Origin of the sequence: Sphingobacterium sp. HSC-15S19, from assembly GCF_050433745.1 — a bacterium.
GTDB lineage: Bacteria > Bacteroidota > Bacteroidia > Sphingobacteriales > Sphingobacteriaceae > Sphingobacterium > Sphingobacterium siyangense.
In genome coordinates, this window is record NZ_JBNPWQ010000013.1 from 57,672 (window position 1) to 115,342 (window position 57,671).

Annotated in this window: 48 protein-coding genes (2 of these 48 cut by a window edge); 23 read left to right on the forward strand and 25 right to left on the reverse strand. The window is 38.7% G+C overall.

Translation table 11 applies throughout. The annotated features are described in order from the left end of the window. The 7 genes from nuoK to L1283_RS12440 all read left to right on the forward strand — a co-directional run. Window positions 1–270, forward strand: partial view of an NADH-quinone oxidoreductase subunit NuoK gene (gene nuoK / locus L1283_RS12410; RefSeq protein WP_075994232.1) — the 3' portion only. Its footprint begins 39 nt before the window's first position; only the last 270 of its 309 coding nucleotides appear in the window; its start codon lies beyond the left edge, outside the window; the stop codon is at window positions 268–270. A gap of 3 nt (window positions 271–273) precedes the next feature. Further along, on the forward strand, window positions 274–2,328 hold the full coding sequence (locus tag L1283_RS12415) for an NADH-quinone oxidoreductase subunit L (protein WP_429626132.1): 2,055 nt from the start codon (window positions 274–276) through the stop codon (window positions 2,326–2,328). Between the two features lie 3 nt (window positions 2,329–2,331). Next, window positions 2,332–3,933, forward strand: coding sequence for a complex I subunit 4 family protein (locus tag L1283_RS12420; RefSeq protein WP_286732951.1), 1,602 nt, complete (start codon window positions 2,332–2,334; stop codon window positions 3,931–3,933). A 5-nt stretch (window positions 3,934–3,938) separates the two neighbouring features. Then, a complete protein-coding gene (locus tag L1283_RS12425; RefSeq protein ID WP_429626134.1) occupies window positions 3,939–5,417 on the forward strand; it encodes an NADH-quinone oxidoreductase subunit N in 1,479 nt (492 codons plus the stop codon). 208 nt (window positions 5,418–5,625) lie between these two features. Continuing rightward, the gene (locus L1283_RS12430) at window positions 5,626–6,231 is read left to right on the forward strand and encodes a DUF4254 domain-containing protein (RefSeq protein WP_286732955.1); all 606 of its coding nucleotides are present in this window, start codon (window positions 5,626–5,628) and stop codon (window positions 6,229–6,231) included. A gap of 3 nt (window positions 6,232–6,234) precedes the next feature. Next, on the forward strand, window positions 6,235–7,260 hold the full coding sequence (locus L1283_RS12435) for a glycosyltransferase family 9 protein (RefSeq protein WP_429626136.1): 1,026 nt from the start codon (window positions 6,235–6,237) through the stop codon (window positions 7,258–7,260). Continuing rightward, window positions 7,257–8,366 (forward strand): glycosyltransferase family 4 protein, encoded by a 1,110-nt coding sequence (locus L1283_RS12440; protein WP_429626138.1) that lies wholly within the window; start codon window positions 7,257–7,259, stop codon window positions 8,364–8,366. The genes L1283_RS12435 and L1283_RS12440 overlap by 4 nt, the downstream gene beginning before the upstream one ends. On the opposite strand, the gene L1283_RS12445 is transcribed toward L1283_RS12440, so the two are convergent. Both L1283_RS12445 and L1283_RS12450 read right to left on the reverse strand, forming a co-directional pair. After that, a complete protein-coding gene (locus tag L1283_RS12445; protein ID WP_244294540.1) occupies window positions 8,361–9,203 on the reverse strand; it encodes a glycosyltransferase family 90 protein in 843 nt (280 codons plus the stop codon). The genes L1283_RS12440 and L1283_RS12445 overlap by 6 nt on opposite strands. Before the next feature lie 148 nt (window positions 9,204–9,351). Next, window positions 9,352–10,017 (reverse strand): glycosyltransferase family 32 protein, encoded by a 666-nt coding sequence (locus tag L1283_RS12450; RefSeq protein WP_429626139.1) that lies wholly within the window; start codon window positions 10,015–10,017, stop codon window positions 9,352–9,354. Window positions 10,018–10,373: 356 nt separating this feature from the next. Between L1283_RS12450 and L1283_RS12455 the strand changes: the two genes are divergently transcribed. Genes L1283_RS12455 through L1283_RS12465 form a run of 3 tightly spaced genes read left to right on the forward strand, consistent with a single transcriptional unit; the run spans window position 10,374 to window position 12,974 of the window. Beyond that, window positions 10,374–11,129 carry a glycosyltransferase family 2 protein gene (locus L1283_RS12455; RefSeq protein ID WP_208734321.1) on the forward strand — a complete coding sequence of 252 codons (756 nt, stop codon included), beginning with the start codon at window positions 10,374–10,376 and terminating at the stop codon, window positions 11,127–11,129. Further along, window positions 11,126–12,115 carry a glycosyltransferase family protein gene (locus L1283_RS12460; RefSeq protein ID WP_429626140.1) on the forward strand — a complete coding sequence of 330 codons (990 nt, stop codon included), beginning with the start codon at window positions 11,126–11,128 and terminating at the stop codon, window positions 12,113–12,115. Before L1283_RS12455 ends, L1283_RS12460 begins: the two co-directional genes overlap by 4 nt. 55 nt (window positions 12,116–12,170) lie before the next feature. Then, a complete protein-coding gene (locus L1283_RS12465) occupies window positions 12,171–12,974 on the forward strand; it encodes a glycosyltransferase family A protein (RefSeq protein ID WP_145329369.1) in 804 nt (267 codons plus the stop codon). Here the strand turns inward: L1283_RS12465 and L1283_RS12470 are convergent, their stop codons facing one another. The 3 genes from L1283_RS12470 to L1283_RS12480 form a co-directional block, all read right to left on the reverse strand. Then, on the reverse strand, window positions 12,975–13,973 hold the full coding sequence (locus L1283_RS12470; RefSeq protein ID WP_145329366.1) for a hypothetical protein: 999 nt from the start codon (window positions 13,971–13,973) through the stop codon (window positions 12,975–12,977). A 216-nt stretch (window positions 13,974–14,189) separates the two neighbouring features. Beyond that, the gene (locus L1283_RS12475; RefSeq protein WP_145329363.1) at window positions 14,190–15,020 is read right to left on the reverse strand and encodes a glycosyltransferase family 2 protein; all 831 of its coding nucleotides are present in this window, start codon (window positions 15,018–15,020) and stop codon (window positions 14,190–14,192) included. 362 nt (window positions 15,021–15,382) lie between these two features. Next, window positions 15,383–16,456, reverse strand: a complete 1,074-nt coding sequence (locus L1283_RS12480; RefSeq protein WP_429626141.1) for a glycosyltransferase family 2 protein — start codon at window positions 16,454–16,456, stop codon at window positions 15,383–15,385. 758 nt (window positions 16,457–17,214) lie between these two features. On the opposite strand from L1283_RS12480, the gene L1283_RS12485 reads away from it, so the two are divergent. Further along, window positions 17,215–18,705 carry a thiol-activated cytolysin family protein gene (locus tag L1283_RS12485; RefSeq protein WP_429626143.1) on the forward strand — a complete coding sequence of 497 codons (1,491 nt, stop codon included), beginning with the start codon at window positions 17,215–17,217 and terminating at the stop codon, window positions 18,703–18,705. Window positions 18,706–19,027: 322 nt separating this feature from the next. On the opposite strand, the gene L1283_RS12490 is transcribed toward L1283_RS12485, so the two are convergent. Genes L1283_RS12490 through L1283_RS12505 form a run of 4 tightly spaced genes read right to left on the reverse strand, consistent with a single transcriptional unit; the run spans window position 19,028 to window position 22,281 of the window. Beyond that, on the reverse strand, window positions 19,028–20,116 hold the full coding sequence (locus L1283_RS12490; protein ID WP_429626145.1) for a DegT/DnrJ/EryC1/StrS family aminotransferase: 1,089 nt from the start codon (window positions 20,114–20,116) through the stop codon (window positions 19,028–19,030). Continuing rightward, window positions 20,082–20,483: a sugar 3,4-ketoisomerase gene (locus tag L1283_RS12495; RefSeq protein ID WP_429626147.1), complete on the reverse strand. Its 402-nt coding sequence runs from the start codon at window positions 20,481–20,483 to the stop codon at window positions 20,082–20,084. Before L1283_RS12495 ends, L1283_RS12490 begins: the two co-directional genes overlap by 35 nt. Next, window positions 20,462–21,442 carry a glycosyl transferase gene (locus L1283_RS12500; RefSeq protein WP_244294538.1) on the reverse strand — a complete coding sequence of 327 codons (981 nt, stop codon included), beginning with the start codon at window positions 21,440–21,442 and terminating at the stop codon, window positions 20,462–20,464. Before L1283_RS12500 ends, L1283_RS12495 begins: the two co-directional genes overlap by 22 nt. Window positions 21,443–21,477: 35 nt before the next feature. Next, complete coding sequence (locus tag L1283_RS12505; RefSeq protein ID WP_145329357.1) at window positions 21,478–22,281, reverse strand: methyltransferase, TIGR04325 family; 804 nt, start codon at window positions 22,279–22,281, stop codon at window positions 21,478–21,480. A gap of 133 nt (window positions 22,282–22,414) precedes the next feature. On the opposite strand from L1283_RS12505, the gene L1283_RS12510 reads away from it, so the two are divergent. Beyond that, the gene (locus L1283_RS12510; protein WP_075994251.1) at window positions 22,415–22,906 is read left to right on the forward strand and encodes a SixA phosphatase family protein; all 492 of its coding nucleotides are present in this window, start codon (window positions 22,415–22,417) and stop codon (window positions 22,904–22,906) included. A gap of 189 nt (window positions 22,907–23,095) precedes the next feature. Here the strand turns inward: L1283_RS12510 and L1283_RS12515 are convergent, their stop codons facing one another. The 4 genes from L1283_RS12515 to L1283_RS12530 form a co-directional block, all read right to left on the reverse strand. Continuing rightward, complete coding sequence (locus L1283_RS12515; protein ID WP_429626148.1) at window positions 23,096–23,932, reverse strand: hypothetical protein; 837 nt, start codon at window positions 23,930–23,932, stop codon at window positions 23,096–23,098. Window positions 23,933–24,017: 85 nt separating this feature from the next. Further along, a complete protein-coding gene (locus tag L1283_RS12520; RefSeq protein ID WP_429626150.1) occupies window positions 24,018–26,585 on the reverse strand; it encodes a TonB-dependent receptor in 2,568 nt (855 codons plus the stop codon). Window positions 26,586–26,603: 18 nt separating this feature from the next. Further along, the gene (locus tag L1283_RS12525) at window positions 26,604–27,614 is read right to left on the reverse strand and encodes a FecR family protein (protein WP_145329352.1); all 1,011 of its coding nucleotides are present in this window, start codon (window positions 27,612–27,614) and stop codon (window positions 26,604–26,606) included. A gap of 2 nt (window positions 27,615–27,616) precedes the next feature. Further along, complete coding sequence (locus L1283_RS12530) at window positions 27,617–28,231, reverse strand: RNA polymerase sigma-70 factor (RefSeq protein ID WP_429626152.1); 615 nt, start codon at window positions 28,229–28,231, stop codon at window positions 27,617–27,619. Between the two features lie 200 nt (window positions 28,232–28,431). Here L1283_RS12530 and L1283_RS12535 point away from each other — a divergent pair, with 200 nt between their 5' ends. From L1283_RS12535 to L1283_RS12545, 3 genes are all read left to right on the forward strand, one after another. Next, window positions 28,432–30,432, forward strand: coding sequence for a thioredoxin domain-containing protein (locus L1283_RS12535; RefSeq protein ID WP_429626153.1), 2,001 nt, complete (start codon window positions 28,432–28,434; stop codon window positions 30,430–30,432). Between the two features lie 37 nt (window positions 30,433–30,469). Next, complete coding sequence (locus L1283_RS12540; protein ID WP_075994257.1) at window positions 30,470–30,967, forward strand: FKBP-type peptidyl-prolyl cis-trans isomerase; 498 nt, start codon at window positions 30,470–30,472, stop codon at window positions 30,965–30,967. 102 nt (window positions 30,968–31,069) lie between these two features. Continuing rightward, a complete protein-coding gene (locus tag L1283_RS12545) occupies window positions 31,070–31,759 on the forward strand; it encodes an SMUG2 DNA glycosylase family protein (RefSeq protein WP_115049391.1) in 690 nt (229 codons plus the stop codon). Here the strand turns inward: L1283_RS12545 and L1283_RS12550 are convergent. From L1283_RS12550 to mnmD, 6 genes are all read right to left on the reverse strand, one after another. Next, window positions 31,754–32,899, reverse strand: coding sequence for a metallophosphoesterase (locus L1283_RS12550; RefSeq protein WP_286709653.1), 1,146 nt, complete (start codon window positions 32,897–32,899; stop codon window positions 31,754–31,756). The two genes, L1283_RS12545 and L1283_RS12550, sit on opposite strands and share 6 nt — an antisense overlap. Window positions 32,900–32,905: 6 nt before the next feature. Next, window positions 32,906–34,357: a RagB/SusD family nutrient uptake outer membrane protein gene (locus L1283_RS12555; RefSeq protein ID WP_115046586.1), complete on the reverse strand. Its 1,452-nt coding sequence runs from the start codon at window positions 34,355–34,357 to the stop codon at window positions 32,906–32,908. Between the two features lie 9 nt (window positions 34,358–34,366). Continuing rightward, a complete protein-coding gene (locus L1283_RS12560; protein ID WP_286709652.1) occupies window positions 34,367–37,711 on the reverse strand; it encodes a TonB-dependent receptor in 3,345 nt (1,114 codons plus the stop codon). 128 nt (window positions 37,712–37,839) lie between these two features. Continuing rightward, window positions 37,840–39,036, reverse strand: coding sequence for a FecR family protein (locus L1283_RS12565; RefSeq protein ID WP_286833876.1), 1,197 nt, complete (start codon window positions 39,034–39,036; stop codon window positions 37,840–37,842). Window positions 39,037–39,207: 171 nt separating this feature from the next. After that, window positions 39,208–39,789 carry an RNA polymerase sigma factor gene (locus L1283_RS12570; RefSeq protein WP_429626155.1) on the reverse strand — a complete coding sequence of 194 codons (582 nt, stop codon included), beginning with the start codon at window positions 39,787–39,789 and terminating at the stop codon, window positions 39,208–39,210. Window positions 39,790–39,911: 122 nt separating this feature from the next. Then, complete coding sequence (gene mnmD / locus L1283_RS12575) at window positions 39,912–40,577, reverse strand: tRNA (5-methylaminomethyl-2-thiouridine)(34)-methyltransferase MnmD (RefSeq protein ID WP_429626156.1); 666 nt, start codon at window positions 40,575–40,577, stop codon at window positions 39,912–39,914. Between the two features lie 573 nt (window positions 40,578–41,150). Between mnmD and L1283_RS12580 the strand changes: the two genes are divergently transcribed. After that, window positions 41,151–42,401, forward strand: a complete 1,251-nt coding sequence (locus L1283_RS12580) for a dicarboxylate/amino acid:cation symporter (protein ID WP_070560724.1) — start codon at window positions 41,151–41,153, stop codon at window positions 42,399–42,401. Window positions 42,402–42,489: 88 nt separating this feature from the next. Here L1283_RS12580 and L1283_RS12585 read toward each other — a convergent pair whose 3' ends face one another. Next, window positions 42,490–43,449: a lipid A deacylase LpxR family protein gene (locus tag L1283_RS12585; RefSeq protein ID WP_088163018.1), complete on the reverse strand. Its 960-nt coding sequence runs from the start codon at window positions 43,447–43,449 to the stop codon at window positions 42,490–42,492. A 385-nt stretch (window positions 43,450–43,834) separates the two neighbouring features. Here L1283_RS12585 and L1283_RS12590 point away from each other — a divergent pair, with 385 nt between their 5' ends. From L1283_RS12590 to L1283_RS12605, 4 genes are all read left to right on the forward strand, one after another. Beyond that, on the forward strand, window positions 43,835–44,242 hold the full coding sequence (locus L1283_RS12590; protein ID WP_046672794.1) for a cytochrome c maturation protein CcmE: 408 nt from the start codon (window positions 43,835–43,837) through the stop codon (window positions 44,240–44,242). Between the two features lie 19 nt (window positions 44,243–44,261). Next, the gene (locus L1283_RS12595; RefSeq protein ID WP_088163019.1) at window positions 44,262–46,721 is read left to right on the forward strand and encodes a heme lyase CcmF/NrfE family subunit; all 2,460 of its coding nucleotides are present in this window, start codon (window positions 44,262–44,264) and stop codon (window positions 46,719–46,721) included. Then, on the forward strand, window positions 46,721–47,482 hold the full coding sequence (locus L1283_RS12600) for a Rossmann-like and DUF2520 domain-containing protein (RefSeq protein WP_145329330.1): 762 nt from the start codon (window positions 46,721–46,723) through the stop codon (window positions 47,480–47,482). Before L1283_RS12595 ends, L1283_RS12600 begins: the two co-directional genes overlap by 1 nt. A gap of 186 nt (window positions 47,483–47,668) precedes the next feature. Beyond that, window positions 47,669–49,225 carry an FMN-binding glutamate synthase family protein gene (locus L1283_RS12605; RefSeq protein WP_120333658.1) on the forward strand — a complete coding sequence of 519 codons (1,557 nt, stop codon included), beginning with the start codon at window positions 47,669–47,671 and terminating at the stop codon, window positions 49,223–49,225. Window positions 49,226–49,327: 102 nt separating this feature from the next. Here L1283_RS12605 and L1283_RS12610 read toward each other — a convergent pair whose 3' ends face one another. From L1283_RS12610 to L1283_RS12620, 3 genes are all read right to left on the reverse strand, one after another. After that, window positions 49,328–49,771, reverse strand: a complete 444-nt coding sequence (locus L1283_RS12610; protein ID WP_070560735.1) for a MarR family winged helix-turn-helix transcriptional regulator — start codon at window positions 49,769–49,771, stop codon at window positions 49,328–49,330. Between the two features lie 352 nt (window positions 49,772–50,123). Continuing rightward, window positions 50,124–50,900: an amidohydrolase gene (locus L1283_RS12615; RefSeq protein WP_046672799.1), complete on the reverse strand. Its 777-nt coding sequence runs from the start codon at window positions 50,898–50,900 to the stop codon at window positions 50,124–50,126. A gap of 84 nt (window positions 50,901–50,984) precedes the next feature. Then, entirely contained in the window at window positions 50,985–51,953 is a 969-nt protein-coding gene (locus L1283_RS12620; protein WP_088163021.1) for a polyprenyl synthetase family protein, read from the reverse strand. 111 nt (window positions 51,954–52,064) lie between these two features. Between L1283_RS12620 and L1283_RS12625 the strand changes: the two genes are divergently transcribed. Further along, entirely contained in the window at window positions 52,065–53,234 is a 1,170-nt protein-coding gene (locus tag L1283_RS12625; RefSeq protein ID WP_429626160.1) for a glycosyltransferase family 4 protein, read from the forward strand. Beyond that, window positions 53,231–53,560, forward strand: a complete 330-nt coding sequence (locus tag L1283_RS12630; protein ID WP_046672802.1) for a metal-sulfur cluster assembly factor — start codon at window positions 53,231–53,233, stop codon at window positions 53,558–53,560. The genes L1283_RS12625 and L1283_RS12630 overlap by 4 nt, the downstream gene beginning before the upstream one ends. Window positions 53,561–53,659: 99 nt before the next feature. Here L1283_RS12630 and L1283_RS12635 read toward each other — a convergent pair whose 3' ends face one another. Both L1283_RS12635 and L1283_RS12640 read right to left on the reverse strand, forming a co-directional pair. After that, a complete protein-coding gene (locus tag L1283_RS12635; RefSeq protein WP_088163023.1) occupies window positions 53,660–54,901 on the reverse strand; it encodes a cation:proton antiporter in 1,242 nt (413 codons plus the stop codon). Between the two features lie 3 nt (window positions 54,902–54,904). Then, on the reverse strand, window positions 54,905–55,384 hold the full coding sequence (locus tag L1283_RS12640; protein WP_046672804.1) for a cation:proton antiporter regulatory subunit: 480 nt from the start codon (window positions 55,382–55,384) through the stop codon (window positions 54,905–54,907). A gap of 525 nt (window positions 55,385–55,909) precedes the next feature. On the opposite strand from L1283_RS12640, the gene L1283_RS12645 reads away from it, so the two are divergent. Then, window positions 55,910–57,671, forward strand: partial view of a SusC/RagA family TonB-linked outer membrane protein gene (locus tag L1283_RS12645; protein ID WP_429626162.1) — the 5' portion only. Its footprint extends 1,268 nt past the window's final position; 1,762 of the gene's 3,030 nt are visible here — the first part of the coding sequence; it begins with the start codon at window positions 55,910–55,912; its stop codon lies beyond the right edge, outside the window.

The window sequence follows — 57,671 nt, forward strand, 5'->3', positions numbered from 1 at the left end:
ATCTTTTGCATTGGTCTTTATACCGTTCTTTCCAAGAAAAATGCAATTATGATTTTGGTCGGTATTGAGTTGATGATCAATGCCGCTATCCTGAACTTTGTTGCTTTTGGAAAATATGATAAATTGAGTTATGGTGGGCAAATTTTTGCATTATTTGCCATCGTTCTTGCTGCGGCCGCAGTCGCTGTTGGATTGGCTATCGTATTAAATGTTTATAGACATTACAAAACCATTAATCCGGATGAGATAAACCAATTAAAAGACAAGTAAGCATTGGATCAATTTGTTCACATATCGCCCCTTCTGACCGCGCTGCTTACTTTGGTAGCACCATTAGCGGCATTCATATATCAAGCACTAGTAGGTAAACGCGACCAGTCCGGCCTTGTTTCTCTCACGGCCATCATCCTCAGCTTTATCGCTGGCGGCTTAACCTGGTTCTCCATATGGAATAATCCGGCGGTATCAATTCAGGTAAATTGGTTCACCATCGGTGAAACGTCATTTAAAGTTGGTATCCTGCTGAACAATTTGAGCACTTTGATGCTTTTTTTGGTACCGACTGTTGCCTTACCCGTACATATATACTCCAGAGCCTATATGCATGGCGATACAGGTATTCACCGCTATTGGATGTATCTCAGCTTATTCTGTTTTGCGATGTTGGGATTGGTCATTATGGATAGCCTCCTGTTGATGTATGTTTTTTGGGAATTGGTCGGTTTTGCATCGTATCTCCTCATCGGCTTCTGGTTCACACGTGAGACAGCTGTACAAGCCAATAAAAAGGCATTTTTGGTCAATCGCATCGGCGACCTCGGTTTTCTAATTGGTCTTGCGATCCTATTTACACAGTTCAAAACCCTCAATTTAATCGATCTATTTGGGGACAATGGCTTAATTTATCAATCCACAATCGCCCAAGGATTATGGATATCTCCAGTCAATAGCTTACCTCAGATTTGGCTTACCATTGCTGGATTAGCCTTCTTCTTGGCAGCTATGGCTAAATCCGCACAATTTCCATTACATGTATGGCTTCCTGATGCCATGGAAGGCCCTACATCCGTATCCTCGCTGATTCACGCCGCGACAATGGTTGCTGCTGGTGTATTCCTGCTGGCTACTGTATTTCCATTATTTAATGAATCTGCCTTATTATTTATTGCCATCATTGGTACAATAACCGCTGCTTTGGCCGCATACTTCGCGCTTGGCCAATACGACATCAAACGTATTCTTGCCTTTTCGACCATATCGCAGTTAGGTTTTATGATGGTTGGCATTGGCATTGGAACATGGGATGCTGCACTATTTCACCTAACGACCCATGCCTTCTTTAAGTGTCTGTTGTTTCTTTCTGCCGGAGCTGTCATTCATGAAATGGCCCATCTTAAAGAACATAGCCACCTGGACTTTGACCCACAGGATTTACGGAATATGGGCGGGCTACGTCAATATATGCCAAAGACCTTCGTGCTGATGAGCATAGCTTCGCTAGCACTTGCAGGATTCCCTTTGACTTCAGGTTATCTATCCAAAGATAGTATCGTTATCTCTTCCTTTGAATGGGCTATTTCAAAAGGTAACTTATACCTTATCATCCCCATAAGTTTGATTCTGGTGAGTATTTTAACGGCTTTCTACATCGGTCGTTTGCTGTTCAAAGCCTTTTTTGGGGAGTTCAGACTGTTGAAACAACTTCAGGGCAAACTACATGATCAACCGCTACATGAAGCACCAAAGACCATGTTGATCCCCATGTTTGTTTTGGGACTGTTCTGCTTATTTCCACTGTTTTCTTTCAATCCGTTTTCGTATCACGATTCCTGGTTGATGGACGGCCTATTATTGGATGAATATACTTTTGCACCAAGCCATAGTGCGCACCTTATTATCCCAGCAATACTGCTTCTTGGTTCTGCTATTGGCTGGATCATTGGCTGGAAATGGTATGTACAGAATAAATACCCGTTGAACCCCGATAGCCAGGCATTAAAAGCCGCTTTCAACCAGGGGTATATCAATGAGTTTTACCAAGCAGTCTTTGTTAATGGCACATTAAAATTAGCACAGTTCTGCTATTGGTTTGACCGTCATATCGTTGACGCTTTCGTTTCTTTGATTCAGTTTATCGTCTTATCCCTTTCTCAGCTAAGTGTTTGGATAGACAAATATATTGTAGATGGTTTTGTTAATACGGTTGCTACTGTAGCCTATTGGACAGGCAATCAGGTTCGCCTGGTCCAAAATGGAAAGCTACAGACAACATTGTATTCCGTCTTTTTATTAGTTTTACTTGGTTTAATTTATCTTATATTTTTTTAGGAAATGCCTATTTTATCCTTATTGATATTTTTACCGCTATTGGCTACGGCGCTCATTCTCGCCCTACCAACACGATATAAATCGAGTTACAAATATATTGCTTTAGCATTCACAGCAATTCAATTTGTACTGGCCGGAATATGTTATGCACAATTTGATGCAAGCAAAACAGGAGTCCAAGATCTGGCGGGCTATCAATTTGTTGAGCAACTTTCCTGGATCCGATTAGATTTAGGATCAATAGGTAAATTAGAGATCGATTATCTTATTGGTATTGATGGGATCTCCATGCCCTTGTTATTGCTGAGTGCTTTTGTTATGCTGATGGCTATAGGCGCCTCTTGGAATATCCAGAAAAGTCCGAAGGGATACTTTGCCTTGCTCATGGTACTTAATATGGCCGTTATGGGGATTTTCTGCGCATTGGATTTCTTCCTATTCTATTTGTTTTATGAAGTCATGTTACTGCCTCTCTACTTCTTGATCGGTATCTGGGGTGGTGCAAGACGCGAATACGCAGCCATAAAATTCTTTCTATATACCCTATTCGGGTCTGTATTTATGTTGTTGATTATCGTAGGATTGTATTTTTCAGTAATCAACCCTTTGACTGGAGCACATACTTTCAACATGATCTATATGATGAATCCACAGAATTATCTTGAGGGTTCTATTTTCGGCTGGGAGGGTTACCAGGAAATTTTGGGTGTTTCGGCTCGACTGATCGGTTTCATTGTGCTTTTCTTTGCCTTTGCCATTAAAGTACCCATTGTTCCCCTACATACTTGGCTACCGGATGCGCACGTTGAAGCGCCGACACCCGTATCTATTATTCTTGCCGGTATCCTCCTGAAAATTGGTGGTTACGGTATCATCCGTATCTGTTATAGCATCTTTCCCGATATGGCAGCCTTATCCAATTGGTGGCTTGGATTAATCGGCGTTGTATCCATTATTTATGGTGCCTTGAATGCCTTATCACAAAAAGACCTGAAACGAATGATTGCTTATTCATCGGTCTCTCATATGGGTTTTGTACTACTTGGTATTGCATCGCTGACTGCCGAAGGTATTTCTGGCGCCATGTTTCAGATGATTTCCCATGGATTCTTATCAGCGGCACTCTTTTTCCTTGTTGGCGTGGTCTATGACCGAGTACATGACAGAAATATCTATAGTTTCCGTGGCTTAGCTCAAATTATGCCTAAATACACAGGTTATGTCGCTGTCGCATTTTTTGCATCCCTGGGCCTGCCCGGCTTTTCAGCCTTTATTGGCGAAGCCTTTGTCATTATCGGTTCCTTCAATGCAGCGAGTATAGGAACCGGGTTACCGCGCTGGATGGCACTTGCGGGATCCATAGGTATCCTATTAAGTGCAGCCTATCTACTTTGGACACTGCAACGTATGTTCTTTGGACAAATTCGATTAAAAGGTGGTGAATCTTGGAGTAATGCACTTACAGACCTAAATTCACGTGAACAGATCATCTTATTTCCTACCCTAGCGCTCGCCTTGTTACTTGGAGTTATGCCGGCATTAGTATTTAACTATCTAAACGCTAGTGTTCTGAATCTCGTGAGTTTTATCCAACAATTTATTTAATTCGCATGCTCGCATTCAGTCCATATATCAGTTCTTTCATCGATCAGATTATCGTAAGCATTCCTTATTTTAAGCCTGAACTGACATTGATCGTCACTTTTATTGGTACTATCCTCGCTAGTCTTTTTATTGACAAACACTGGAAGCATACCTCTTTTGTCGTCACCCTCATTGGGCTATTGCTCAGTGGTTGTTATCTTGTGGGCCAGGGACTCAGTAAGGTAGAGGCAACAGGCTTCTTTGATATGATCCATATTGATGCATTTGCTGTAGCCGCACGTTTGATTATCCTGTTGTCAACAATTTTCATTTGTATATTCATTCAACAACGCCATCAAGACCGCCCTTTAGGTGACCTATACGCCGTACTACTGACCGCAACCCTTGGCTTGAACCTGCTGACTATGTCGAGTAACTGGTTGATGATCTTTATTGCAGTGGAAACAGTTTCAATCAGCTCCTATATTATGGTTGGCTATTTCTCTTCAACAAAAGTTCAATCGGAAGCTGCTTTAAAATATGTACTGTTCGGATCCATCTGTGCTGCGGTTATGCTCTATGGTTTGTCTTTACTATACGGTTTCACGGGAAACCTGAATTTTGACGCTCCAAGTCACATTGCTGGCTTGATGGAAGCACCCCAGATCATGATCAGCATTGCTTTACTATTTTTACTGACAGGTATTGGTTTCAAACTGAGTTTTTTCCCTTTTCATGTCTGGAGTCCGGATGTTTACCAAGGCGCCCCAACAGTGATTACAACCTATCTCGCTACAGTACCAAAAATTGCTGTTGTTGTGCTATTATCCAAGATACTTTCAGCCTGGCTTAACGTGTCCTTTTATTTTAGTGATTTCTTGACTTATGTGATTATTGCGATCGCCATTGCAACGATGCTAATTGGTAATTTAGCCGCTTTGCGCCAACAGGATGCCAAAAGGATGATGGCCTATTCTTCTATAGGGCATACGGGGATACTTCTCATGGCTGTATTGGTTTATCAAAATAATGAGTCAAATGTGCTCTTATTTTACCTTTCCATATACGCTTTGATGAATATTGCGGTATTCATCTTTATTGATGCTCTGGAAGCTAGTTTAGGAAATACTTCAATTGAATCGTATCGCGGCTTAGGAAAGCAGTACCCACTGCTGTTCACCTCCTTTTCAATTGTTTTAATCGCTTTGGTGGGGCTACCCCCTACTGCAGGTTTTGTTGGAAAACTTTTGGTCTTTTCCAAAGTGTTCGAACAATACCAAAACTTCCAATCCTTTGGTTTATTGGCATTGCTCCTAGTTGGTGCATTGACATCTGTCATTTCCCTATTTTATTATTTTAAAATACCACTGAATGCATTTTTAAGAGAAAATACGGGATCTCCAGCAGTGAAGTTCAATAGGGTACTCTTGTGTATTGGAATCTTATGTACCGTAGCCGTATTGATCTTAGGTATCTTTCCCGATTTATTACTTTCGGCATTCTAGAAAACAGGAAACTTCTTTCATTTTAAATAATTCTATCGTCCAATTCATTCCCTTAATGTCTGCGTTGAATAGTAAGAATAACTCCATAATATATTTTATATTTCCTCAATAAAAGTATTATCTATGGTTGAGGAGAGACCGATAAATTGTTTTTTATGTAAAGCGCAATTAAATTGCATATAAAAAGCAATTTATCTAAGTTTGTACCATGATTAGTGCAATAGCAAATCCAATTTTTCAGCGTGCTATCCAGGATTACCACGTATACGATCAGATTGATCATCCAATCCAAAATCCGTATGACAAACAATCCCTGGAACATCTTCTCTATTTAAAATGCTGGATTGACACCGTGCAATGGCATATGGAAGATGTGGTACGTAATCCCTCGATTGAACCCCAAGAAGGCTTATACTGGAAAAGACGTATTGATGAATCCAATCAGTACCGCACAGATACCGTAGAGTATATTGATAGTTATTTTCTACAAAAATTTCAAGATATACAGGCGAGTCCTACAGCAACAATCAATACTGAAAGTCCGGCATGGGCTATTGATAGGCTTTCCATTCTGGCGTTAAAAATCTACCACATGGAACAGGAAACATTGCGCACAGATGCTTCCGAAGCACATATCATTTCCTGCCAAGAAAAACTGAACGTTTTATTGGAACAAAGGAAAGATTTGTCCAAAAGTATTGATGAATTGATGACCGCCATTGCATCTGGCGATAAATACATGAAGGTTTATAAACAGATGAAAATGTATAACGACCCTTCATTGAACCCTGTCTTATATTCATCAGGAAAATAAAACATGTCCTTACCGCAACGGATCATAGTAACCCGATTTTCAGCTATGGGCGATGTTGCCATGGTTGCCTCCGTATTGAAAGAATTCTGCATTCGGTACCCTGATGTAGAAATTATTATGGTCAGCAGGCAATTCTTTGCACCATTCTTTGATGGAATAAAAAACATACGGTTTCACGCCATTGAGCCCAAAACAATTCATAAAGGTTTATTTGGTTTGGTCAGGCTAAAGAAAGAGCTAGCACAGTACGGCGCAGATGCTATTGCCGACTTACATTTCAATTTGCGTTCGCGTGTAATTGATCTATTATTTTCCTTATCGGGCGTAAAAGTAAAGCAGCTTGACAAAGGGCGGGAAGAAAAAAAAGCTTTAAGCCGAGAAAATAACAAAATTAAGGTTCCTTTAAAGCTAACGGTGGAGCGCTATGCAGACGTATTTCGTGCATTAGGCTTCAAATTTGAGCTCAGTAATAAATTGGCTTCTAATTTGCAAGATGTACCCAAAGCTGCTTTTAGTATGTTTGCAAACTTCGATCGAAAGAAAATTGGTATTGCCCCATTTGCACAACATCGCTATAAGGTTTTCCCTCAAAACAAAATGGAAAATGTGATAGACGAACTCACGCACAATGGCTATGATGTTTTGTTGTTCGGCGGTGGCGAACAAGAGTTCCAAATTGCCCAAAACTGGACCGAGCGATTTCCCAACACCTATAATACCATAGGCAAATTTTCGCTGCGGGAGGAACTGGATTTGATATCCAATCTGGATCTTATGATCAGTATGGACTCTTCCGGACTTCATATGGCATCGTTAATGGGCGTAAGGTGTCTTTCTTTGTGGGGAGCAACGCATCCTTATGCTGGATTCACAGGTTATGGGCAGCAGCTAACAGACTGCATCCAAGTTGAGCACCCCAATAGACCAAGTTCAGTCTATGGCAACAAGCCCTGTGATTGTGATGGGATAGAAGCAATTGATTTAATTACACCGGAAATGGTGATCGAAAAAATAAGAGCAATAGGATGAAAATAGGATTCGATGCAAAACGCTATTTCCTAAACAAAACCGGTCTGGGAAATTATAGTCGGGACTTAATTCGTATGCTCGAAAAGTATGCTCCCGAAAATGAGTATCTAAAATATACACCAAAAACCGGTGATCAATATATCAATCCACCAGCATCTCAAAAAAATATCCGGTTGCCACAGGGTTTTATCAACACTACTTGGCCTAATATCTGGCGTAATCAACGTATTGTTCATGATTTGAAAAAGGATAAAGTTGATATTTACCATGGACTGTCTGGAGAAATTCCATTAGGTTTAGCAAAGGCACATATTAAATCTATCGTTACCATTCATGATTTAATTTTTTTGAGACACCCTGAACTTTATCATCCAATTGATCGTTGGATTTATAAGAAGAAATTCAAGCATGCCTGCAAGGCATCTGATCGTATCGTTGCCATAAGCGAATGTACTAAAAACGATATTGTCGACCTTTTTCATATACCCGAAGAAAAAATCGATGTTGTTTACCAAGGTTGCCATGAAGCATTTAAAACTATCAAAACTGAAGAGCAGAAAGCAAATCTTCGAGAGAAGTTAAAATTACCACAGGATTTCTTATTGAATGTTGGAACTATTGAACCGCGTAAAAATATTTTACCAGTAGTGAAGGCCATAAAAGACCTTGATATCCCCCTTGTTATCGTAGGTAAACCAACACGTTACTATCAGGAGATCATGGCCTATATGCAACAAAACAACATGGAAAACAGGATATTCTTTTTCCAAGGATTAGCAATGGAAGAATTGGCCGTTCTTTATGCATCGGCAACGATTTTCATTTATCCCTCAATTTATGAAGGCTTTGGAATTCCCATTATAGAGGCGCTTTACTCAGGCACTCCTGTTATCACCAGCAATATGGGCGTCTTCCCAGAAGCGGGGGGACCGGCATCTTGCTATATTGACCCTACAAATATTTCAGAGATAAAGCATGCTATAGCGACGCTGCTTGTCGATTCATCCAAGCGCCATGAAATGATCGAGAAAGGATTGGAATTTGCGCAGAAGTTTAATGATGACCGTGTTGCCAAACAGATGGCTTCTATTTATGCCAGCTTATAAATCGACCGACTGACCCGTTGAAACAAAATACTTCTTCAATACATGAAGAGAAACGAACTCTTCTTGTGCCCGATCCATAAATAATTTCACATAGGCATTGGCCTGTTTAACAATTGTTTCAGCCTCGTCCGGATGATCTATATAAAACTGTAATTTTTCTTCCAGGTCGGAATAATCGTTTTTAATACAGATAAAATGATAGTCCGGTAATAAGGTTCCTTCCATAAACCAGGTTTCATACGTTGGCATCGGCATGACAGCGATGGAATTTGAAGACATGATCCATTTTAAGTTGGTAGCGACGTCATTTCCTTCCAGGGCAAGAATAAATTTATAAGCTAAATGTCCAGTGATAGAAAGGTAATCGTGATCAGAAGACCTAAATGCTCTTTTTAAATCACATAAGGGATGACTATGGTATTGTTGAAAAAATAGTTCCCGATGTGCCTGTGCAAACTCACTCCTCCCAACAAGTCTATTTTTCTTCTTCCGAAAAGCAACATGGTCGGTAATAAAGTTAAAGTGTCGGCTCTTATCCAGGTTCAACAATACCGAGTTGGCATTGTCACCTGCGATTGGCCTACTTTTCACTAAGGCAGGTTTATCCGGAATAGCAATAATATCACCTGGAAGAATCTGAAATTTCAGTTGCTGATTAAAATAATCAAGAAATTGTTTACTATCAAAATAATAAACACGAATCTTCTCGGGCATCTTATAATCTTTGATCGGAATTGCATCGATTGACAAAGACCGCTGCGGAGATAGTTTATTATAATAGTTTATCCGAAACTGAACCCATTCAGACTGCTGGCTCAAATCTCTGTTCAGCAACACCGAGGCCTTTTTCCGTAGCAGAAACTTTGGTCTCAATTGTCGTCCAAATACACTTAAATAATAAAAAAATTTAACATTCTTATTTTTTAAAAAAATCTTCTTGAAATTCAACTTCATAGCATATATAAGAAATAAGAGCTGTCGTTATCTAATCGTCCTTAGGTTTGACGACAGGTACACGAAGCTGCATTTTCTTCCAATGTAACGAGCGATCGCCGTAAATCAGAATTTTACTTAGTTTATACTTGAATTTCAAAAGTCCCTGATAATCGTCGGTTATCCGTCGGTAGGCAACCTGAGAATCCTCTTCTAAAACCCGATTTATAGCTTCGGTATATACCGTTGGTCCCGTCATCTGATGGACATCATGTGGATATCTATTTTCCTCGATATTACGGACGATCAATTCAATTGTCTTTTTCAGGAATGGGTGTCCTTTATCGTAGATCAATGCCCATTGTGCATAAAGACTTCTATTCTTCTCATGCGTAATAACCGCCGTATCCTCAGGTTTAATCACTTCATCCAAAACGCCAATAATATCGCTATCTAAATCTAAATAGATACCGCCATACACATATAAAACCGCATACCTAAAAAAATCCGCTTTGGCAGCTCCGATCTGTAAACGGGCAAAGGCCTTATATGTACGTTGGTCAAAATTTTCCCTGATGAGCGTATCGATTTGCGCATCATCAAAAAACCTTCTACTATAGCCCTTATTTCGTTTTAGAAATCGCCAAATATAAAACTTCGTCAACAAGGGTATCTTATTGGTTTTAAAAGTCTGATAAATAACTTTTGGAATCGCCACTTGGATTAAAAATTAAATTATGGTAATAAATAGCTTATACAGTATTGTAAAAATAGATTCAAAACTATAAAACATACAAAAATAACGATATATCCCTTACAAACACGTATTTTCTTATATTTAGTTAATCAAATATTCGCTAACTGAGAATAAACTTGTACTTCACAAACATTTCATTTTTTTTATATTTTATTACAAAAAATATGTAATATATTTGTCACAATGCAATAAAGTCCACTGTGGTGATCTACATTGTGAAAACATTAAATGTCATTTTTTCAATTTGATTGTAACGAATTAGCGAACTTTCACGTTACAATAAAGTATGGTCCAATTTTTCAATTATATCGTATACCTTGAGTCAAAAAATAAGCGCTTTAATCATTACATACAATGAAGAGGAGAATATAGCGGAAGTCCTCAAAAGCATGGAGTTTGCAGATGAGATCATTGTTTTGGATTCATTCAGTACTGATCGCACGGTTGAGTTAGCCGGTCTGCACCCCAAAGTGAAAATTTATCAGAACAAATTTGAGGATTTCACCAAGCAGCGCAATTTGGCCCTGGCATATGCGAATAACGATTGGATACTTTTTTTGGATGCCGACGAGCGTTTGACTTCAGCATGCCAAACGGAGATAGTATCAACAATAAACGATCCGCAAGCAAAAGACGCTTATTACATGTATCGATTATTTTTCTTTTGTGGTGAACGCATTAATTTTTCGGGAACGCAAAACGATAAGAATTTCCGTTTGTTCAAAAAAAGTAAAGCAACATACGACACGAAAAAAAAGGTGCATGAGACATTGCTTGTCAATGGTACAATTGGTAGCTTAAAAAACAAGATATGGCACTATTCCTTTGCAGACTATGCCAGTTATAAGGAAAAAATGGTCCATTATGGTCAGCTTAAAGGGAAAGAGTTATACGCCAAAAATAAGCGGTACTCGCTCTTAAGTCACCTGGCGAAAGTGTCTTTTAAATTTTTTAAGGCATACTTTTTGAAACTAGGAATATTAGATGGGCGACGAGGATACCAACTTTGCTACTTACAGAGTCTCAGTGTGCATGAAACTTTTAAGTCATTGAAAAGAGAAGAAAAAAAATGAAGATTTGCATTATAAGCTTTGATTACTGGAATTACGACCACCACATTGTAAAGAAATTACAAGAAAAGGGTATTGATGCATCACATATCAATATGGGTACCTATAAATACAAAAATTTTAGTGAAAGGGCTTCCAATGCAGTCAGCAAAATTTTTCTGAATAGAAATATCAAACATATAAAACGACAAGAGTACGTATTAAATACCTTGGAAAAACTAGGTCCTCAAGATCAGATATTGGTACTTAATCCACATACTTTAGATTACAAGACTATCAAACAGATCAAATCTTATACACCATATTTAATTTCCTATCTGTATGATAATCTCGAGCGTTTTCCAGTGGAAGAAAAGTTAGAGTTGTTTGATAAGATCTATTCTTTTGAAGATAAGGATGTAAAAAAATATGGTTTTGAAAAGATAACAAACTACAATTATCTTTCAGAACAACCCATTCAGGCCGAAGAAATTGAAAACGACTTATTCTATATCACTTCCTATGACAAACGGCGTATCAAGCTTTTGCGTAAACTCGCGGCTCGTCTTTCTACCCTCCAAGTACGAAGTAAGATTATTGTGGTCGGAAAACAGGTATGGAAAGAGAAATTACGGAACTTTATATTAAGGCCGAAAGGCGCATCACTGATAGAATACCGAAAAAAACCTATCGACAATGAAGCCGTATTAAAAGAATACAAAAAGTCAAAAGCGATAATAGATTTGATGCGTGAAGGACAAGAAGGTTTAAGTTTTCGAGTTTTTGAAGCGATGGCTTTTGAAAAGAAGATTATTACAGATAATAACACCATCGAGACATATGATTTTTACAATATTAATAATATTCTTATTTTGAATTGTGAACTCTCGAACCTTGATCGTTGCTTTTTTGATACCCCCTATAATCCTCTGCTGCATTATGTCTATAGAAATTATTCTTTGGATTCCTGGATTACAAAAATATTTAAAACAGAAGAAATTTCTGTTTAAATGCTATCACAATAATTTAATATCACTAATTTTGATTTTAAATTGAATCCAGTAAATGAAAAAACATCTTAAGCGTCTAAGTCATTTCCTTTTGTATAAATATCTTATTATTTTTAATACGGAAGTAAAAAAACAAAGAAAAAATAGTAAAAGTATTCCAATCCTTATCATAAATTACAATCAGTTAGAAAATTTAAAATATCTAGTCTCATTTTTGATAGAAAGGGGATTCGAAAATATAATAATCATCGACAATAAGTCGACCTATGCTCCTCTCCTAGAATATTATAACGAAATACGTGACACAGTAACGATCGAAATGATGTCCGACAATCTCGGTCATATGGTATTTTTTGAAAACAAACAACTTCAAGAGAAATATGGGCAAGGATACTATTGTATTACTGATGCTGATATACGCCCCAATGACAATCTTCCAGATAATTTCCTAGACACTTTAATCCGCACACTGGATAAATACCAATTTAACGTACTAAAAGCCGGCTTTGCACTCGATTTAGAATCAATACCTGAATACTATCCATTTAGAGAAAAAGTCATAAAATGGGAACAACAATTTTGGGAACATCAGTTAGACACCAATATTTACAAAGCAGGAATAGACACAACATTTGCACTATATAAACCTAAGTATCCCATTAATTTTAAGGTAAAACCGATAAGGTTTTATGAAGGCATCCGTATTGCAGGAAACTTCACAAGTCAACATATGGGCTGGTATCTAGATCCTAAAAATCTCACTGAAGAACAATTATTTTATATGAGAACATCCTCTAGCTCCAGCTCGTGGAAATTTGATGAGGATGGAAATTTGGCTGCTACTGAAACAAACTATTAATTACATTGCTATCATCTGATTAAACCAAGAAGTAAAGCTATATTGTTGACGTATGTTATCTGCAATCTTTACATATGGAAGATCAAGAAAATCAAGCAATTGCTTTTCATCTAAGGAAGATTCATTCAATACATAAAAATTATTAGGATGATAAAAATCATATTTGACAACATTTGGATTGGTCGTTATCACTTTTTTAGAATATTTTAAGCCCTCAAATATTCTAAACGATAGACCATTATGATCTCCGATTAAAAAGTCCACAATAATATTTGACCTTTCGACCCGGTCCAAATAATCACCGAATGGAACAACTCTTTTGAGGCATTCCACTCCATATTCTGTGTATTTTTTTACATGTTTTAATTGTTCTGGAGGAAAAACAATTTGAAATTTCACTCTACTATAAATTCTATTTAAAATATGAAATAGACTTAACAAAAAATACTCTCTACTTTCGCTATAGTAACCTAGAAAATAAGCATCATGTATAGCCTCTTTATGTCCCTGATCAAAGTCAAAATAAAAATTATGGGAAAGATAAGTTCTCACCACATCAGTTTTCATGACATCCTCTTTATCAAAAACATAAAACTTATCAAATATGGAAATTCTTTCAAAGATTGACGGATTGCGCTTCAAACCATCATAATGATAAGACGTTATCCATTTTGATTTCCGCTTAGCAGCATTTAAAACATCTATATGAAAAAAATCGGCCCGAAATACCAAACAATAATCAAACATATCAAATGCCTCTATCCTATTGATAAGTTGCTCTGAACTATATTTTATTATCAATTCCTGCTTGTAACTATTATTCCCATCGGACAACTTTCTAAAAAGCTTATAAAGTCTTTGAAAAATGCTTTTATACTTAAATTTAACTGAATTATGGAGAATAACAGTAACATCAAACCCTATGTCTTCTATATTTTTTTGAACTAATTTATAAAGCTGATAATCATTGGGTACTAGCAAAAGAATTTTTTTATTCATGAATTTAAATGGATCTATTCGACTAACTGCGCTATACTCCAGTAAAGAGTTAAACTTATTAATCAAAGATATCAAATAATTGTAACAACTATACAGTATAACGATGAAGGCTTCTATATAGTTACATCCAGCATGAATTATTATTTTGGCGACTCTAAATTAGTTATTGTTTCTTTCCAGATATTACTCGCCAATAAAAATTTACACATGCTTAATTTAATCCCGAGTAAATAATGCTAAAAAGTCAATCCAAATTTTAAAAACTCTACTAGTCAATCTATTCTGTTTAATACGATAAATCTTCCTTTCTCTTTTGGTCATATACTTATAAAATCTAACTTGCCGCATGAACAAATATTCTTTCCAAAACTGAGGCAGTTCAAGTTGAATAAAATTATCTCTCTCCTGCTGCTGCAATATGGAAAATGATGGATCAGATGAAATTCCATTTAGGTCTATTTTTGCTAGAAAGGAAGATATATTTTTAAACTGGACTTGATGCAAAAGGTACATTTTTGTAAAGAACTGCCAGTCAGCAGTTATTTTTGACTGCTCATTATAGAAACCATATGTTGAGAACAATGAACGTTTAATAGCAGAAGCCTGATGGTTTATTGTATCGTATAACCATTGAGATAAGTTGAGCTCATTGGGATAAAAGATATCCTTCAATCCATTATCCTCATTAACACCAATTGCATTGCCATAGTAAATTTGATAATTGTCACAAATATTTTCTTGGTATTTCAACAATACAAATTCATCATAAAATTGATCTCCACTGTTCATAAATACAATATATTCTCCGATCGCAGCACGAATCCCTTTATTCATGGCATTATAAATACCGTCGTCCTTTTCAGAAACAGCATAGTTAATATGTCTTTCGTATTTATTGAGAAGTTCTGCGCTACCGTCATTGCTTCCGCCGTCAATAATGATAAATTCAAAGTTGTCATATTTCTGATTTATCACACTTTCAATCGTCTTTTCTAATCCTTTTCTATTATTATAGTTAATAGTAACAATGGAAAATTTAACGCCCATATATCTTTAGAGAAATTTTATTTTTTGTTATACAAATGATCAAGAAAATAAAATGCTCTTTGAGGTATCTCCGGGATCTATACAAAAAGATCTATAATCATCCTTTAACTTATCTTTTTTCTTACAACCACAGAATTTGGAACAAAGAGCATAAACAAAGAAGCATCATCAGAATACTCCCTTTCTACATTATGACAACTAGTTCTCAAAGAGGTCCCAATCAAAAATTAAAAAATATTAGACAGCAATAGTTTTTGGATAATTAAAGGGCTATTTCTTTAGAAAGAGTACTTACTAATTCTTCGATTGGTTAAGATTAAAAATATATGTTCAACAGAGATCTGCTAAGTAGAATATAACTATCACATACGCCCTACTAGACTCAAAAATGATTGTTTAAAGGCTTTTCGAATCTGTTTTGCTGTAGCAAAACTCAATTTAAATATCGGTTGACTTAGCAGCATAGTAAATGTATTCAACCGCCCTTTTTCCATAACAATCGCCACCCAATTATTATACAACAGACTATGTAGACAATCTATAGGATATATTCTTTTCTCGTTATTATTTACGATAATTTCTCGGTAAAGTATATAATAATCTGCTATTGAATAATCGCTTCCTTCAATAGGAGTAAGTAATATTTGAGGGTCAATCTTTTTTGTGTCTGGAAGTAACTTATCGAGTTGATAAAATAAAATGGAACTCAGTTGTTGAGCGATTAGATTTTGTTTGCGAATGGAAATATTATTATAATGTTTACGATATTCTCCCAAATGTAAAGGAATATTATCAACTTCATACTTTAGAGCGATTCGGGAAAACAATCCATAATCCTGCGCCACAGGATGATTGGGATAACCGCCAAATTCTCTGAAAACAGACATTCGCAACATTACAGTAGAATGGACAAATGAATTATAAAAAAGTAAGGCTGCATGAAGTTGATCACTTCCACAAATTGGAATCATCTCTTGGCCTGTCCGCATTCCCCAATCATCGATAACGAATGCACTTCCTCCTAAAACAGCTAATTTTGGACGGCTAAGAAAATATTGGATTTGTATTGCCAACCTCTCAGGAATCGCAGTATCATCACTATCCAATATAGCTAAAAATTCACCTTTTGCCTCCCTCAAGGCTACATTACGAGTAAAAGGTAAACCTTTATTACTTTCATTCTGAATCAGTCTAATTCTTGAATCTTGGAATCCTAAAATGATATCGACAGTCTCATCTGCAGAGCCATCGTCTACAATTAATAATTCAAAATTAGTATAAGTTTGCTGCAGCACGATTTCTATTGATTCCGCAATATAAGCAGCAGCATTATAGGCAGCCATAAATACTGTCACTTTTATTGCGTTATTCTCTTCGTGTGAATCCCCCTGTTTTCTTTCTTTTTGCATTAGCATATAATCTTCTTCAGATAACATGTCTAAAAGCAATACAGACAAATCATCCGTGCATATATTAAGTGAATCTGCAATATAACAATTTTACCTAAACCCGGGAAAGATTGAAACATATAACACATGAGATTCCCTTATGACCTCTTATTGGATATTTTGAAACTGCAATTGCGCCGTACATTATCCGCTCTTTGATAGTTTTCTATTTCTGCGACACCTATTTGCCTTCAGGACAATCTTGAAGTGAAAGAACCGTTTATCCCTCTCCTTTCTGGCAGTTTCCTAATGCCGTGGACCACTTTGCATCGGGTATTAATCCATCTCGCACATACCTAAAAGATAAGATATACAATTTACGGAAATAAGCTTTGTAGATAGCCTCAAAAGCATCGCTATCTTTTTGGACTTTTAAAGCAGGTCAACGTCATTTGACATAGGACTTCTGTGACTGGTAATTACCAAAGCAGAAGTGTTCGTAATTAAGTTGCAGAGAAATTGGCAACAAGAATGCAGAATTCCCGCTGATTGGATATTCGTTTAATGGTCGGTTTGGGATAAATAGTTCACCTTTTGGAAAAGGTTGTTCCAAAAGAAAAAATCGACCTCAATATTAAGTATAAAACAAATAAATTCATTTTAAAACACTTAAATTAAAAAAATAATCAACTTAAAAACAGGTAATTACAAAAGTCCATGAGCACAAAATTTTATTAATAATATAAATTAAATATCTTTAAAAAAAATAATAACATAATTATGAAAAAACAATTACTAACATAATTATGAAAAAACAATTACTAACATTCCTCAGTATCTCGCTATTGTTTATCAGCTGCCAAAAGTATGCAAGAGAAATCAACGGAAGTTTATTAAACGAGAAATCAAAATCATTAATCACAAACGAAAATAATCAATTTCAAGATCTTAAATCACCTTCATCACAACGAATTACTTTAAAAGCACAAACTTCTACATCATCCACATCTACTAATGGTTGTAGTTTGGTTCTTCATCAGCAGAATTCAAATTTTGACAAACTTAATGTAATTGACCCTACAGCAAATATTTTATACCTAGGCTCACTACTGGATGGAGAATCGATACAAAAAGGCACATATTCGCCTATTATAATGGATCCAAGTTATACACGCAAACCAATAACATTTAGCACGTCAATTCAAGGACTAAATTCTTCCCAAATCAAAAAAACTATTATACCTGCGTTATCAGACTTTAGAGTCTCGATGGCGGAAATCACCAATTCGCCAATTGTTGGAGAACAACCTGCTAATCTTACCTATGAGATAATAAAAGTACGCTCGAAAAGTCAATTAGCCAGTTCTCTACAAACGAACTTAAATGTTGGACCTTGGGTTAGTATTACGGCAAATCTAAACGAAGATCAAATGACGGAAAAAAGCTACTTTGTGGTTAAAATATTCCAAAAATACTTCTCATCAGACATAGATATACCCACAGACGGAAATTTATTTAACAAGCCTGCACAATACCCTTCAAATATATCACCCGTATATATTTCAAGTATCGATTACGGGCGAAGTGCTTTTATGTTATTTGAAAGTTCATATGATTCCACAAAAGTATCTCAAGTGCTAAGCACAACCTTAAATTATTGGAAAGTAGGTGCCTCAGTTACTCTTACCAATGACCAGAGGACTGTATTTGATGAAATGAAGATATCAGGATCGATAATAGGAGGATCTTCAACGGAGGCAGCTAAAACTATTGAAGGTGGTCAGGCATTTCTCGATTATATAAAAAACAGTTCGAACATGACCATTAACTCTAGAGGAGCAATAATAGCATATACATTAAGAAATGCCAATAATCACCAAATCTACAGAACTGTCTTTAATAGTGAATATTATACAAAAGAATGTAAAAACACGCTTGGTTTAAAAAATGGAGATTTTATAAAAAACACAACAAATGGCATGTATATGTTTATGTTCGAAGGCAAGCTTAGACATATTGACAAAGACGCCACTTTAGACGGACTGTTTGTTGGTGCAAGAGGAATGTCAAGGGGAGTCACTCAACAACAAATCAATGATGTTGAAGTAGGCAATCCATTATTTATCGATAATGGACTGATTCAACTTCCTGATGGTAGAGTTTTCTTCAGAGAAAATAACTATGTAAGGCATATTATCTCATTACCTATCTTTAACCTGTATCGATTTAACGACAGAGCGATAAAACAAGTATCAAATTTAAATGGATACATCGTTGGCCCCGTTATTTCTAAATAGAACCAAAATATTAAAAAACACATTTAAGCCTCCATGATGGAGGCTTTTTCACTATCTTCGTCTTATAGCGAATCAATTGAAATTTGAAAATTTCCCCTACCTTAAACTGAAAAATTAAATTTTCTTCATAGTCTATCAAGACAATACTTCTTCAAAAACTACAGCATAACGACTATCGCTTTAGTGGTGTTATGGCAATATAATCATAAAGAAAAATTCCCCCTTTCACACACATAAAATAACTTTTAAAGTTGTATACACGAGTGATCTTCATCCGTTTTTCCAGCGGCCTGACTTTCGCCTCTACCTGCGTCGTGCTTGTTTATAAAAATTTATTCATTACCTCCACAACCCTATTGATATCCTCTTCCGTATGACCATAGGAAATTGGTAGACTGATTATTGTACGATGGATTTCTTCAGAGATTGGATATCCTCCATCTGATAGGATTCCTTTCATCGCTTTTTGTTGATGTGGAGGGATTGGATAATGAATTTCCGTTCCAATTTCATTTGCCAAAAGGTGAGCGCGCAATCGGTCTCGTTCGGGATGACGGATCGCAAAAATATGATAAACATCTTCCTGTCTAGGTTGCACAACTGGAAGTATGAAATCGGACTTTAACTCACGTAAATAAACTGCTGCCAACCTCTGTTTGTGCGCTGTAATTTTATCTAGGTATTTTAATTTCACAGACAAAAAAGCAGCTTGCAGTTCGTCGAGCCGCGAATTATACCCCACCTCATCAAAGACATATTTAGCAGATGAACCGTAATTCCGTAGCGTACGAATTGAATTATTCAGTATATCAGCCTTACATGTAATAGCTCCAGCGTCTCCCAATGCGCCGAGATTTTTGGTAGGATAGAAACTAAATGCACCAAAATCACCAAATGCTCCTGCCTTTTGACCATTGTATTTAGCACCATGCGCTTGTGCACAATCCTCGATTATCTTTAAGTCATATTGAGCGGACAGCTGAAGAATGGGATCCATATCACTCATCTTTCCATAAAGATGGACAACAAGTATGGCCCTCGTTTTTTTTGTAATGCACTCTTCTATCCGTTTTGGATCAATATTGTACGTGTTTATATCCGGTTCAACAAGTACTGGTTTCAAACCAACTTGAACAATAGCCAATATCGAAGCAATATAGGTGTTAGCAGGTACGATAATCTCATCTCCGGGTTTAAATGCAAAATAGCGCAGTGAAAGAACCAATGCATCTAGCCCGGAGGCTACTCCGATACAGTGCTCGACACCACAGAAATTCGCAAATGATTGTTCAAATTGCTGTACCTGTTTTCCCAAAATATACCAACCTCCGTGTAATACCTCCTGAAAAACATGCGTGTATTCGTCCATAAATTCCTTATCGACCTGCTGTAAGTTCTCGTATGCTATCATGTTTTAAATAGGGTTCATAAATGTAATCTGTAGCGTCAAAATATTCAGAAGCAAGCACCATAAGAATAGCATCCTCCGAAAAGTCGAACATCTGATGCCAATCTTTTGGCTCTAAAATCAAGCATTGGTCCGGTGAATTCAATTCAAAAATTTGTTCCTTTGCACCATCTTGATTGTAAATTGCACAACGTCCACGCAAGCAGACTGCTGCTTGAACGGTCTGATAATGTCGATGCCCTCCTCTGATAGAATCATCAACTCCATAGATATAGAATATACGCTTAACATCAAAAGGAATAACCTTTTCAATCACTGTCAAATTACCGCGATCATCAGTAAATGTTTTTAAATCAACTTGGTAAGCCATCTCATTTTAAAATAATTGATGTGATAAAACTCTCCTGTTTTTCCCTTAAAAAAGAGGTTAGCAATTCGACGAATGGATGTCCGAATCTTCGGAATTTTGATATTTTCGTGTAGTACAGCAGTAATCCCCCGTTTCTTCAATCCATTACTTACTTCTACCAAAGCGGACATATAGGGTTTATACATAAACAAGAGGCCATTATCATTTAAATCATAGTATGCTGTTGGTAACGGAATAAAACTATTAGCTTCTGCTATCTTGAGCCCATGATAGTGATAAAATATGACTGGAAAACTAAGTCTAGTCCCTATACTTTTTGCCCATATTGAACTATCCCTATCACCAAATTCATATTGTTGAATATTCCAGGGAGCAATTCCCGCTCCTCGATGTTCACAAGCATGAACACAGTTAAATCTCGTCATCCAATCATCAAGATATTTCTGATCGCCAAATTTCCCATCTTCCACGCGCGCATAACACCAATCTAAACAAGCATTGCGCCACCATTCAAGTACTTCCATTCCTTCTTTCGTATTTTTGAAACAAACGAATTGAACACAATATGTTCCACTTGTTGCTGACTGATCGTATTTTTCAGTATAATGATGTGGTGTAATTAATACCGAATTATCTCCCATCTCTTCAAACAGAACCTGTGGATTTCCAAAAAACAACAAGTCTGCATCCAGATAAGTACACGATTGCAATCCATAGGTGTTAATTGCATAACGTATAATAGATGGTGTACAAGTCCAGCAATATTCTGCAGCTGTACGCGTCGACTTAACAGCAAGTAAATCCCTATCCTCAAACTGGATTAACGGAATAATTGTCGCTTTCGGCAGATTGAGATTTTTTAAAATTGAAAAGCACGCCTCATCAAATGCGAAAATATAAAGATGAAATCCCTTAACATACTTATCGAGAGAATTATACATTGCTAATCCTCTAGTCAAATATGTTGAGTTAAATAAAGTACAGTAGTTATGCATCATATCTTTTTCTTAAAAAAAAATCCGCTATCATATCCTGCCAACTTTCCATCAATTAGCATATCTTGTTCTCCAATAACATAGGATGCAAATTGAGCTTGTAGTTCATACTCATTAAAATGGTTCAGGAATTTTGCCTCATTAAAAAACCATGCTGGGTAGGATGCATCATAAATAGATGGTGGCACACGTTGCAAGGTAAGGCGGTCAGGTCCCTCATAGACAAACGCCGTACGATCGAAAAAAAGATAAGCTATTCGCAAACCCGTCAAATAACTGAGAAATTCATGCGGTTTTTCCAAATATTGGACAACACTGGATAGAATAATTATATCTGGCAGGCCATCAGCAATACTCTCTTCTATTGTTTTATAAAATTTTAACTGCTTATTTTCAAACTCTTTTTTACCAAGCTCTACATAGGACTCTTGTTCCACAATGTGCCATTCTAACGATTCCAAAGGCTTTAAAAAGTCACGTGTTTGATAATAAGTTGTACCCAAAGAGCCTCCAAAATCAATGACTTTCAATTTCAAATCATTTTTTGTTGCTATATAAAGAAGACTTGAAATTAGTGCAAAAGGATATTCTTTTTTCTCAAATAGCACGGAATCTCTCTCATATACAGCATGCCCATCACGAATTTTAAGCATCGATTGATAGGTTCTGTTCAAAATCAAATTCGCATCATACCCATCTGTTAAGCTTTTAACATCTTCCCAATACATATATCTTCCTGACCAGCCATATCCATGATCAGTCCTTTCTTTATTACTTTTTTTTGAAAAGAACTTCTTTATCATTTATCTTTTATATTTTTTAGAATCGCAGAACTCATACCTTACTATTTTGTTATAATGAAGAAAGTAATCTCATCATTTTTACAATGAAATATTGCTATCAAGCGTTATTAGTATAGAATCAAAAATTTTAATCATGGACAACAGTAAAAAACTTTATATCATCCGACATGCCAAAGCTGAAACCATTCCGGGAATAAACGATTTTGACCGAGCTCTTACCTCCGATGGAATTCAGCATGCAAAACAGGTTGCTGCCAAGCTTGCCACAAAATTGAATCTTGACGAAAATAGTATGGTGATCAGCTCCCCAGCCAACCGCGCACTTCAAACAACGCGCACTTTTCTGGACGTCATGGGTTCTTCTTCTTTTGATATTCAGATCGAAGAAACGATCTACGAATGCACATACAAACATCTGCTATCCATTATCAATGCAATTCCTGACCATATCAATCAAGTTCTGCTCTTCGGTCATAATCCTACGTTAACTGATCTCGTGGAATACTTAACCCGGAAAGCGGCATATCTACGGACGTCATCATGCGCAGAGATAAAACTCGACACCGGTTTCACTTTTCAGATGCTCAGCGGCAATTGCGCTGATCTTGGGCAAATAATTGATTAAAATTCAAAGAACCATTTGTATTGAAGCACGTCTAGTTCTTCAATCTTTAATAATGACAATAACATTATTAAAAAGTCCTAATAGCATTTTCATTTTCTAATCAACAAAATTTAATAGAAACAAATTCACATAAAAAAAGCCATATACGATTCTTACGTATATGGCTCTTAATTTTAATGATTAAATTGGCTATTTAGCGTTTCTAATATCTTTCATCGGAACTGTTTTCTTGATTCCATCCATTACATAGAAAAATCCAAGGGCGTTTCCCGTGACATTTCCTTGTACATTCGCAGGGACAGCTGACAATAGCCCTTTCCATTTTGTTTCTTGGAACAAATTATATAAAAACTTTGCATATCTCGGCGAAATTGCAAATTTAGAAATCGCTAAACTGTCTTTCCTTCCCATTTCATAACTATAAGTAGCGGCCAGCAATGTATTTAAAACATTTGGAGCTCCCGACCTAAAACTATAACTATAGGGTGCTTTAAAAAATACCATACTTTCATCCGAAAATTCCTTTTGCGGCATGATAAGCCATTTATTGGAATTGCTCATACCAAATAAATATGTATCAACCTTGACATGCCATTTTTTATTAACATCAGATTTTTCTACCGGAATAAAAGACTTTTCTATCGGCACATTGGTGATTAGCTGATCTTGTGATTCATACACCTTCCCATTCAATTCAATTTTTAATTGGAATATATTTCCAACGGTATCTCTTAAATCAAACAATTGACCTCTATACAGACCATTTCCAACATCTTCAAAATAAATTTGATTTGGACCATTTGTCACGATAACCGTAGCAGCAGTAATTCCTTCAAGTTCACTAGTAACGCCAGAAATATGAAGTCGCTTTAATTGAATATATTGCTCTTTATACATGGTATTGATACCACCTTCCACGATCATATCATAAGATTGTCCATCTTCTAGCGCTGATTTTTCACAGGCGTAAAGCATGCTGCAGCAAAACAACAAAACAAGGACTTTCCAATAGATATTTTTATTCATCTGCCCCAACCTAATTTACTAGTTCCAAATTTACATTAACCATACGATTAAAATGAACTTTTAGATACAGGGAACATCATTTATTTTAAAATCTTATTGCATAATTTACTGACGGAACAATTCCTGAAAATGAAGTCTGTTTAACGATGGGGGAACCATTTCCACTCTCTAAAAAACTGTAATATAATGGATTACGTCGGTCAAAAACATTATATAGACCTATATTTAAAGTATTTAGCCGACCTTTTTCTCGCTGTTTTTTCGTTTCTAAATCGAAAGAACAGCTTATATCGAAGCGACTAAAAATCGGCATACGATGTGAATTTCTATCCGAATAAATAGGCATAACTATGCCTTCATACTCCGTAAACCCCATTGGATATGTTAATGGCCTTCCTGACTGTAATACATAAAATGTATTCAAATGAATAGTTGTATTGATATCGTAAGACAAACTAACTTTTGCCACATGTGGAATGTCATAGTTAGCCACGTATTCATTGCCTTTATTTATTCCTACAATTTTGCGAAAGGACCGAGAATAGCTATATAGAACAGTTCCCTCAACAGGGCCTATACGTTTATTAAAAGAAAATTCTAAACCATATACTCGACCGTTTCCCTGTTTTATCTGAGTTTCTATAAAAGGATTTAAAATAAGTTGCGCATGGTCAATAAGTTCAACTTGATTTTTCATCTTTTTCCAATACCCATCTATCGCAATGTATCCTCCATTAATCATTCTATTTATGCGAAATGAGACTGCATCTGTATATTGAGGTTTTATATTTTGCCCAGCAGGTATCCAGGCCTCCAACGATGAAAAAGCCAATTCATCATTCTGTAAAAGCTGTAGATATTGGTATACACGGTTATAAGATATTCTTGCATAATAAGCATCGGCAAACTTATACTGAAAAGAAAAACGAGGTTCGATCCCGTAATAAGTCTTTTTCTTATCCAAATCTCCCGCCAATACTTTGTATTGGTTATTCAATAAATAATATTGTCCAAACGAAGTGCTATAAAAAGCATTTAAACGTGTACCTAAAACGACCCGAAAGGAAGAGTCAATCTTCCAGTTAAAGGATACGTAGCCTGCATACTCATATGCTTGTGCCCTGAAAATATTTTCTTCCTTAGCTAGATCAACGGGAGAAATTTCCCCAGGTTTGAACCTATGCAGCGTCCCTTGGATTCCAAAATCAAGCATGCGATCTAATCCTCCAAAATAGGTAAAATCAGTTTTAAGGCTAAAATCTCTAATTTGGGTCAGCCATGTTCGGTTTTCTGGCGATTCGGGCTTACTGATATCCAACCTGTTCGAATAATTACTAAAAATCGCGGACAAATTCATAAACAGGCGTGGACTATGCACATAATTCCATCGTAATGTAGACGCCCAATTCCCCCAATGATTAGTATTTTTATTAGGCGCAACTACTTTATCTTGCCCGATATATCCAGAAACATAGACCCTATGACGGTCCCCAATTGCGTAATTCAATTTGGCATTATAGTCACTGTAATTCCCCTTCACATTGAACAAACGATATTCTTTATTGAACACATTCGATATACTTGATCTTGCCGTCACTAAAAAAGATCCCTTCCCTTTCTTTATAAGTGGACCTTCAGCTCCAATGCGAGCAACCAGTAAGCTTGCGCCTCCGAAGACATGTACTGTGTTTACATCGCCATCACGTGTGCTCATCTCCATGATGGATGAAATCCGTCCTCCGAAATTCGATGGGATAGCATCCTTATAAATTTGAGTATGTTTTAAGATATCAGGATTAAAGACAGAAGTCAAACCAAATAAATGCGATGGGTTGTAAACAACGGCTTCATCCAACAATATAAGATTCTGATCTTTACCACTGCCTCTAACAAACAAGTTACTCCCCCCCTCAGTCAATCCGTTAACACCATTTTGCATCTGTAAAACCTTGATAATATCCGCTTCTCCCTTATAGAAAGAACTTCTCCGAGCTCTATTCCAGTCTATCTTCCCATTTAACACCTGTAATTGCTTACTTCGCCCGATAGAGTCTCCATTGATCACAATTTCACTTAGATTCATATCTAGAGGGGAAAGTTTGATTAAAAATGTACCAAACTCCATATCGGGAGAAAATTTCACAATTTTTGTTTTATACCCGACATAGCTTACCACACAGACATTGGTCTCCAGTGGCAGAGTTAATGAATAAAACCCATATTTATTACTTAAACTACTTTTACTTTTCGCAGCAATCAACAAAGTAGCACCAATCAGGTTTTCACCGCTTAGACTATCTACAACACGCCCCTTAATGGTAAAAGTCTTATCCTCTTTGTAGAAGATCAGGACCCTATTGATCATTGTGAATCCAATATTGGAATCTTTGAGCAAATAATTAAGAACCTCTTCTAAACTCGATTTATTAAATGATCGACTATAGATAATGTCCTTGTTAAAAATCTGCTCATCATAAGACATGGATATATCGTATGTTTTATGAATTTCGACAAGTATCTGAATGATCTGTTTGTTATGTGTGTCAATTGAAATTTGCGAATCCGTAGGAGAATTCTGCCCCATGGATTTCGAACACATGACTATAACCAACCAGCATAAAAAGAGCAGACGATACAGTATCCTATCTTTCATATCAGCAATGCGAAAAGTCTATTCGTAGATTCTATATCCTTTTTTACCCGATTTCCATTTCACATTGAGGGTCTTGGAGAGAATCTGAACAATCTCATTGAGCGTTTGTCCATCAAAATACATAGTCAGCTTCCGCGCTTTTAAGCTATCCCCAACCACAGTAATATTCGCCCGGAAATGCTTTTCCAAATCCGCGCAGATACTGTCCAATCGAATATTCGAATAGCTCAGTTTCTGAGCAACTTCGGTATCATTTTGCTCAGAAAGATCTATTTTGGACAAGGATGCTGTTTGTTTTTTATACAGGCCCTTCTGATTTTTTTGCAGAATAAGTTCCTTTGCATGATCTCCTTTTCCACTGCTCAAGGCGACAGAGCCCTCCTTAACAAAAACCTCAACATCATTTTCAAGCAAATTCACTTCAAAAGTAGTTCCGATATCACGCACATAATTGTTTTCAAGATCTACGACAAAAGAGTTCCCCGTTTTGTGCTTTACATCAAATAGCGCTTTTCCCTTTTTAAGTTCGACAATCCGTTCTCCCAGAAATGTTCGCCTATTGAACAAAGCTTCCGCTCCTGCATGCAATATCACAATTGAACTATCAGGAAGCAAAATGGGCTGCTGCGCTGCTGATCCATATATTCGGATTTCATTGTCCATCCAACGGTCAAAGTTCAGATAACAGGCAAAACCGACAACCAACAATACGGCTGCAGCCACAAATTTCATCCAGGGTTTCCAAATCGTGCTAATTGGTATCGCGATCTCTTGGTCCTGAACAATGGCTTCTTTATCCAGCTGCAGTTTAAATTTATCCCATTGACTATTGGTATCTACATTTTTATAGTGTTCCAATGCAATAAGGTCATCGGATATTGTTCTGATTTCATCATATAATCGATGGTTCTCCGTATCATCAGAAATCCAACGTTCAAGCAACGCCTCCTCCCTTTCGGAAATAGTCCCATCCAGCTCTTTCTGAATCAAGTCATAAGGAATAAATCTTGAAGTATTGTTTTCTTCCATATCTATAAGATAATAAACTGAACAAAAAGTCCTAATGAAAAAAATAAAAAGCCGATTAGAAGCAAGAGAAATGTTTTTTGCTTGGCCAAAGCCACCCGAATTTTATCGTAAGCAATGGTCAAATGATTTTTAACCGTTTTTATTGAAATTCCCAATTGATCCGCTATTTCCTGTTGTTTCATCTTATCGTACTTACTCATAAGAACGATTTTTCGACACTGCGGCGGCAGCCCTTCCAATATACTTTCGATCATCAATAATTTGGATTCGTAAAGTGCTGCGCTATCGATCTGATCTTCCTCATCTGTCAGATCCAGTTCCTTGCTATAATCATTATTCCGTTCTAATAAACGTTGATTCTTTTTGAGGTAAGTAAGCGAGAGATTGATAACACTGCGGGATAGGTAGGCTCCAAGTGATTGATTAATGATCAATTTTCCTGCATTTTCCCATAACATCATAAATACATCATTGGTGAGCTCTTCAGCGATTGCCTCCTCTCGCACATACCGAAAAGACAAGATATACAATTTACGGAAATGACTCTTATAAATAGCTTCAAAAGCATTTCTATCTTTTTGGACTATCTTCTTAAGCAAATCAACGTCATTTGACATAGGACTTCGGTAAAGCTAATAATAAATGCATGTAAAACTAATCAAATTCATCGGACATTATATAACATCTAATTAATTTTCAATCCAATGAAGTTACTTTAACACGACGTAGAAATAAAAAAAAATGCTACAGCAAAGTTTATTGCCTGTATGTTTTTCACTAGGCTCGTTAATAATTACTTTTTCACTACCTTCGTCTTATGGCGAATCAATTGCAATTTGAAAATTCACCCTACCTTAAACAGCACGCACACAATCCAGTAGATTGGATGCCCTGGGGGCCGGAAGCTTTAAAAAAAGCAAAAGACGAAAATAAACTGATCATTGTAAGCATTGGCTACTCGGCTTGCCATTGGTGCCATGTGATGGAGCGTGAAAGTTTTGAAAACTCAGCCATCGCCCAAACCATGAATACGTTTTTCGTATCGATCAAAATTGACCGCGAAGAACGCCCCGATATTGATCAAGTGTATATGCTTGCGGTGCAACTGATGACCAATGCCGGGGGCTGGCCATTGAATTGTATCTGCCTGCCCGATGGGAGACCTATTTACGGTGGTACTTATTTCAAACCGCACGACTGGCAGAATATCTTATTGCAAATTGCACAAATGTGGGCGGAGAAACCCGAAGTCGCATTTGACTATGCCGAAAAGCTAAACAATGGCATTCAACGGGCCGAGAAACTTCCCATCAATCCTATTCCAGCGCAATACACAATCGACGACTTAAATGAAATTGTTACCCCTTGGATCGAGATATTCGATAAAAAGGAAGGCGGTTATCAAAGAGCACCCAAATTTCCACTGCCCAACAACTGGTTGTTCTTGCTAAAATATGCTGTGTTGGCCGACGATCGGGAAATCTTGGAACATGTTCATTTTACATTGAAAAAGATTGGATCAGGCGGTATTTATGACCAGATCGGAGGTGGCTTTGCCCGCTATTCGGTGGACCATTATTGGCATATTCCCCACTTCGAAAAAATGCTTTATGACAATGGGCAATTATTATCCCTTTATGCCGAAGCTTATCAACAAAGTCGGGATCCATTCTATAAACGGATCATCGAAGAAACGATTACTTGGGCCGAGCGTGAAATGCTTGCTCCAAACCATGGTTTCTATAGCGCTTTAGATGCCGATAGCGAAGGCATTGAAGGGAAATACTATTCCTTCTCCAAAGTTGAATTTGACGAGGTATTGGGCGATGATGCTCCCCTACTCGGGCAATATTTTAACATAACCCAAGCCGGCAACTGGGAGGAGGAGAAAACCAACATTCCTATTTGCGCCATTAATGCAGACCAGTTAGCAACAAAGGTCAATATGTCAGCTGACGAATGGGCAGATTTTCTAAAAATTTCAAAGAAAAAATTATACAACTATCGTGAACAACGGATCCGTCCGGGACTCGACCATAAGCAGCTGACCACTTGGAATGCGCTATTTCTAAAAGGACTAATAGATGCCTATCACAGTCTTGGATACAGCCATTTCCTTGAACTCGCTTTAAACAATGCCCAGTTTATCTGTACACATCTTATTCAAGACGATCTCCAGTTATTGCACCAACCAAAAGATAACAATAGAGCGATCGCAGGCTTCTTAGATGACTATGCATTCACTATTGAAGCCTTTATAGCATTATATGAGGCGACATTTGACCTCAATTGGCTCACAAAAGCAAGACAGCTCGCTGATAAGGCCATTGCATTCTTTTACGATGGATCACAAAAAACATTCTACTATACATCGTCGCAGGCAGAGGAACTCATCGCACGGAAAAGCGAAATTATGGATAATGTAATTCCATCCTCTTCGTCGACAATGGTTCGTCAGCTGAAACGATTAGGTTTGCTTTTTGATGATGAAAATTACATCGCCATTACAGACCAATTGCTGGCGAATGTATTCCCGCAAATCAAGACTTATGGTTCGGCTTATTCAAATTGGGCAATATTATTGCTAGAAGAAATATATGGAATCAATGAAATTGCATTGACGGGGGATAAAGCAATGGCTTTCAAAAATGAACTCGGCAACTATTATATTCCAAATAAAATTGTTCTTGGCGGTACAGAAGAAAATCTTCCATTGCTCGAACATAGAGTCGGAAAGGAGACAAAAGCATATCTTTGTAAAAACAGGACCTGCAGTCTACCACAGGATTCCATACAAGCGTTAATAAATTATATTTAATAAACGGTAGCCTCGGGCTTCCAAAAATCAAAATCAGATGGCTATAAAAGCAAACGACGTCGTAGCATTGACGTACAGACTTCACACAGTAGAAAACGGTGAAAAAGTTTTCGTTGAAGAAACAACTGCAGAACAACCTTTAGATTTCTTATATGGTGTAGGTATGATGTTACCTAAATTCGAAGAAAACATCGCAGACTTAAACGTTGGTGATAAAATTTCATTTGAATTGGCACCGGATGATGCTTACGGTCAAAAAGATGACAAGGCATTCGCACAGTTGCCAGTAGATATGTTCAAAGAAACAGGTTTACCTCCAGTAGGAGAAGTATTGCCTTTACAAGACAACCAAGGAAACCAATTCCGCGCTGTAGTAGCTGAGGTTACTCCAGAAGTAGTTGTTGCTGACTTAAACCACCCAATGGCTGGCAAAACATTAAATTTCGATATCGAAATCTTAACTGTACGTCCTGCTACTGAAGAAGAATTGTCTCATGGACATTCACATGGTGTAGACGGTACACAAGGTCACTAATCCTGACCCAAGATACAAAAAAACAAAGCCGGGTGTCAAATGACACCCGGCTTTGTTTTTTTGTTCTTTAAAAATCGTATTTTGTTTTTAAACACACGAACGATGCTAACATTTGCAGAAAAAGTAGTTTTATTCAATAAACATCTTCATTATCAAGGAAGTCTTCCCCCAGAATTCAATGTTATCAACCCCTACCTTGATAACCCCGAAACATTAGTCGTAATGGAACAGTTCTACCAGAAATATTACAATGATAATCTAACCAGAAAATTCATTATCGGCATTAATCCGAGCAGACACGGTGCTGGTGTAACGGGAGTTCCTTTTACAGACACCAAAAGATTAGCTAGTGCATGTGGAATAGAGATGCAATCTGCACATACCCATGAAATATCTTCGGTTTTTATGTACGATATGATTGAAGCTTATGGTGGCCCAGAGATCTTCTACAAACAGTTTTACATCAATTCGCCATTTCCCCTCGCGATTGTCCGAGAAACAAAGCCCAACAACTGGATCAATGCAAATTATTACGACGACAAGCAACTTTTTGACATGGTCCGCCCCTTTATGTTGGATTCCCTAAAACAGCACATTTCCATGGGCTTGGTCACAGAGGAGGTCTTTGTCCTCGGAAAGAAAAATGCAACCTTTCTCGCCAAGATCAACAAGGAAGAAAAGTTGTTTGGAAAAATGACCGTCCTCGACCATCCGCGCTATATTCAACAATATAAATCCAAAGACAAACTGCATTTTATCGATAATTATATCAACTTGCTAAGCGGCTTATAAATTAGAGGCGAAGTATTTATTTTTGCTAGCATCGTCATAAAGAATGATAACCTTAGCCCCCTGGAGAAGCACTCCACGACTATGGCCCTTCAGGCGATTGGCTTCATTGGCAACATTCACAGCATAGACCTTACCCGCATAAAATTTGCTTACTTCCGGAAAAATGGTATGCCCTACAAAGATTTTTCGAGCACCATATACATCCATTAACTTTTCTAACTCTGTTTGTGGCAAGGGAAGATATTTTTCTTCTTCACGAACCATTCCGCGGTACCATAGTGGCCCCTCACTGCCAAATAGGAAAGTAGCAGCTTTCGATTTTTGCCGTTCTTCCTTCTGTTGAAAAAGATGATGACGTACCGAGTCATTGACCGCTGAGATCGACCATTGAGGATCCAACATCGCTGCACTTAGCCCGGCATGAACAAACAGATTATCCCCGATCTTTTCCATGGTATTCTTTGTCTGTAACCATTTCCCCAACTCCGTATTTACTGACCAAAAGTCACGATAATCCCTACCTACCTTCTCTGCTAAAGCTTTGTATTTTTCTTGCGTATATTTATAATTTCCGCGTAAAACCATCTCTTCATGATTACCAAATAAAAAGTGGACCTGCCCGCCAGCTTTTGCAGCCTCGTATTCAAGTTTATAGATCAACCAAAAGATAGGCAAAACATCTTTCCCGCGGTCAAACACATCGCCTATGATGACAAGCTGATTACTCCCAAACGTCCACTCGTAGTTTAACCCTATGACCTTCTGCGCGTTGAGAATCGAATAGAAAGATTCAAAATCACCGTGCGGATCCGACAAGACCACAATCTTTTTGCTTGGACGATAGGACCAGGCAGGAGCCACCATGGGATGACGCCAAACTTCAAATTGGTGCTTACCGTCTTCCGTCGAAACCTTAAAGGCTTTTATATGCTCCGATTTTTCGGACAACACCTGACCATGTTCCACACGGATACAACTACTGTCACCATTTTCATAAAAAAAATAAGGACCGTCAAACTTCCCCAATTCCAAAGCGCTTTGGGCAACAGTACCTTGCATAACGCCAAATAGAACAAACAAATACCAGATCACGGCGATTCCATAGGAACCACCGTGCTTTGCTTTTAAATGAATTTTCATACGATATTAATATCCTTCATTCTGAACAATATTATTATTTGCATCAATTTCAACCCTTGGAATGGCCATTAAAGTTTTAAAAAATGTCCGATCAAAGGATTTTGTTTCCGGTCTCAATGAAGGTGAAACATGGGCAGCGCCCTTTCGTTCGATACGCATATTATTGCGCATAGCATCAAACAAACGATGCCCCTCCCCTACAAGTTCACGACGGCGTTCTTCCATAACGCGTTCTAAAGTAACTACACCACTAATAGATTTTGCCGGATTTGCACGTGTAACAATCGCATTCAAATACTTTAAAGCATTCGCATTGTCACCTAGCTTCACCGCCGATTCAGCAGCAATCAGGTAAGCTTCCGAAAGACGAAGCACCGGGATATCTGCAAACTCCGGGTTCTCCCCATCAGCTGTATTGCCCGGATACTTATTTAGATAATAATAATCAACTTGCTTGCTGGTATATTTGGTAATGATTTTATGACGTACATCGTTTGCATCATTCTTAATCAGATTCATATAATCATCCGACAGAATAATATCATTATACCCATTACGCCATAATAAATTGCCGATCCCCTCTTTTCCTGGCCCACTTTCTGTCTTTAGAACGGATAGTCCAAACAAAATTTCACTGGTAAAATCCTTTGACCAAACAGTGGCATACTCACTATTCGTCCACAGGATGTATTGCCCTTTTGTCGAACTCTGTGCCGCTTCGGCATCTTTAATGAATTGATTTGTCAGCGCAAAAGCCTTTGCATGATCTCCCGTGTAGAGATAAGCTCTGGCGAGTAGTAGTTGAGCACCAAATTTATTCAGCTTACCATTCTTTTTCGCTGCACTTAACAAGTTCACTGCGTTTTCCAGATCTTCAATCACCTGTTTGTAAACATCCCTAACCGAATTTCGCACCGGTTTATTGGTAGAAGCATGTTTCTCAGTTTCGATCGGTACGCCTAAAGAAGCGCCATTGTCTTTTGTGTAGGGAGCTCCAAAAACTTTCACCAGATCAAAATGGGCCATTGCTCTAAGTGTGAGGGCCTGACCTTTGATATCTCCCAGCTCTTCCGTCATTTGGCCTTCTGGAACACCATTTACATAGGTCAAAATACCGTTGGCATTTCTTAATACGCGATAGGGTTGATACCACAATGAACTAGGTGTATTATCTTTATTAAAGTCAAAAAGATAATACTTTGCAGCTCTTTTTGTATCACCATTAGCCAACATATCTTCTCCTGTCACATCCCCATAATAGGTCATTCTTGCGCCATAGTATTCATATCCGCGCATAATATCATAAATACCATTTAAGGCATATCCCGCATCACGAACAGATTTTATAGCCTGCGAACTTTCTGTTGATGTACTCGGTTGCGCTTTCTCCAACCATTGGTCACCGCATCCCACCAAAAGAGTGGAAGAGAGCAATACCATTGATAATATATTTTTCATAGTCTTTTTTTAGAATTTAACATCCAAACCAAAGGTTACTGTCTTCAATTTAGGGGACTCAAAATACACGGTACCATTTACAGGTACTTCCGGATCATAGTTTTTGTAGGCTGCAAACGTCAATAGGTTTACGCCCGAACAATATGCCCTAATATTACTTACTTTGAGGCGACGCGAGATCTGCTGTGGCAAAGAAATACCAAAAGTCATATTCTTCAATCGAATATGATCCGTAGAATGGACACGACGTGTATTGGCCACACTACTCATATCGTAAGTATTCCCGACCATAAACATCTCGATATCGGTTACGTCACCAGGCTTCTGCCATCTCCGTTCATAATACTGTGGTATATTATCATAGCCAGTTTTTCCGCCTAGTTCAGTCTTGCTTGCACCACTGTCATAGGAGTTGCCGCCAAGTGAATAAGTCCAGGTGAAATTCAGATCAAACATCTTATACCGGAACGTATTGGTAAACCCACCGATCAGTTTTGGATCGACACTTTTGTAAAGAATACGATTAGCTTTAGTATAATCCTCTGTAATATCCCTTGATCCTAAATTTGAAGGGTCATTGACATAATATTGAGGTACCCCAGTCTCCCGGTTTATTCCAGCAAACTCAATAAGATAATAACTATACCAAGGCTGGCCTATACGATGTATTGACGTACCATCGCGTAATTCCTCACTACCATCGGCCAAAGCTATTGTCTTATTTTTGTTCATACCGAAATTCAAACTCGCATTCCATTTGAACGCTTTGTCACGTAGAATATCTGCATTCAGATCCACTTCGATACCCGAGTTTCGAATTGCTCCAATGTTTGTCAGGTAAGATCCGAAACCCGTTGTTAAGGAGGTCGGCATATCATTCAATAAATCTGATGACTGCCTTCTATACCATTCGAATGTAAGTCCCAATCGATCAAATAAACGAACATCCAAACCAATATTAAGGTTATTCTGTTTTTCCCATCTTAGGTTTGGATTTCCGATCTGTGTTTCCCTGATCCCCGGATTATTCCCATACGGATAGCCAAATCCTGTTAAATCCATGTAGGTGAAATAACTTGAAGGCAAAGTACCGTTTGTACCATAAGACACCCGAATCTTTCCATCTGTCAGCACATCGTTCAAAGAGTCCATAAAACTCTCTTTCGTAAACTTCCATGCGCCTGACAGTGACCAAAATGTGCCCCAACGGCTGCTCCGATGAATCCTTGAACTACCATCCATGCGCACACTTCCTCCTAAGAAATACTTATCATCATAATTGTAGTTGGCGCGCGAAAGATACGACAGCAATCGCCATTCCGTATTCGACCCGGAAAGATCAGTGAGCACCGAACCATTGGAAAGTACAATCTTTTCTACCGAAGGGAAGTTATCTTTGGCCCCATCCATCCCATCTCTGCGGTAACGGTTGACTTCATAACCGCCCAAAACATCCAAATGGTGTTTCGCCGCAAATGTCTTGGTATAGGTCAAGCTATTACGCCACACCATTTGATTATAGTCGGTAAAACTTGTAGACAATGAACCATTTGTCTTCTCACCATCTGAAGTCCGCGGATCAGACCAGGAGTTGTATCGAGTCGTTGTATGATCTAAACTGAAGGTTGTATTGAAAACGAGACCATCCATAAACTTATAGTTTGCAAAGACGGTATTGAACGATCGATCTGCTTTTTCCCGACGGTAATTATACAATGATGATGCTTTCGGATTACGTGGACCATTGGAGAAAAAATCCAAAAAGAAGCTACCGTCTTCATTATATACAGGTTCGGAAGCAGTCAGTTTGTGACGTGATGAATAGATCGGTGATGTGTAAGTTCCGCCTTCCGAATTAACATCCTGGTTCACATTTGAATATAAAATATTAGCCCCAAGTTCTAGCTTGTCGCTCATTTTGTATTTCACATTCAAACGACCTGTTAACCTTTCAAAACCAGACTGATAAGACAAGCCTGTTTGATTGGTATAGCCCAATGATGTATAGTATGAGACTTTGGAATCCCCACCGGAAGCTGACAAGTCTGCGTTTCTAAACGGTGAATTGCGACGAAATAGTTCCTTTTTCCAATCTGTCCAGCCGCTCCAGGGTTGCGGTGCATATTTATCAATATTGTTTTGTGCAAAATCTTCAATCAATGTTTCGTCAGTCAACTTGTCGATATAACGTGCTTTGTTGCGAAGCCCTTCAAGTAGCATTTCGCGCCGTTGCGGACCATTCATTACCTCACGAAAATCTGTCGCTTGACTGGAAAGCCCATAGTCACCTTTGAACGAAAATACAGGTTTCCCGGCCTTGCCCGATTTGGTTGTGATCAAGATAACACCGCCTGCTGCCCGGGAGCCATAAAGCGAAGCTGCTGCCGCATCTTTTATCACCGTAATCTGCTCAATATCTGCATTACTCAAGGTAGACATGACATCGAGACCAGCATTGTTTGAACTGCTAGAAGAGATATCGCCCGACATCACTGGCACTCCATCGATAACAAAAAGCGGCCTATTGACTGCATTGATAGACCCCATACCCCGTATTCGAATATCCGTTGAACCTCCTGGCTGACCCGATAGGGAATTAACCTGCACTCCAGGTGCATTACCTTGGAGCATTGTCGAAAAATCTACTGCTGGTACATCTGACATACGCTCTGTACGTATTGTTGAAGCAGAGCCAGTATAGTCCGATTTCTTAAATGTACCATATCCAGTGACAACGACTTCTGCCAGATTCGATAGACTTGGATGCATGCTAACATTCAAGACATCTCCGTTCACTTCTACTTCTTTACGCTCATAGCCAACAAAACTAAATACCAGAATTGACCCTCTGCTTACAGCAATTGTATAATTTCCATTGGCGTCTGATGCAGTTGCTTTTTTTCCGCCCTTTACGGCTACACTTACCCCAGCAAGCACTTTGCCATCCTGATCGGTAATTTTGCCCTGAACAGGGCTTTGCTCTGCTAGCCAGCCTACATTTGTGAGCGGCGCATACTGCTCGAGACGACTGTTATCACTAATCTTCACAATAATAGAATTGCCTTCTTTGATGTAGCTAAGACCTCTAGGAGACAACAGTTCATTTAATGCCCGGTCTAAGGAGAGATTATTAAAATCCACACTGACCTTAGGACTATTGCTGATAATTTCTGATTTACATAATACGGTATATCCAGTTTGTTTTTTGATTTCCCGAAATACATCAACAATAGGACTATTCTTCTTTTTTATACGCACCGTCTGAGCGAAACTTCCAGCTTGAAGCTGCACGATACTAAACAAAAGAAGCATAATAATCATTTTCATAATAATGAGGTATTTATACTTTTTCATTACATTTGGTTGGTTTTGTTAGTTTAATAAACAGTTGAGTAAGTTTTATTATATCTCGAACCAATTTGCTGGGGAAGTGCCACCTTCCTCAGCTCCTTAAAAGGACGAAATAATGATTTAATGTATTCTTATTTCATCAATTTCACCCTCCTTCCTTCAATCTGAACTTTTATTTTATCGTCTGTCATTTTGATAATCTTAAGTACCTTATCAAAATTGTCCAAACGCGATACTGATCCCCATAACCTAATTTTCGACACACTTGGAGCTATTTCGATATCAATATCATACCATCTCGCTATTTGTGTCAATGCCGTTCCCAAAGGTTCATCGTTAAATGTAAACTCATTATTCTTCCAGGCAATACTTTCCTCTACAGCGGCTTGTTGAACAGAGAGTTCTTCGCCATTCACCAAAGCCTGTTCTCCGGGAACAAGCAGTCTTTCCTTTCCTATAGGCACAGATACCTTTACTTTACCTTCCAACAAAGACACTTTTGATTCCTGCTCTCCCGGAAAAGAATAAACATTGAAATGAGTTCCCAATACTTCGACTTTCTCTTTATTGGTCACAACCACAAAAGGTTTATCCCGCATCTTTTCGACCTCAAAGTAAGCCTCACCATCTAATTCTACAACACGTGTTTGGCCTATAAACTTGTTGGGATAACGCAAGCGCGTATCGGCATTCAACCACACCTTAGTACCGTCAGACAGGGAAATCTGATATTGCCCACCTCTAGGTGTTGACAAGACCATCATCTGTCCTTTATCTTCTTTTGTATTCACTGCAACCGAACCATCGCTATACTGGATCTTACTTCCCATTAAAATCCCACTATAACGCCCATCCAGGTCTACATGCGTTCCGTCGGCAAGCTGAAGCCTTGCCTTATTGGCTCCGGGTACAAGATCTTTAGCCAGGAGTATCGGATCAACAACAGTTTGAGCTTGTTCATCTTGTTTCATTTTCCAAGTCCCCAGCCCAATTAAACCGATGATACATGCCGCAGCAGCAGCATACAACCGATATTTTTTGAACCAGCTCACCTGCTGCTCAGTTGACTTTACGTCAATTCGATCTAAAATGGTCGACAAAACCCTTTCTTCTGCCTTTATTGCATCAGCCTCAAAAAGACTTTCATAAATTTTAAGTTCTTGCTGAAGGTTTTCTGGATTTTCTAACTCCATTAACATGCTCTGCAATTCTGGGTATTGTTCAAATAACAACCGGAGTTCCACATGTGTATCAGGATGAATTTCACCCTTTAAATAGGAGTTCAGAAGTGTTATAATGTGGTCTGTACCATGCATACTTTTCGTCATCGTTTCTTTCGTCAATAAAAACACGGCGACTCACAGAATCTTACATAAAAAAGTAAAAAAATATTAAACAGGTAAAAAAACAGCGCAGAAGCTTAGAAAACCAATCAGAAAATAAAAAGATAAGGGTCAAAACAGAATAAATAGCGGGGTATAAAATCGGATACGCCCCGGCTAATTCTCGCCGACTGAAGATAAAAACGCGAGGAGCGTTAATGCATTTTTAGTCCCCAACAAGGTTCGTATGGTATGTATCGCACGGGAACGGTTTGTGTATACAGCAGTTGGGCTCATTTGAAGCTCTTCTGCAATCTCTTCGACAGTCTTGTCTTCAAGATAGGTCATATTAAAAACTTCCCGTTGTTTTTCCGGAAGCTTTCCGACCTCAATAAATATAGAGTGGATTAACTCCGCATGAATCATTTTTGAGAAAACGTCGCGATCATCTACCAACAGATCCTCATAATTTGTCAAGGATTCATGGATGCCTTTAGAACGCTCCGACCGAATAACATTCAGACTCGCATTCTTTGCCGAAATATAGATAAAGGCCTTTAGATTTTCCATTGTATAAAAATCAGACCTACGCTCCCATACCTTAACGAAAACATCGGCCACGATTTCCTCGGCCACACGGTTTTCCTTCAGATAACCAAGTATAAAGAATAACAGTTGTTTATAGAATTTACGATAAATCGCAACAAATCCTTCCTGGCCATCTGTCTTCAAACTGTCTATCAACTGCGAATCTGTCATTAGTAGTAAAATATAAACCACAAGTGGTGAATAGGTTAGCGCCTCTATTTTGGGCTAAATTAGAAAACACTTTTTAGAATACCAAGCAGTTAACAATAATTTAAAGTCGACAATCGCCCTTCTTATAACTTAGTCGCACGAAGCATTTCACGCTTGCCAGGCGCACCAGGCGTCTTCTCTATTGAAAAGCCCAATGCTTTCATACTGCGTTTGAGGTTCCCGGTAATAGCGTAGGTCACAAAGACACCACCCGGTTTAACAAACTGCGCGATATGTCCCAACGCAGCATCATTCCACATCTCAGGCTGATGCACTGCCGCAAAAGCATCAAAATAAACGACATCAAACAAGCGATCCGACTGGAAATTCATCAATAAGGTATGGTCAATATGAAGCTTTAAGTACTCGTTAATCCGTACGTTTTCCGTCAAAGCCTGCTCGTATGCATTCAAATAGCTTGCCCACACGGTCGGATCTACCGTCGCCTCATAGCCCGTTGCAGCAATAGTAGACAAAGGCAAAGGAAATCCTTCTATCCCGACGTATTCCACCTGAACGGATTTATCGCTAAGAAAGTCAGCTGTTTGCAAAAAATTCAAGCCTGTTCCGAACCCCACCTCCAAGATACCGACGTCGGTCGCTCCTGTCGTTTGTACATAGTGTTCGAGCCCTGTTTTTATAAAAACATGCCTGCTTTCTTGCACCGCACCATGTTTCGAATGATAACATTCACCTATTTCTGCATTAAACAACGTTTTCGAGCCATCTCCTGTCGTTACAAATTCCATTTTTATAAAAATACTTTAAGTTCTAATTTTCACACATGACGTCCAAATGAAGAAACAGACGCCAAACGAATGGCCTACTCCTTGTCCATGACACTTAGTCACTGCTACTGTCCAAAGATAAAAAAGCCGATGCGTGTATCAAAATCCTCATGATTTCCGAAGCACGACCATCTATCAGCGTAGCCTGAAGGAGATGTCAACCAATTAAGCAGTACATCGACTTCCAAATGAAAAATACATATTAATACCGAGCGTGCAGAGATGATGGATACCTCGACAAAAAAAGTTTTCAGTAAGATAACAAGGTCGGCAAAAAGCGGATTTTTTCAGCAAGGTAAAACAAAAATGAACAAACACGCATAAATTCAGCTCGTTTTAATAGACCTATTCGAGAAAAACACTATTTTAGCAATTTAAATACAAAATATTCACAAAACCTAATGAAATATCCAAACCTAACAAGCGCAAGCAATACAACAGCATTGGATATGCTCAATGTGACCAAATACAAAGACAATATAAGCAGTTCTTCCATGTGAATGAACTCCTTTTGAAATAACTAATCATACACCTATGAAATACGCTACAAAAACTTTTGTGCAGAACTACGGCAGTATCTTACTTCTACTCCTTGGGATCAGTATTGGAAGTTTGATCGGCATCTTCTTTCCGCATATCGTCAACAATCTTAAACCGATCGGTGACATTTTCCTAAACCTCCTCTTTGTCAGCGTCATACCATTGGTGTTTTTTGCCATATCCTCATCTGTTGCGAATATCAATGGCGACAGTGTACTGGGAAGGATCATCGGCATGATGTCGTTCGTATTTGTACTGGGTATTGTCGTCGCCGGACTGTCAAGCATCTGCTTCCTTTACCTCTTTCCAGTAGATGCTCCACTGCCTATTGAACAAACAAACAAGATCATGGAAACAGTTGTTCATGATTCTTGGGGTGAAAAAATGGTCCGCTTTTTAACCGTTAGCGAATTTTCAAGTTTATTATCACGACAAAATATGCTGGCCTTTGTCATCTTTTCGTTCCTCGTTGGCATTGCTACGCGCAAATCAGGGGCATCTGCAGAGACCTTCCGTAAATTTATAAACTCGGGCAATGTTGTGATGGGAAATCTGCTCGTGATGGTCATGAACCTCGCGCCCATTGGTTTGGGAGCATATTTTGCCTATCAGGTTGGAACATTAGGCCCTCAGCTTTTTGGTTTTTATGCCAAACCTATCGGTCTATATTACTTTTTTGGAATCTTCTATTTTTTCACGGTATTCAGTTTATTCGCTTTTTTTGCATTCGGACTAAAGGGAATTAAACGTTACTGGCAAAACAATATATTGCCTTCCTTGACCGCATTGAGCAGCTGCAGTAGTCTCGCCACCATGCCAGCCAACTTACTTGCAGCCAAGCAAATTGGAATCCCGGACAGCGTCGCTAGTGTCGTCATTCCCCTAGGCACAACATTGCACAAGCATGGATCCGCGATCGCCTGTATCTTTAAAATCTATATCGCACTTTTATTAAGCGGAAAGGAATTTTTTGATCCAGCCAATCTGATTATGGCGGTTGGCATTACGTTACTGGTGAGCATCGTAGCCGGAGGTATTCCTAATGGTGGCTACATCGGAGAAATGCTGATCATATCGGTTTATCAGATGCCAACGGAGGTGATCCCTTCCATTATGATCATAGCAACCCTCGTCGATCCTCTCGCAACAATGCTCAATGCTACTGGAGATACCGTGGCCGCTATGCTCACCACCAGATTGATCGGGCAAAAACTGGCTGACCCTATTCCCGAAAACCCAGGTTAAACAATCTCCAAACGACAAACATTTGAACGCTGGACCAACGAAGATCCTATCAAGCGGATCCATGTAGGTCCTACTTATGGCTGGCTGATCAAAAACGGTAGGCAAAAAACAGCTCGCCATATTGATGCCGGTGAAACACCGATTTGAGCTCTTTCGAATTGAAGATGTAATTGATACCGTAATTGATCTTGTGGTTAGACCAATTGAAACCAATGCGGTGACTAAGCATCCAAGGCTGAATAGTGTATAATTTGCCTATGGGATCATTTTTACCTCTCCCTCCTTCTACCGTTGCGTTGTAAAAAATACGAGACACGCTTGGTTGATAGACAAAATACCATTCTTTATCATTGTTCGCTCTTCCCTGTGTCAAATGCCCATGTGTAAAGGTGGATGCCTGATAGGATTTCAGCTTCCCCAACCGAAGCGGGGCCGCAATTCCCATATTGGTATTATTTAATCCAATGGTCCCCTCACCTATAATTCCGACATCGAATTGCTGATTTTGACTGCGATATAGTCCTTTTTTATAGGTTGCACTTAAATCAATACCAAAGGAATTTCCAAGCTGCGTATCCCAACCTGTCGCCTCGTACATCCCAAAGAGATGATGGATAAACTTCTGTGCTTCTTCACCGTAGGATTTAGGGCCGATCTGCGCCAATTCAGTCTTAAACTCAACAACCTGATCGTGCGGTAAAAACCGTGTTATCCCAGCACTAAAATAGAGGTAACCTGCAAATGGTCTATCGTATTTCTTTTCCTGCCGTCTATAGTCAATGATACTGATACCATTGTAAATCCGTTGGCCTATTTCAAAATCCAATACCGTATTTGAAGTCTGACTATCTGGTTTCCCTGGCAACGCAATCCTATAGTTGATATTGATACCATTGGTATAATAGCGGTCCTGACCCGTCAGTAGATAAACGTCATTGTCATTTTGGATAGCAATTTCCTGATTACGGAATTTTACCTGTCCAAAAACAAAAAAGCAGGGGAATATAACAGCCCAAAAGAGGCCTAAAAATCGCAAAGCAACACTCATATTAACAGGCAATTGTAAAATTCATGCGATATCATTAGAACCAAAATAGCAAATTTCACTTCAAATTATTCAAAAGCATTCGAATCTAGCTTATTTTTCCAATTAATTCAAACTATTTAGAATAGATATAAATAATATGGAAAAGTTGCATTATTCCTTTCTTAGCGAATCTATTTGTAATTTTGCATTCGATTAGGTCTCAAATGTAATCAATTTGGGATTTTAGTGAGCACAACGTTGTCAGATTTGGGTAATAATCTTTCTGAAAAAACAGGAGGATATCTGGCAGATTGGAACAGCTATTCATCGTTAAGAAAAAACAAACCGGGTGAAACGAGCTCATTTATACGATGAGATCAAACACTTATAAAATAAGTAAATACAAATGAAAAAAAGTTCAATTATTCTAATCGCTATCATTGCTGTCGCAATTGCCATGATACTTGTTATCTATACCGATTCAAGTACCTATTCGACATTTACCGAAGCTAAAGAAAAGAAAACCGAACTATATGTGGTAGGTCAATTGAATAAAGACAAAGCGCTTCATTATGATCCCAAAACTGACGCCAACAAATTTTCGTTTTTCATGCGTGACAACGATGGTACAGAATGTGAAGTGATTTTTAGAGGCGCCAAACCTCAAGATATTGAACGTTCAGAGCAAATTGTATTGACAGGAAAAATGGACGGAAATGTGTTTAGGGCAAGTAAGATATTGATGAAATGTCCGTCAAAATATAACGATAAATCGGTCGTCACCGAGATCAATGCTACTGCTTTCAATAATTAATTCGTAAAATCAATTTTCAATGGACGTTAATTACGTTGGTGAGCACCTGCTACCAGGGCAGATCGGACAATTCTTTATTGTACTTTCTTTTGGTGCTGCACTTCTATCTTGTATCAGTTACTTTTTTGCAACAAAATACCCTGAAGAGAATTCATGGAAAAAAATTGCACGTATTGCCTTTTGGGTTAATGCGGTCTCCGTAGTGGCGATTGGTGCAACTTTATTTTATATTATATACAATCATCTTTTTGAATATAATTATGCTTGGGCGCACTCGTCCAAGACACTCCCTACCTACTATATCATTTCCAGTTTTTGGGAAGGTCAGGAGGGTAGTTTTTGGCTCTGGATGTTCTGGCAAACAGTATTAGGTTCTGTTTTGCTATTTAAAGCAAAAAGCTGGGAATCGTCTGTCATGACTTTCGTCATGTTATGCCAAGCATTTTTAGCTTCCATGATTATTGGTGTGGAAATCTTCGGTCTGCGTATCGGTAGCTCTCCGTTTATCCTATTGCGTGAAGCAATGGATATTCCAATCTTTAGAGAAGCTAATTATCTTTCACTCATCACCGACGGTAATGGTTTGAACCCTTTGCTTCAAAATTACTGGATGGTGATTCACCCACCAACACTGTTCCTTGGCTTTGCGTCGATGATTGTTCCTTTTGCGTATGCAACCGGTGCTCTTTGGACCAAGCGATACAAAGAATGGATCAATGCAGCACTTCCTTGGGCTTTATTTGCCGTGATGATTTTAGGCGCAGGTATTATCATGGGTTCATTCTGGGCTTATGAAGCACTTAACTTCGGTGGCTTCTGGGCATGGGATCCGGTAGAGAATGCATCAATTATTCCTTGGTTTACCCTGATTGCTGCTGTCCACGTCATGATTGCTTATAAGAATTCAGGCCACTCCTACTTCACCGCTACATTTTTGGCGATGATCAGCTTTGTACTTGTTATCTATGCATCTTACCTGACACGTAGTGGTGTCCTTGGAGAGACTTCTGTACACTCCTTTACCGATCTGGGAATGAGCGGACAATTGATCTTATTCAATGTTGTCTTTTTGGTAATCATGGTCGTATTTCTTACCGTCAAAAAGAAAGAGATGCCCATCACAGAAAAGGATGAGGATATCTATTCAAGAGAATTCTGGATGTTTATTGGCGCCTTGGTATTGACTGTCGCATGTGCACAGATCATTGCTTCAACATCAATTCCAGTGTTCAACAAGATCTTTGGCACCAAGGTAGCTCCACCTTTGGATCCGATCCAACATTATAACAAGTGGCAATCGGGTTTTGCAGTGATCGTTATGATCTTAACCGGATTTACACAATTTTTAAAATACAAACGTACCGATAGCCGCAAGTTTTTGGCTTCTACGGTAGCATCGTTGGTTGTGTCTCTCATTCTAACGGCTGCTGTCGTCTATTTTACGAAGACGTATACCAACCTGATCTATATTTTGATCACCTTCGCAAGTATTTTCTGTATTTTGGCGAATATCCGTGTATTGGGTGATGCTGTCAAAGGTAAATGGAAGCTGGCCGGCTCTTCGGTAGCCCATATCGGCTTTGGATTACTACTTATCGGTGCCATGGTGGCTGCAGCAACCAACGAGGTCATCTCGGTCAACAACACAGGTTACATTGCTGTATCGGGATTTGACAAGGTAGAGAAACCTGGCGACAACTTATTCTTGACCGAAGGTGAACCTGTACAAATGGGGGAATACAAAATAACCTATATCGGTGATAGCATTGTGGCTCCAAATACGTTTTATAAAATAAAATACGAGCGGATCGACGAAGAAACAGGTAAAGTGAAGGAGCATTTTGTGCTGCAACCTTTTGCACAAAACAACGCGAAAATGGGCGGTTTGATTGGTACTCCAGCGACCAAACATTATGTCACGCATGACGTGTATACACTGATTACCGCAGCTGCAGCTGAAAGTCAGGCAACACATGCGAAAGTTCCGGCAGAAGACAAAACTGGTTTCGAAGACTACGAGGAGCCGGCAACGTATCAGGTAAATATCGGTGATACCCTACGCTACCGCAATGGATATTATGTCATTGAAGGCTTAAACAAAGAAGCTCACCTGGAGAAAATTCCAAAAGGTCCTAGTGATGTTATGGTTGGATTGAAAATAAAAGTATTTTCGGCCGACAACAAACAGTATGAAGTACAACCAATCTACTTAATTAAAGACGGTGGTGTTTATGACTTCAATAAAGATGTCAACGAGCAAGGGCTTAAATTCAGATTTACGGGAATTAAACCTGACAAGGATAAACTGGAAATCATGGTTTATCAAAAGCCGCTTCCAGAAAAGAAATGGGTCGTATTTAAAGCCATTAAATTCCCATACATCAACTTTTTCTGGTGTGGAACGATTGTCATGACCATTGGTTTTATCATGTCCATTGTGAGAAGAAATAAAGAGGAGAAACGAAAAGCACTTAAATAATGAACATTGTGATCTTAGGAAGCGGTAATGCCGCTACGCATTTTGGACAACAGTTTCAAAAAACAGGACATCATATCGTTCAGATCTACAGTAAAACAAAGGCCAATGCAGATGCATTGGCCTTTGCTCTTCATTGCGCAGCAATTGACCAACTATCTGAACTAGACCTACATGCTGATCTTTACCTCATTGCCGTTACCGATCAGGCCATTGTATCGCTGGTAGAAGCGCTACCAAAAGATATAAAAGGTGTTGTTATTCATTGTTCGGGAGCAACCGATCTTTCTGTACTGGCTGGATTTAAAAATGCGGGAGTCATCTATCCACCACAATCATTATCCAAAAATAAAGCAGTCGATTTTTCGACCGTCCCACTTTGTGTTGAAGGTAACACGGATGAAAATAGTGCCGAGCTACTTCAGTTAGCACAGACATGTGCACCGCGGAGCATCTATTGTAATTCCCAGCAGCGTTTAGCCATCCACCTTGCCTCGGTTATGGTCAACAATTTTACTAACATCCTTTATCAGATGGCCTACGAGCTCTTAGCAGAAAACGACTTGTCCTTTGATCTAATTAAACCAATCATCCTGGAGACGGCAGAAAAAGTGCAAAATCATATTCCAATAACAGTTCAGACAGGACCAGCGATCCGACAGGACAGCACAACAATGCAAAAACATTTGCAATTTATTAGCAATAAACCAGATTTACAGCAAATCTATCAACTTTTATCGCAGGAGATTACTAAAAGAAAATAGTTTGTTAGAAACGGTTATAAACTTATCAAAACTTACCTCCAAGGGGTAAATATATCCATTTACTTCAGGAACTTTAGTACATTTGCTTCGTCCAAAAGCGCATTTTGGAATGCTAATTGAGTAATAAAATAATCAGTTGGGCTAAACATTAAAATAGCGAATTAAAACTAAACAATCGTATTTTCTATGGAAGTTAGAAAACTCATTCTTTCAATAATGATTGTGATTAATTTAATCATTGTATCATTTGGATTTATATTTACATCAAGCTGGTTTTGGCTGCTTATCATCCCATTTCCATTGCTATTGATCGCGTTATACCATAGTTTCCAGACCAAACATGCCATCCTACGCAATTATCCCTTAGTTGGATATTTCCGTTATATCTTCGAATCTATTCGTCCTGAGTTGAGACAATATTTTTGGGAATCGGATATGGATGGACGTCCTTTCAACAGAAGACAGCGTTCGATCGTATACCAACGTGCAAAAAATCAACGTGAAACTGTCGCATTTGGTATGCAGACTGATCCACAGGCTGTCGGGAACGAATGGGCTGCGCACTCTGTTTTCCCTTGCCATATCGAAAACCACGATCTGCGTACCACTGTTGGAAATGCAGCCTGTAAAAAACCCTATAGCTTAAGTGTGTTCAATATCTCAGCAATGAGTTATGGTGCATTGAGCAAAACAGCAATAACGGCATTAAATAAAGGTGCTGCACTTCAAAACTTTGCACACAATACCGGCGAAGGAGGAATCAGTGACTACCACAACAACGGTGGTGATTTAATTTGGCAGGTGGGTACAGGTTATTTTGGCTGTCGGAATCAGGAAGGAAAATTTGACGCGGAGCTCTTCCGAGAAAAATCCAATCGTGAAAACGTGAAGATGGTCGAGTTGAAACTCTCGCAAGGCGCTAAACCTGGTCATGGAGGTATCCTTCCAGCGGCAAAAAATACACCTGAGGTTGCGGCTATTCGTCACGTCATTCCAGGAACAGATGTGATGTCGCCTCCAGCACATAGCGCTTTCTCCTCACCGACTGAAATGATGCACTTCATACAACAGCTGCGCGAGCTATCGGGTGGAAAGCCTATCGGTTTCAAAATTTGTATCGGCGATAAACATGAGTTTATCGACATCTGTCACGCCATGCAAAACACGCAGATCTTCCCGGATTTTATCTCCGTAGATGGATCAGAAGGTGGTACGGGAGCTGCTCCACTGGAGTTTACAGATAACCTAGGGATGCCATTATACGATGCATTGGCATTTGTAACGAAAACCTTGATTGCTTTTGGTTTGAAAAAACATGTTAAAGTTATCGTATCCAGCCGTATTGTAACGGGTTTCGACATCTTAAAAGTTATTGCCTTAGGCGCAGATGCATGTTATAGTGCTCGCGGTATGATGTTCGCTTTAGGTTGTATTCAAGCACTTAAGTGTAATGAAGACGTTTGTCCGGTTGGAGTTGCTACGCAACAGCCGCATTTATACAAAGGACTCGACGTAAATGATAAATATGTACGCGTAGCTCAGTTCCACCGCAACACATTACGTGCTACAGTCGAAATTATGGAAGCTTGTGGTTTCAAAACACTTTCAGATGTATCTGCTGATAAATTCTATCGTAAGGTAGACGCTATCCGTACATTAAGTTTTCAGGAAATCTATTTCGGAACTGAAGGTAAATTGGTCAATAGCCACACAGATTTCGAAAGCAAACTTTTCGAAGATTAACTGCTAGAAATTCATATAAAAAAGGTCCCCTATGTATTCAACATAGGGGACCTTTTTTATACCCTGATAGTTCCCTTATAAAATAACCCCCACTAAGTATCTTTATTTCAAATTAAATAATACGCGATGCAGAATGGTATTTGACAAGGCAATTTGATCGTCGGCTAATCCGCCTAAAGCCTGTTCAATGGTATTTTTTGCCTGCTTCATTCCTTCATCCTTCATCTTTCGTCCTATTTTTGTTAAATAGATCAGATTGGACCGTCTGTCGTTTTTATCATTAACGCGGATAACCAAATTTACCCTTTCCAGGTTATTAATTAATCGAGTGACACTTGGTTTATCTCGAAATGTGCGAACAGCAAGCTCCTGCTGAGTAAGCCCCTCTTCTACCCACAGGTTATACATGATACTCCATTGTTCAGAAGTAATGTTTAACCCGGCCTCCTTGAGATTACGCTGTAATCTCCGCATAACTGCAATTGAGTATTTCCCTGTTAAGAAATTATAAAAATACTCTTGTGATACTAAATCTTGGTCTAACATATGAATAATGGTTATGGTTGTTTACGCAACTTATTGCAATAATAAAACGTTGTCTTTCATATAATTTGAGAAAAAGCTAAACGTATTTTGGCTAATAGTTAGCCTAAATTACGCTTTAATCTAACTGTCTCAAACAAAATTTTATCAACATGTCACCAGTAGATGTTGATAAATCATAACAATTTGATTTATACTAGACTGAATTTAACAAATAAAAAGGAGACAAACAAAACCTTCATAACTTTGCAAACACCAACAGCAATTAAATCAAACTGAAGGTTCTTTCTGACCAATAAGATCAGGCACTCTCAGAAAAAATAAATGCTTGCAATTATACCTAATTTAGAGCGTGTTACCCGATTGTAAAAGAATCGGAGTCTTTTAAGAAAGGAAATTTCTCCCGTGCTTCCAACAGATCATTTGGATTTAAGGTAAATGTATACAAATCCTCGTCTTCTGGCTTATAATACACCACATCACCAAGTGGAGAGATACACATAGAACCACCTGAATAGTAAATATCATTACCATCATGCCCAACCCGGTTTACTCCAACAACGTAAGCTTGATTTTCTATCGCGCGTGCTGGAATAAGGGCTCTCCAATGTGCAGAACGCTTATCCGGCCAGCTGGCCGTATACACTAAAATATCATAGGCGCCATTTTGATTTTTAGACCAGACGGGGAATCTAAGGTCATAACAGATCATTGGGCAAATTTTCCATCCTTTGATATCCACCAGGATACGTTCATTTCCTGGCTCGAAGTACTCGCTTTCTTTAGATAGTCCGAAAAGATGACGTTTATCATATTTGACATATTTACCATCAGGGAACATCCATACAAAACGATTATAGTATTTCCCGCCTTCTTCGATAATCAAAGAACCGGCAACAACGCAGTTAAGTGAGCTTGCCATTTCAAATAGCCATCTTGTTGTAGGTCCATTTGCAGGTTCTGCACATTTCTCGACATTATTCGTGAAGCCTGTATTAAACATTTCGGGGAGAATAATAACATCCGTTTTCTCACGCAATGAGGAAAGTCTCAATGCAAGATTATTTAGATTCTTCTCGATATTTTCCCAGAATAAATATGCTTGAAATACGGTGATTTTTAAAGGCTCCATGAACGTAATCTAAAAATTTATTTAATTATTTTCTTACAAAAAAAACATTTACAGGCAAGATACGAATTTTAATAGAATTTATACTTATTGCTGTCTTACCAAAAGGTTATTTGCTAACACTAATAACGCTTCTTTGCGATCATTTGGTACATTCAATGCTTCCATTTTTTCAAATGCCCGTTGTGTATAGCTATCTTTCAATTCGTCGGCAGCACTTTTAATCGCATACTTCTCGTATAAGGTAAGCATATCCGCTACTTTTGATGGAGCAGTCGCTATAGACGCGTCCAATAAGCCTTGTAAGACTATCTTATCGTCGTCCGAAATTACCGCCATCAACTTCACCAATAAAAAGGTTTTTTTATTGATCATGATATCACCACCAACGATCTTTCCAAAGGTATCTGGATCTCCATAGGCATCCAAGATATCGTCCTGTAATTGAAATGCTAAGCCGACATTCTCTCCAAAATCGTAGATCAGCTGCTGTTGCTGTTCATCTGCTCCAGACAAAATAGCACCCAACTGTAACGCTCCGCCCAATAACACCGAAGTTTTAAGACGGATCATCTCAAGATATTCAGGCATTGTCAGCGAATCCCGACTTTCATAATCCATATCTAATTGCTGCCCCTCACATACTTCCATAGCCACTTTACTCAAAATTTTCAAGGTTGCAGGCAGGTAAATAGGATTACACTTTGAAATTTCCTCATAAGCTTTGACCAACAAGCCGTCTCCAGACAATATAGCAATATTAGCATCCCACTTTTCGTGAACTGTCGTTTTACCCCTTCTTAAAGGAGCCTTATCCATCAGATCATCGTGGATCAGTGAAAAGTTATGAAAAAACTCCACTGCCTTGGCAGCAGGGATAATTTCATCCATCTCTTGCATACCGAATAATTCGGCAGCCATCAATGTCAGCACTGGTCGAACCCTCTTTCCGCCCAAAGTCAATATATACCGTATCGGATCATATAAATTTGATGGTGTTTCAGGAAATTGACTTGTCTCTATCGCCTCTATCACGAGTTGTTGTAAATGTTGCATATATCTTTACGATCGAATCTTGCGAATATAGCAATAATCATATAGAAATGGCAATTTTGTCCCTTTAAAGGAAGTCACCTCAAAATTGTACATTTGCATAAGTCTTTTATTATGCGCATACTGATTATCCATACATTTTATCAAGATCCTGGTGGTGAAGACACTGTATTTCAGCAGGAATCTTCCCTCCTCGCGCAAGGACATGAGGTCCAAACGCTAACCTTTCAAAATAAAAAGGGTTGGCAGGGTGCATTACAGACAATAGGATCTTTTTGGAATATTTGCGCTGCTCAACGTGTCAAAAAAATAATTCGGACGTTTAAACCAGACATCGTTCACGTTCACAACACCCATTATGCAGCGGGTCCGATTATCGTCCGTACAATTGCAAAACTCGGCATCCCTCAGGTCATGACCTTGCATAACTTCCGTTTACTATGCCCTTCGGCGACGCTGTACCACCACAACCACCTCTTTTTGGACTCACTCCAAGAGGAGTTTCCGTGGACAGCCGTTCGACAAAAAGCATTTAACAACTCTATAGTAAAAACATTTCTTCTCGCACTGAATTACTGGTTTCATCGTAAAATTGGAACTTGGGCAAAGGTAAATCGCTACATCAATTTAAGCTCTTTTGCAAAGAACATCTTCGTTGAATCGACCTTGCACCTTCCGTCTACTAAATTCGAGATTAAACCGAACTTTGTTTTTCCTACTACAATAGCGCCTGAGGGTACACAGGCCCACTTTGTATACGTCGGTCGTCTTTCAGATGAAAAGGGGATATTGAATCTGATCGATACTTTTATCGGAACAGATTTTCAACTACAGCTAATTGGTGGCGGTCCGCTCGAAAATGAGGTCCTGAGAAGAATTAAAGACCAGCCGAATATTTCCTACCTCGGTTTTAAAAAAAGGTCAGAAATACTTCCCCTGATAGCCAAAGCACAGGCACTACTCGTACCATCGATTTGTTTTGAAGGTATGCCGATCACGATTCTTGAGGCTTATTCAGTCGGAACAGCTGTGCTCAGCTCAAATCTAGGCCCACTCCCCGAACTGATTATCCCCGGCAAAACAGGACAAACTTTCGATCCCCACAACAAAAACGATATCATCCAATGTTTAACGGAGTGGAGTACAAAAACGACAAATGAAAAAGATGAGATAAGAAAGACCTGTATTGCTTACTATTTTAGTAATTTTACTCCTGAAATAAATGAAGCGAAATTATTAGCGATCTATCAAAACGCTATTCACGATAAAAAACTGAATAAATGAGTATCATTGTATTAGATAAACTGGGTCTAGCGCCACAAATCCAAGCTGTACTGGAAACAATTTATGATCCTGAACTGAAACCTGCAAATATTGTGGATTTGGGGCTTGTCTATGAAATCATTACGAAGGAAGAGGGTATTGCAAAGATTGTAATGACGCTGACGGCTCCTGGCTGTCCCGTGGCAGGCGAAATCATGAATGAAGTTCAAGAAAAAGTTGCTGCTGTAGCAGGTGTCAAAGAAGCATTGGTCGAATTGACATTTGATCCACCCTGGACAAAAGACATGATGTCGGAAGAAGCAAAACTAGAATTAGGTTTTTTGTAAAATCCAATATCTATCATAAACAAAAAGGGATGATACATTACCGTATTATCCCTTTTTGTTTATGATAAGTCATATAAGACTCTCTCTTATCTAGAAAGTCTAAGTGGTCTGCTTATTTTCTAAATCACTCAACTTTTTCAAAGGCTTGGAGCTATTGGTATCCGCACCGAAAAGTAATTTCCACAGATTACGGGACTCTTTGGTCAATAGTGGGGATACTATGGAAAGAATGAGCACATATACAACCACAAAGGATTGAATAACGGGCAATAAAGCCCCTGCTTTACCAATGTTTGCCATGATAATGGAAAACTCTCCCCGCGCAGACAATGTAAAGCCAATATCAAAAGAAGTTTTAGGTTTCATGCCCGAAAATTTAGCTGCAAAATACCCCGATGCAAGATTACCCATCACCGTCACCAGTGCTGCAATCGAAGCCCAAAATACAGCTCCCCCAAGTGACATAATATCAATAGACAATCCGAAACTAAAGAAAAACATTGCCCCAAAAAAATCTTTATAAGGCAGTACCATCGATTCAATCTTTTTGATGTATTGCGAATCTGCCAACACCAAGCCAGCCATCAACGCCCCAATAGCCTCCGCAACATGGATGGTTTCAGAGAAACCTGCTACAATAAACAGTAAGGCAAAGATGATCAATATAAATAGTTCAGAAGTTTTCTCCTTCAATAAGCGATCAATCGCAGGCACCAGTTTTCTGCCCAAAATCAAAAAGGCCAATATAAATCCCAAGGCCAGTAAGGACGTTCCTGCTACCGTCCAAAACGAACTGCTTCCTGTCAGTATCAAGCCTGAAAGGAAAGAGATATGCATCGCTATAAACAGATCATCGAACATAATCATCCCCATAATGACCTCAGTCTCCGGGTTGGCCGTACGTTTGAGATCTGTAAGAACCTTTGCGACAATGGCCGTGGAAGAACTTGTCATGATACCGCATAAGACCATCATCTCCTTAAATGGCATATCCATTAGCCATCCGATCAACAAGCCTGAAGTAAAGTTCAATAAGACGTAAATTGTCCCGCCTGTCACAATTGCTTTACCGGATTTAATAAGGCGATTGACCGAAAACTCAAGTCCCAAGTAGAACAGCAGGAATAATACACCCAACCGTCCCATGAAATCTATAAAGGGTTTACTTTCTGTAAATGTTAAATCCACCAGACCAACCTGCGGAGCGTGCTGTCCCAAAACCATTCCTATAATAATGAAAAATGGAATAACAGAAAACTTAAGCTTATTGGCTATTAGGCCAACAATGGCAACAAGTCCTACAGCGATTCCAATTTCCAGTATTAAGGTATGTGATAGCATAAATTACAGTAAAATTTCCTTCAAAAGTTTAATATTATTCTTCTTTCCAGCAATGACAAGTGTGGTGCCTGGGCTAATCAAATAAGACGGTCCTGGATTGATAACCGTATCATCATCCCGTATCCCAGCAATAATCGATGCACCTGTACGTTGACGAACTTCCAGCTCTCCAATCGTCTTTCCGGCCCCCTCATTTTTGCCTTCCACTTTGTACCATTCAATGCGTAAATCGTCCAAAGCAACTTCAATTGTCTCCAAAGCCTTAGGCTTGTAGGACAAACCACCGATAATACCCGCAATCTGCCGAGATTCATCGTCATTGAGTGTCATGACGCAACGTGACTCATGTTCCTCGTCATCATAGCGATAAAGTTCCCGTCTGCCATCGTCATGGATAACAACAACCATATTGTCTCCCGCATCGGTTTCAATTTGAAATTTTTTTCCAATTCCAATCAGATCGGACTCTCTTACAATAGACATAATCTTCTATTTAAATAAATACTAATAATATAAGCTTCATAACGTTGTTTACAACAATTACGAAAACAAGCTAAAGGTTCTTTCTAACAAAAAACAAAGACTTTTAGAAAAAACAGCATCAGCCCTTAGCTACTAAAACACAAATTTACCCAAAAAATCAATCTTAAACGAATCCGCTGGTATCTGACGGGATGGGCTACAAAGACCAAATTACCCCAAAATACTAAAAAAAGAGCAGAAAAACGACCCTTTTAACCGATATCATCCCTTTTTTCGACGTATGGCATCTTGATGACACAACTGAACAACAATAAAAGCGCTCGACGCACACATGTTATTAACGATCGGAATTCCTAGCCGAACAAATCAGCTTTCATTAGCTCCAATTTTTCATTACAAAACCCCATTTCTATAACGTTTTCGTAGTTCGTGCAATCGTTTGTTCCAAGAAGCAATAGAATTGCCAACGCTTTATTTCTTTATAATTGCCGCATTAAACACTTACTGAATCTAAATTACTCACCTATGGTCAAAAAGAGTCATCTCATCCTGCTGACACCATTATCAATTTTGTCATTAGCGGCACCTATTTACGGGGGAGCAAATCCACGTAATTTGGTTGCAATAACCAGTCGTTCACCCTTCCAGCAAGCCGTCTCCGGAAAGGTCGTTGACGAAACGGGGAAACCAATAAGCGGTGTTACTGTTTCTGAAAAAGGTAAAGCAGCAGCAACTACAACCAATCAAGACGGTATCTTCTCACTGAACGTCAGTTCAAAAAGTGCCATCCTAACATTTAACTCGATCGGATTTACGGCGAAAGAAGTCTCTGCAGCACAAGCAGCACAAATAACCTTGACAAAATCCGAGGATGTTTTGGATGAAGTTGTGGTCGTAGGTTATGGTAAACAGAAAAAGAGCGATTTGACAGGAAGTATCGCTACAGTGGAAGCAAAATCCCTGGAACGAATAAATTCACCGAATGTTGTCGATAAACTTCAAGGTAAGATTTCTGGTTTAGCGATCAATTCCGGTTCGGCCAAACCTGGCGAAACAGCTTCTATCAATATCCGCGGTGAGAACTCGATCTCCGCGTCCAATGCCCCCCTAATTATCCTGGATGGAATTCCTTTTAGTGGTTCCCTGGGTGATATCTCTTCCAATACAATTGCCAGTATCTCGGTACTGAAAGATGCTTCATCCACCGCAATCTATGGTTCAAGAGCTGCAAATGGCGTTATCCTCATCACCTCAAAAAAGGGTGCCGCAGGGAAAGCACGCATCAATTACAACGGCTATTTTGGGGTTCAAAGTGTAGAACGCCGCCTTAAATTGATGAACGGCCCACAGTACATCCAATTTATGCGTGATTACCAGGCTTCGAAAGGAAAAACCGGCGATCAGCTCAACCCAGAAAATTATCTTTTTGCCAACGTATTGGAACAATACAAAAAAGGGGAAGAAGTCAATTGGCAGGACGAAGTATTCAATAGTGGCGCTCCCATTCAGGAACATCAACTCAGTTTTTCGGGTGGAACGGATAAATCCGATTATTATGCATCCGTAAGCTACCTAAATCAAGATGGTGTGGTAAAAAACACGCCCTACGAAAGATATAATGTCAATCTAAACCTCAACCAAAGTTTAAGCTCTTGGTTAAAGCTAGGAATGACCATGCAGGCTTCTCAAGGGAACCGTGACGGCGTACAGCCTAACCTTGAAAGTGTTGTAAAACTTTCCCCTTACAGTAAAAACCGTGATGCCGATGGCACTGCTGTAACGTACCCGATGTACGCACAAACCTTGTGGGCACACCCTTTCGCAGACGAAAAAGGCCAGTGGGATCAGACCAGAAGAACGGTCTATGCGAATACTTGGCTTGATGTGAAACTTCCTATTGAAGGATTAAGTTTCAAAACCACATTCGGAACCAACTACCGAAATATTAACGAAAACTCCTACTATGGCTCAAATACGGTTACAGGACGTGGCGTGAATGGTACCGGATCAATTTACAATGAGCATTTCTGGGACTGGACCTGGGAAAATCTCTTGACCTATGACCGTACCTTTGGTGACCATAAGATCAATGTCGTGGGCCTCTATTCTTCCCAGAAAACAAATTTGAAAACTTCAAGAATGAATGGAGACGATTTTGTATCAGATGCCGGATATAACAACATGGCTTCTGCCTCTAAAAATCTTAAGATCGAATCCAACCTTCAAAATACAGCGATGATTTCCTACATGGGAAGAATCAACTATGCCTTTAAGGATCGCTACCTAT

Excerpts from the sequence above, each read along its gene's own strand:
- L1283_RS12420 (WP_286732951.1), top strand. The coding sequence starts at position 2,332 with ATGCCTATTTTATCCTTATTGATATTTTTACCGCTATTGGCTACGGCG.
- L1283_RS12425 (WP_429626134.1), top strand. The coding sequence starts at position 3,939 with ATGCTCGCATTCAGTCCATATATCAGTTCTTTCATCGATCAGATTATC.
- L1283_RS12430 (WP_286732955.1), top strand. The coding sequence starts at position 5,626 with ATGATTAGTGCAATAGCAAATCCAATTTTTCAGCGTGCTATCCAGGAT.
- L1283_RS12435 (WP_429626136.1), top strand. The coding sequence starts at position 6,235 with ATGTCCTTACCGCAACGGATCATAGTAACCCGATTTTCAGCTATGGGC.
- L1283_RS12440 (WP_429626138.1), top strand. The coding sequence starts at position 7,257 with ATGAAAATAGGATTCGATGCAAAACGCTATTTCCTAAACAAAACCGGT.
- L1283_RS12460 (WP_429626140.1), top strand. The coding sequence starts at position 11,126 with ATGAAGATTTGCATTATAAGCTTTGATTACTGGAATTACGACCACCAC.
- L1283_RS12465 (WP_145329369.1), top strand. The coding sequence starts at position 12,171 with ATGAAAAAACATCTTAAGCGTCTAAGTCATTTCCTTTTGTATAAATAT.
- L1283_RS12470 (WP_145329366.1), bottom strand. The coding sequence starts at position 13,973 with ATGAATAAAAAAATTCTTTTGCTAGTACCCAATGATTATCAGCTTTAT.
- L1283_RS12475 (WP_145329363.1), bottom strand. The coding sequence starts at position 15,020 with ATGGGCGTTAAATTTTCCATTGTTACTATTAACTATAATAATAGAAAA.
- L1283_RS12480 (WP_429626141.1), bottom strand. The coding sequence starts at position 16,456 with ATGTTATCTGAAGAAGATTATATGCTAATGCAAAAAGAAAGAAAACAG.
- L1283_RS12485 (WP_429626143.1), top strand. The coding sequence starts at position 17,215 with ATGAAAAAACAATTACTAACATTCCTCAGTATCTCGCTATTGTTTATC.
- L1283_RS12490 (WP_429626145.1), bottom strand. The coding sequence starts at position 20,116 with ATGATAGCATACGAGAACTTACAGCAGGTCGATAAGGAATTTATGGAC.
- L1283_RS12495 (WP_429626147.1), bottom strand. The coding sequence starts at position 20,483 with ATGGCTTACCAAGTTGATTTAAAAACATTTACTGATGATCGCGGTAAT.
- L1283_RS12505 (WP_145329357.1), bottom strand. The coding sequence starts at position 22,281 with ATGATAAAGAAGTTCTTTTCAAAAAAAAGTAATAAAGAAAGGACTGAT.
- L1283_RS12510 (WP_075994251.1), top strand. The coding sequence starts at position 22,415 with ATGGACAACAGTAAAAAACTTTATATCATCCGACATGCCAAAGCTGAA.
- L1283_RS12515 (WP_429626148.1), bottom strand. The coding sequence starts at position 23,932 with ATGAATAAAAATATCTATTGGAAAGTCCTTGTTTTGTTGTTTTGCTGC.
- L1283_RS12520 (WP_429626150.1), bottom strand. The coding sequence starts at position 26,585 with ATGAAAGATAGGATACTGTATCGTCTGCTCTTTTTATGCTGGTTGGTT.
- L1283_RS12525 (WP_145329352.1), bottom strand. The coding sequence starts at position 27,614 with ATGGAAGAAAACAATACTTCAAGATTTATTCCTTATGACTTGATTCAG.
- L1283_RS12530 (WP_429626152.1), bottom strand. The coding sequence starts at position 28,231 with ATGTCAAATGACGTTGATTTGCTTAAGAAGATAGTCCAAAAAGATAGA.
- L1283_RS12535 (WP_429626153.1), top strand. The coding sequence starts at position 28,432 with ATGGCGAATCAATTGCAATTTGAAAATTCACCCTACCTTAAACAGCAC.
- L1283_RS12540 (WP_075994257.1), top strand. The coding sequence starts at position 30,470 with ATGGCTATAAAAGCAAACGACGTCGTAGCATTGACGTACAGACTTCAC.
- L1283_RS12545 (WP_115049391.1), top strand. The coding sequence starts at position 31,070 with ATGCTAACATTTGCAGAAAAAGTAGTTTTATTCAATAAACATCTTCAT.
- L1283_RS12550 (WP_286709653.1), bottom strand. The coding sequence starts at position 32,899 with ATGAAAATTCATTTAAAAGCAAAGCACGGTGGTTCCTATGGAATCGCC.
- L1283_RS12555 (WP_115046586.1), bottom strand. The coding sequence starts at position 34,357 with ATGAAAAATATATTATCAATGGTATTGCTCTCTTCCACTCTTTTGGTG.
- L1283_RS12560 (WP_286709652.1), bottom strand. The coding sequence starts at position 37,711 with ATGAAAAAGTATAAATACCTCATTATTATGAAAATGATTATTATGCTT.
- L1283_RS12565 (WP_286833876.1), bottom strand. The coding sequence starts at position 39,036 with ATGACGAAAAGTATGCATGGTACAGACCACATTATAACACTTCTGAAC.
- L1283_RS12570 (WP_429626155.1), bottom strand. The coding sequence starts at position 39,789 with ATGACAGATTCGCAGTTGATAGACAGTTTGAAGACAGATGGCCAGGAA.
- mnmD (WP_429626156.1), bottom strand. The coding sequence starts at position 40,577 with ATGGAATTTGTAACGACAGGAGATGGCTCGAAAACGTTGTTTAATGCA.
- L1283_RS12580 (WP_070560724.1), top strand. The coding sequence starts at position 41,151 with ATGAAATACGCTACAAAAACTTTTGTGCAGAACTACGGCAGTATCTTA.
- L1283_RS12585 (WP_088163018.1), bottom strand. The coding sequence starts at position 43,449 with ATGAGTGTTGCTTTGCGATTTTTAGGCCTCTTTTGGGCTGTTATATTC.
- L1283_RS12590 (WP_046672794.1), top strand. The coding sequence starts at position 43,835 with ATGAAAAAAAGTTCAATTATTCTAATCGCTATCATTGCTGTCGCAATT.
- L1283_RS12595 (WP_088163019.1), top strand. The coding sequence starts at position 44,262 with ATGGACGTTAATTACGTTGGTGAGCACCTGCTACCAGGGCAGATCGGA.
- L1283_RS12600 (WP_145329330.1), top strand. The coding sequence starts at position 46,721 with ATGAACATTGTGATCTTAGGAAGCGGTAATGCCGCTACGCATTTTGGA.
- L1283_RS12605 (WP_120333658.1), top strand. The coding sequence starts at position 47,669 with ATGGAAGTTAGAAAACTCATTCTTTCAATAATGATTGTGATTAATTTA.
- L1283_RS12610 (WP_070560735.1), bottom strand. The coding sequence starts at position 49,771 with ATGTTAGACCAAGATTTAGTATCACAAGAGTATTTTTATAATTTCTTA.
- L1283_RS12615 (WP_046672799.1), bottom strand. The coding sequence starts at position 50,900 with ATGGAGCCTTTAAAAATCACCGTATTTCAAGCATATTTATTCTGGGAA.
- L1283_RS12620 (WP_088163021.1), bottom strand. The coding sequence starts at position 51,953 with ATGCAACATTTACAACAACTCGTGATAGAGGCGATAGAGACAAGTCAA.
- L1283_RS12625 (WP_429626160.1), top strand. The coding sequence starts at position 52,065 with ATGCGCATACTGATTATCCATACATTTTATCAAGATCCTGGTGGTGAA.
- L1283_RS12630 (WP_046672802.1), top strand. The coding sequence starts at position 53,231 with ATGAGTATCATTGTATTAGATAAACTGGGTCTAGCGCCACAAATCCAA.
- L1283_RS12635 (WP_088163023.1), bottom strand. The coding sequence starts at position 54,901 with ATGCTATCACATACCTTAATACTGGAAATTGGAATCGCTGTAGGACTT.
- L1283_RS12640 (WP_046672804.1), bottom strand. The coding sequence starts at position 55,384 with ATGTCTATTGTAAGAGAGTCCGATCTGATTGGAATTGGAAAAAAATTT.